Source organism: Staphylococcus sp. GDY8P67P (genome assembly GCF_017892545.1).
Lineage (GTDB): Bacteria > Bacillota > Bacilli > Staphylococcales > Staphylococcaceae > Staphylococcus > Staphylococcus ureilyticus.
In genome coordinates, this window is sequence record NZ_JAESLH010000020.1 from 1 (window position 1) to 57,671 (window position 57,671).

Annotated in this window: 55 protein-coding genes (1 of these 55 running past the window's edge); 41 read left to right on the top strand and 14 right to left on the bottom strand. The window is 32.5% G+C overall.

The genetic code is table 11. From position 1 onward, the window contains the following. Positions 1-78 precede the first annotated feature (78 nt). Positions 79-1,020, bottom strand: a complete 942-nt coding sequence (locus KA833_RS07420; protein ID WP_107365612.1) for a diacylglycerol/lipid kinase family protein — start codon at positions 1,018-1,020, stop codon at positions 79-81. A gap of 218 nt (positions 1,021-1,238) precedes the next feature. Continuing rightward, positions 1,239-2,747 carry a peptide MFS transporter gene (locus KA833_RS07425; RefSeq protein WP_210128595.1) on the bottom strand — a complete coding sequence of 503 codons (1,509 nt, stop codon included), beginning with the start codon at positions 2,745-2,747 and terminating at the stop codon, positions 1,239-1,241. A 169-nt stretch (positions 2,748-2,916) separates the two neighbouring features. Between KA833_RS07425 and KA833_RS07430 the strand changes: the two genes are divergently transcribed. Further along, on the top strand, positions 2,917-3,147 hold the full coding sequence (locus KA833_RS07430) for a hypothetical protein (RefSeq protein ID WP_046207404.1): 231 nt from the start codon (positions 2,917-2,919) through the stop codon (positions 3,145-3,147). 347 nt (positions 3,148-3,494) lie between these two features. On the opposite strand, the gene queF is transcribed toward KA833_RS07430, so the two are convergent. Beyond that, complete coding sequence (queF, locus tag KA833_RS07435; RefSeq protein ID WP_046207405.1) at positions 3,495-3,995, bottom strand: preQ(1) synthase; 501 nt, start codon at positions 3,993-3,995, stop codon at positions 3,495-3,497. A gap of 13 nt (positions 3,996-4,008) precedes the next feature. Further along, entirely contained in the window at positions 4,009-4,896 is an 888-nt protein-coding gene (locus KA833_RS07440) for a DMT family transporter (RefSeq protein WP_210128594.1), read from the bottom strand. A 710-nt stretch (positions 4,897-5,606) separates the two neighbouring features. Between KA833_RS07440 and nrdI the strand changes: the two genes are divergently transcribed. The 8 genes from nrdI to KA833_RS07480 all read left to right on the top strand — a co-directional run bounded on the left by nrdI (position 5,607) and on the right by KA833_RS07480 (position 14,201). Next, a complete protein-coding gene (gene nrdI / locus KA833_RS07445) occupies positions 5,607-6,005 on the top strand; it encodes a class Ib ribonucleoside-diphosphate reductase assembly flavoprotein NrdI (protein WP_046207407.1) in 399 nt (132 codons plus the stop codon). Then, complete coding sequence (gene nrdE / locus KA833_RS07450; protein ID WP_046207408.1) at positions 5,968-8,073, top strand: class 1b ribonucleoside-diphosphate reductase subunit alpha; 2,106 nt, start codon at positions 5,968-5,970, stop codon at positions 8,071-8,073. The genes nrdI and nrdE overlap by 38 nt, the downstream gene beginning before the upstream one ends. Positions 8,074-8,311: 238 nt before the next feature. Continuing rightward, on the top strand, positions 8,312-9,280 hold the full coding sequence (gene nrdF / locus KA833_RS07455) for a class 1b ribonucleoside-diphosphate reductase subunit beta (RefSeq protein WP_019469517.1): 969 nt from the start codon (positions 8,312-8,314) through the stop codon (positions 9,278-9,280). 464 nt (positions 9,281-9,744) lie between these two features. Then, the gene (locus KA833_RS07460; RefSeq protein WP_046207409.1) at positions 9,745-10,713 is read left to right on the top strand and encodes an ABC transporter permease; all 969 of its coding nucleotides are present in this window, start codon (positions 9,745-9,747) and stop codon (positions 10,711-10,713) included. Further along, the gene (locus KA833_RS07465) at positions 10,703-11,662 is read left to right on the top strand and encodes an iron chelate uptake ABC transporter family permease subunit (protein WP_046207410.1); all 960 of its coding nucleotides are present in this window, start codon (positions 10,703-10,705) and stop codon (positions 11,660-11,662) included. The genes KA833_RS07460 and KA833_RS07465 overlap by 11 nt, the downstream gene beginning before the upstream one ends. Continuing rightward, a complete protein-coding gene (locus KA833_RS07470) occupies positions 11,659-12,459 on the top strand; it encodes an iron ABC transporter ATP-binding protein (protein ID WP_046207411.1) in 801 nt (266 codons plus the stop codon). Before KA833_RS07465 ends, KA833_RS07470 begins: the two co-directional genes overlap by 4 nt. Before the next feature lie 106 nt (positions 12,460-12,565). Beyond that, positions 12,566-13,615 carry a ferrated catecholamine ABC transporter substrate-binding lipoprotein SstD gene (locus KA833_RS07475; protein ID WP_046207412.1) on the top strand — a complete coding sequence of 350 codons (1,050 nt, stop codon included), beginning with the start codon at positions 12,566-12,568 and terminating at the stop codon, positions 13,613-13,615. Between the two features lie 256 nt (positions 13,616-13,871). Continuing rightward, complete coding sequence (locus tag KA833_RS07480) at positions 13,872-14,201, top strand: PH domain-containing protein (RefSeq protein ID WP_046207413.1); 330 nt, start codon at positions 13,872-13,874, stop codon at positions 14,199-14,201. A gap of 128 nt (positions 14,202-14,329) precedes the next feature. Here KA833_RS07480 and KA833_RS07485 read toward each other — a convergent pair whose 3' ends face one another. From KA833_RS07485 to KA833_RS07495, 3 genes are all read right to left on the bottom strand, one after another. Further along, complete coding sequence (locus KA833_RS07485) at positions 14,330-14,644, bottom strand: CHY zinc finger protein (RefSeq protein WP_046207414.1); 315 nt, start codon at positions 14,642-14,644, stop codon at positions 14,330-14,332. 12 nt (positions 14,645-14,656) lie between these two features. After that, on the bottom strand, positions 14,657-15,580 hold the full coding sequence (murB, locus tag KA833_RS07490; RefSeq protein WP_046207415.1) for a UDP-N-acetylmuramate dehydrogenase: 924 nt from the start codon (positions 15,578-15,580) through the stop codon (positions 14,657-14,659). A 124-nt stretch (positions 15,581-15,704) separates the two neighbouring features. Next, positions 15,705-16,247: a GrpB family protein gene (locus KA833_RS07495; protein ID WP_046207416.1), complete on the bottom strand. Its 543-nt coding sequence runs from the start codon at positions 16,245-16,247 to the stop codon at positions 15,705-15,707. A 127-nt stretch (positions 16,248-16,374) separates the two neighbouring features. On the opposite strand from KA833_RS07495, the gene KA833_RS07500 reads away from it, so the two are divergent. From KA833_RS07500 to KA833_RS07510, 3 genes are all read left to right on the top strand, one after another. Beyond that, the gene (locus KA833_RS07500; protein ID WP_046207417.1) at positions 16,375-17,262 is read left to right on the top strand and encodes an EMYY motif lipoprotein; all 888 of its coding nucleotides are present in this window, start codon (positions 16,375-16,377) and stop codon (positions 17,260-17,262) included. Between the two features lie 153 nt (positions 17,263-17,415). Continuing rightward, entirely contained in the window at positions 17,416-17,736 is a 321-nt protein-coding gene (gene ytxJ, locus KA833_RS07505) for a bacillithiol system redox-active protein YtxJ (RefSeq protein WP_019469507.1), read from the top strand. A gap of 234 nt (positions 17,737-17,970) precedes the next feature. Continuing rightward, entirely contained in the window at positions 17,971-19,095 is a 1,125-nt protein-coding gene (locus KA833_RS07510) for a glycerate kinase (RefSeq protein WP_064209511.1), read from the top strand. Between the two features lie 456 nt (positions 19,096-19,551). Here KA833_RS07510 and pepT read toward each other — a convergent pair whose 3' ends face one another. The 4 genes from pepT to gdpS all read right to left on the bottom strand — a co-directional run bounded on the left by pepT (position 19,552) and on the right by gdpS (position 23,516). After that, entirely contained in the window at positions 19,552-20,790 is a 1,239-nt protein-coding gene (pepT, locus tag KA833_RS07515) for a peptidase T (protein WP_210128593.1), read from the bottom strand. Positions 20,791-20,801: 11 nt separating this feature from the next. Next, positions 20,802-21,302, bottom strand: a complete 501-nt coding sequence (locus KA833_RS07520) for a threonine/serine exporter family protein (protein WP_046207420.1) — start codon at positions 21,300-21,302, stop codon at positions 20,802-20,804. A gap of 14 nt (positions 21,303-21,316) precedes the next feature. Further along, complete coding sequence (locus KA833_RS07525; protein ID WP_046207421.1) at positions 21,317-22,078, bottom strand: threonine/serine exporter family protein; 762 nt, start codon at positions 22,076-22,078, stop codon at positions 21,317-21,319. A 367-nt stretch (positions 22,079-22,445) separates the two neighbouring features. Beyond that, the gene (gene gdpS / locus KA833_RS07530) at positions 22,446-23,516 is read right to left on the bottom strand and encodes a GGDEF domain-containing protein GdpS (protein WP_046207422.1); all 1,071 of its coding nucleotides are present in this window, start codon (positions 23,514-23,516) and stop codon (positions 22,446-22,448) included. Positions 23,517-23,924: 408 nt separating this feature from the next. Here gdpS and KA833_RS07535 point away from each other — a divergent pair, with 408 nt between their 5' ends. Next, the gene (locus KA833_RS07535; RefSeq protein ID WP_070039105.1) at positions 23,925-24,983 is read left to right on the top strand and encodes a glycosyltransferase family 4 protein; all 1,059 of its coding nucleotides are present in this window, start codon (positions 23,925-23,927) and stop codon (positions 24,981-24,983) included. 213 nt (positions 24,984-25,196) lie between these two features. Here KA833_RS07535 and KA833_RS07540 read toward each other — a convergent pair whose 3' ends face one another. After that, positions 25,197-25,838: a YigZ family protein gene (locus KA833_RS07540; RefSeq protein ID WP_046207424.1), complete on the bottom strand. Its 642-nt coding sequence runs from the start codon at positions 25,836-25,838 to the stop codon at positions 25,197-25,199. Positions 25,839-25,976: 138 nt separating this feature from the next. Here KA833_RS07540 and fakB1 point away from each other — a divergent pair, with 138 nt between their 5' ends. The 20 genes from fakB1 to KA833_RS07640 all read left to right on the top strand — a co-directional run bounded on the left by fakB1 (position 25,977) and on the right by KA833_RS07640 (position 51,194). Continuing rightward, positions 25,977-26,840 carry a fatty acid kinase binding subunit FakB1 gene (gene fakB1, locus KA833_RS07545; protein ID WP_046207425.1) on the top strand — a complete coding sequence of 288 codons (864 nt, stop codon included), beginning with the start codon at positions 25,977-25,979 and terminating at the stop codon, positions 26,838-26,840. A gap of 255 nt (positions 26,841-27,095) precedes the next feature. Beyond that, positions 27,096-28,364 (top strand): DEAD/DEAH box helicase family protein, encoded by a 1,269-nt coding sequence (locus tag KA833_RS07550; RefSeq protein WP_210128591.1) that lies wholly within the window; start codon positions 27,096-27,098, stop codon positions 28,362-28,364. Between the two features lie 110 nt (positions 28,365-28,474). Continuing rightward, on the top strand, positions 28,475-29,035 hold the full coding sequence (locus tag KA833_RS07555; RefSeq protein WP_225309934.1) for a ComF family protein: 561 nt from the start codon (positions 28,475-28,477) through the stop codon (positions 29,033-29,035). 66 nt (positions 29,036-29,101) lie between these two features. Then, positions 29,102-29,668: a ribosome hibernation-promoting factor, HPF/YfiA family gene (gene hpf / locus KA833_RS07560; protein ID WP_046207428.1), complete on the top strand. Its 567-nt coding sequence runs from the start codon at positions 29,102-29,104 to the stop codon at positions 29,666-29,668. 279 nt (positions 29,669-29,947) lie between these two features. Continuing rightward, positions 29,948-32,479, top strand: coding sequence for a preprotein translocase subunit SecA (secA, locus tag KA833_RS07565; protein ID WP_046207429.1), 2,532 nt, complete (start codon positions 29,948-29,950; stop codon positions 32,477-32,479). A 245-nt stretch (positions 32,480-32,724) separates the two neighbouring features. After that, positions 32,725-33,850, top strand: a protein-coding gene (gene prfB, locus KA833_RS07570) for a peptide chain release factor 2 (protein ID WP_107360125.1) whose coding sequence is annotated in 2 segments (ribosomal slippage) — positions 32,725-32,796 and positions 32,798-33,850 — 1,125 coding nt in all. Because the reading frame shifts where the segments join, the coding sequence is not laid out codon by codon here. Positions 33,851-34,262: 412 nt separating this feature from the next. Next, positions 34,263-35,183 (top strand): COG3942 and LysM peptidoglycan-binding domain-containing protein, encoded by a 921-nt coding sequence (locus tag KA833_RS07575; protein ID WP_210128590.1) that lies wholly within the window; start codon positions 34,263-34,265, stop codon positions 35,181-35,183. Between the two features lie 353 nt (positions 35,184-35,536). Further along, the gene (locus tag KA833_RS07580; protein ID WP_019469491.1) at positions 35,537-36,178 is read left to right on the top strand and encodes a YfbR-like 5'-deoxynucleotidase; all 642 of its coding nucleotides are present in this window, start codon (positions 35,537-35,539) and stop codon (positions 36,176-36,178) included. Between the two features lie 5 nt (positions 36,179-36,183). After that, positions 36,184-36,414 carry a CsbA family protein gene (locus tag KA833_RS07585; protein ID WP_019469490.1) on the top strand — a complete coding sequence of 77 codons (231 nt, stop codon included), beginning with the start codon at positions 36,184-36,186 and terminating at the stop codon, positions 36,412-36,414. 315 nt (positions 36,415-36,729) lie between these two features. Beyond that, a complete protein-coding gene (gene uvrB, locus KA833_RS07590) occupies positions 36,730-38,715 on the top strand; it encodes an excinuclease ABC subunit UvrB (RefSeq protein WP_174894801.1) in 1,986 nt (661 codons plus the stop codon). Positions 38,716-38,720: 5 nt separating this feature from the next. Further along, entirely contained in the window at positions 38,721-41,558 is a 2,838-nt protein-coding gene (gene uvrA / locus KA833_RS07595; RefSeq protein ID WP_210128589.1) for an excinuclease ABC subunit UvrA, read from the top strand. Positions 41,559-41,894: 336 nt separating this feature from the next. Beyond that, positions 41,895-42,833, top strand: a complete 939-nt coding sequence (gene hprK / locus KA833_RS07600) for an HPr(Ser) kinase/phosphatase (protein WP_046207434.1) — start codon at positions 41,895-41,897, stop codon at positions 42,831-42,833. Further along, the gene (lgt, locus tag KA833_RS07605; RefSeq protein WP_204180210.1) at positions 42,830-43,666 is read left to right on the top strand and encodes a prolipoprotein diacylglyceryl transferase; all 837 of its coding nucleotides are present in this window, start codon (positions 42,830-42,832) and stop codon (positions 43,664-43,666) included. The genes hprK and lgt overlap by 4 nt, the downstream gene beginning before the upstream one ends. Positions 43,667-43,675: 9 nt before the next feature. After that, complete coding sequence (locus KA833_RS07610) at positions 43,676-44,152, top strand: acyltransferase (RefSeq protein WP_046207436.1); 477 nt, start codon at positions 43,676-43,678, stop codon at positions 44,150-44,152. Between the two features lie 23 nt (positions 44,153-44,175). After that, positions 44,176-45,624 carry a tetratricopeptide repeat protein gene (locus KA833_RS07615; protein WP_046207437.1) on the top strand — a complete coding sequence of 483 codons (1,449 nt, stop codon included), beginning with the start codon at positions 44,176-44,178 and terminating at the stop codon, positions 45,622-45,624. A gap of 65 nt (positions 45,625-45,689) precedes the next feature. Continuing rightward, the gene (gene trxB, locus KA833_RS07620; protein ID WP_046207438.1) at positions 45,690-46,634 is read left to right on the top strand and encodes a thioredoxin-disulfide reductase; all 945 of its coding nucleotides are present in this window, start codon (positions 45,690-45,692) and stop codon (positions 46,632-46,634) included. Positions 46,635-47,110: 476 nt separating this feature from the next. Next, positions 47,111-48,037 carry an RNase adapter RapZ gene (gene rapZ / locus KA833_RS07625; RefSeq protein WP_046207439.1) on the top strand — a complete coding sequence of 309 codons (927 nt, stop codon included), beginning with the start codon at positions 47,111-47,113 and terminating at the stop codon, positions 48,035-48,037. Further along, positions 48,024-49,010, top strand: a complete 987-nt coding sequence (locus tag KA833_RS07630) for a gluconeogenesis factor YvcK family protein (protein WP_070039122.1) — start codon at positions 48,024-48,026, stop codon at positions 49,008-49,010. Before rapZ ends, KA833_RS07630 begins: the two co-directional genes overlap by 14 nt. A 51-nt stretch (positions 49,011-49,061) precedes the next feature. Continuing rightward, the gene (gene whiA, locus KA833_RS07635; RefSeq protein WP_210128588.1) at positions 49,062-50,006 is read left to right on the top strand and encodes a DNA-binding protein WhiA; all 945 of its coding nucleotides are present in this window, start codon (positions 49,062-49,064) and stop codon (positions 50,004-50,006) included. A 342-nt stretch (positions 50,007-50,348) separates the two neighbouring features. After that, on the top strand, positions 50,349-51,194 hold the full coding sequence (locus KA833_RS07640; RefSeq protein ID WP_046207442.1) for a YitT family protein: 846 nt from the start codon (positions 50,349-50,351) through the stop codon (positions 51,192-51,194). A 374-nt stretch (positions 51,195-51,568) separates the two neighbouring features. Here KA833_RS07640 and KA833_RS07645 read toward each other — a convergent pair whose 3' ends face one another. After that, positions 51,569-52,618 carry a tyrosine-type recombinase/integrase gene (locus KA833_RS07645; RefSeq protein ID WP_210128587.1) on the bottom strand — a complete coding sequence of 350 codons (1,050 nt, stop codon included), beginning with the start codon at positions 52,616-52,618 and terminating at the stop codon, positions 51,569-51,571. After that, a complete protein-coding gene (locus tag KA833_RS07650) occupies positions 52,619-53,452 on the bottom strand; it encodes a helix-turn-helix domain-containing protein (protein WP_210128586.1) in 834 nt (277 codons plus the stop codon). Between the two features lie 161 nt (positions 53,453-53,613). Here KA833_RS07650 and KA833_RS07655 point away from each other — a divergent pair, with 161 nt between their 5' ends. The 8 genes from KA833_RS07655 to KA833_RS07690 form a co-directional block, all read left to right on the top strand. Next, positions 53,614-53,835 (top strand): helix-turn-helix domain-containing protein, encoded by a 222-nt coding sequence (locus tag KA833_RS07655; protein WP_011303615.1) that lies wholly within the window; start codon positions 53,614-53,616, stop codon positions 53,833-53,835. Then, positions 53,832-54,455: a BRO-N domain-containing protein gene (locus tag KA833_RS07660; protein WP_210128585.1), complete on the top strand. Its 624-nt coding sequence runs from the start codon at positions 53,832-53,834 to the stop codon at positions 54,453-54,455. The genes KA833_RS07655 and KA833_RS07660 overlap by 4 nt, the downstream gene beginning before the upstream one ends. A gap of 16 nt (positions 54,456-54,471) precedes the next feature. Next, positions 54,472-54,732 (top strand): DUF771 domain-containing protein, encoded by a 261-nt coding sequence (locus tag KA833_RS07665; RefSeq protein WP_210128584.1) that lies wholly within the window; start codon positions 54,472-54,474, stop codon positions 54,730-54,732. 10 nt (positions 54,733-54,742) lie between these two features. Then, positions 54,743-54,898: a hypothetical protein gene (locus KA833_RS07670; RefSeq protein ID WP_210128583.1), complete on the top strand. Its 156-nt coding sequence runs from the start codon at positions 54,743-54,745 to the stop codon at positions 54,896-54,898. A 1-nt stretch (position 54,899) separates the two neighbouring features. Next, positions 54,900-55,133 (top strand): hypothetical protein, encoded by a 234-nt coding sequence (locus KA833_RS07675; protein WP_210128582.1) that lies wholly within the window; start codon positions 54,900-54,902, stop codon positions 55,131-55,133. Position 55,134: 1 nt separating this feature from the next. Beyond that, positions 55,135-55,437, top strand: coding sequence for a type II toxin-antitoxin system toxin TscT (tscT, locus tag KA833_RS07680; protein ID WP_210128581.1), 303 nt, complete (start codon positions 55,135-55,137; stop codon positions 55,435-55,437). Between the two features lie 59 nt (positions 55,438-55,496). Further along, a complete protein-coding gene (locus KA833_RS07685) occupies positions 55,497-57,128 on the top strand; it encodes a phage resistance protein (protein WP_210128580.1) in 1,632 nt (543 codons plus the stop codon). 158 nt (positions 57,129-57,286) lie between these two features. Next, positions 57,287-57,671, top strand: partial view of a bifunctional DNA primase/polymerase gene (locus tag KA833_RS07690; RefSeq protein WP_210128579.1) — the beginning only. 419 nt of this gene lie beyond the right edge of the window; 385 of the gene's 804 nt are visible here — the first part of the coding sequence; its start codon is at positions 57,287-57,289; its stop codon lies beyond the right edge, outside the window.

Genomic DNA, 57,671 nt, shown 5'->3' on the forward strand with positions numbered 1-57,671 from the left:
ACTTTGAAGGGAGCATATCATACGTGGATTAGTCCTTTTGAATAAGATTTTATTTAGTAAACATTATATATAGTGTATTTATTCATATTCATTATCAGGCGTATTTTCAGGTAACGTTAAAATTTGTATTGCTTTAGGTATGACTTCAATATGGATAGGTGTTTTTAATGCAATTTCTCCATCGATGTCCACCTTCATTTCGGGTGTGGTCTCTATTTTGATATCTTTAGATAATAAATGCTGAATACCGTTTGTCATATGGTTCCAGTTCATGCTATCTCTTTGTTTAAATATATCACTCAATACACTCGAACTGTGTTCTTTAAAAATAAATAAATTCAGATAACCATCACTAGGTGAAAGGTCTGTTAAAGGTATGCGACTGCCTCCTATAAATGACCCATTAGCAACAACGAGCATTGCAGTATTACCATCAATAACTTTACCGTCAACGGTTAATTGATAATCAAAATGCTCCGGATTAAGCAAAGTTTTAACTGTAGATCCTACGTAACTCAATTTGCCAAAGATGTCCTTATTGCCGTTTTGAACATTTTCTGCATTTTGAACAATGAGTCCCAATCCAGCAAAGTTTAGTGCGTATTGATCATTGATTTTCATAACATCATAAGACTGCAACTCTGATTGAATAAGTTGTTGACTGGCCATTTTATGACGTGGACTCAGGTTTAATGTTTTAACAAAATCATTAAATGTGCCACCTGGAATAATACCAATAGGGATATTCAATTCATGTTGCATTATGCCATTGATTAATTCATTGACAGTACCATCGCCACCAAGGAGGAAAATGATATCTACATCGTCACTATAACTTTGGTCTTTAATCTTCTGACAAAATCTTATAATATCACCCTCGTCTTCACTTAGTTGGAGCGACAGATGTTTACAAAATGTAGTTAAGGAAGCTGCTACATCTCCAAGTCCCCGATATATATCTTTAATACCACTATATTCATGATAAAATAAGACACCGTGTTTGAATTTAGTATTTTCCAATTTTTTCACCATATTCTTTTAAATTTTGTTGCTTATTCACTTTACCCATATTTTCACAGTTATAATTATATAGGAAGAGTTGGTGGCATTTACTTTATTTTTAAATTTTTTGCTGTGACAATTTTTTGCAAGGATGAATAGGATAATGTTTATCTGAGCTTTAGCGCATGAAAAAACCCACTTACTCAATAAAGTGAGAAGTGGGCTTGATACGTGTGCTATTTAATGCCACGCATACCTTTGACGATTTTTGGTACAAATGCTAAAACAATCAAACTAACTACAATTGCAATACTTCCTAAAAATAGGAAGTAATTTTTGTGTCCCAGAGGCTCAATGAGCTTCACTAAAGTACCATTTATAGCTTGTGCACAGGCATTTGTTAATAACCATAAACTCATCATTTGCGTATTGAAAGCTTTTGGTGCGAGTTTAACTGCTGCACTGTTACCTGTAGGTGATAAACAGAGTTCACCGATAACACAAATAATATAAGATAGAATAACCCAGTTGACACTAATGTCTGCACCGCCAGCTGAATGCCCAATAGAGCCAATCATTATGTAAGAAGCACCTGCTAATATTGCGCCTAAAACAAATTTTGTTGCTATGCTTGGTTGACGTCGAGCCATTTTGGCCCAAATCAATGAAACCACTGGCGCTAACAATACAATAAATAATGGATTTATCGACTGGAAGAGTGTAGGACCGAAATCTGTTTTCCACCCAAATAGATTTAATTTCATGTCACTGCTTTCAAATGCAAAGAGATTAAGAACGTTAGCACCTTGCTCTTGAATAGACCAGAATATTACGCCAAGTATAAATAGCGGTATAAATGCGATTACTCTTGAGCGTTCATCATCTGTGACTTCTTTACTTCGAATCATAATTGTGAAATATACGATTGGTAATGCAATCCCTAGTATAAGTACTGTTGTACTAACTAAATTAAATGATAATGTGCCTGTTAAGCCAGTAATTAATAATACAACTGCAATGATTACAATGATTGCAGCAAATAAAATACCATATTTTTTCTTCTCACTTTTATTCAATGGGTTGGTTGGTTTTGTACCAATTTGACCTAAATTTCTTTTATTGAAAAATATGTACCAAACGAGTCCAAGCGCCATTCCAATTGCAGCGATTAGGAAACCGCCGTGGAAGTTACCTGTATGTACAAAGCGATCTAGAATAATAGGTGAAAGTAATCCGCCTAAGTTAACAGACATATAGAATATAACAAAACCAGCATCTATTCGTGTATCTCTATCGGGATATAATCTACCAACAATATTTGAAATGCTTGGCTTCATTAAACCAGAACCTACAATAATAAAGAACATAGAAATAAATAATCCTACGATATCTAAAGGTAAACTTAAGAAAACATGTCCAATAATGATTAGAATACCACCGTAAAACGTTGCTCCGCGTGTTCCTGTAATTCTATCGGAAATCCATCCGCCGAGTACAGAGGTCATGTATATCAGTGCCCCGTATACTGCCATAATTGACTGAGCAGTACTTTTATCCATGCCGAGTCCACCATCTTTAATAGCGAAATACATGTAGAAAATGAGTAAGGCACGCATACCGTAATAGCTGAACCTCTCCCAAAATTCAACAAAGAATAATACGCCTAGCCCTTTAGGGTGTCCAAAAAATCCATTTTGTGGGATGGATTGAACCGCTTGTTCATGGGCTTTATCTTGATTTTGCATAAAAACATTCCCCGTCCTTTCATACTCCCTATAAGAATGTATAAAAATGATTTTACGCTTAATTAAATTAAATTTCAATAATATTCTCAAAAAAAGAATATTTAAAATATTGCCACTATTCAAAGAAAGTGTTATTTTAGTTGTATCTAATATAAAGGGGGATTTTAATATGCAAACAGTAAAAAAATTGTTGATTAGTTTTTCTGCAATCTTGTTATTTGGAGGTATATCAGTTGATTCTCCTGATGCGAGTGCAAAGGGAAAGGCTAAAGACACTGCAAAATATTTAGAAACTAAAGGTGGTTGGAAAGACGGAGAACCTGGTTATACTGCAGGTTGTAATATTAGTTGGGCACTTGGCATTAAAGATGTTTGTGGAGAGAAAAAGGATTCTTTATAAAACTGTGAATTAAATAAAAAATATAATAAGATTAATTAAGTATTTATAGATATATTCAATTTAAGATTAAACTAAGTTTGTAAATATGACTATTTTAATGTGTGAACATTTAGTACGCATATTACTACGATAGCAGTCTTCTGAGCTTTCTCAGTAGACTGCTTTCTTAATTAATAAGATTAATCAATTGGAAGGCTTTAAGTAATTGGGATATCGAGAATAGAGATTATAGGCTCGACTAGATATTTTAAATAATAATCTCAATACCTATAAAAAAGCTATGAAAAAACGATTGTCAGATTTTTCATAGCTAAGATTAGTCAATTTTATGAGTGAGCAAGAAAAGATTAACGATTATCTATTTTTTCTGGATAGAGATCATGATTCATTAAACGATGTTCTGCCATTTTTTCATATTTACTGTCAGGGCGACCATAGTTTGTATAAGGATCAATAGATATACCACCACGAGGCGTGAATTTGCCCCAAACTTCTATATAATGTGGATCCATTAAGTCGATGAGATCATTCATAATAATATTCATACAGTCCTCATGAAAATCGCCATGATTTCTAAAGCTAAATAAATACAATTTTAATGATTTAGATTCTACCATTTTAATATTTGGAATATACGAAATATAAATAGTAGCAAAATCAGGTTGACCCGTAATAGGGCATAAAGATGTAAACTCAGGACAATTAAATTTAACAAAATAATCACGGCCCGGGTGTTTATTATCAAATGATTCTAATACATCTGGTCGATAATCAAAATCATATTTATTATTTTGGTTTCCTAGTAAAGTAATATCTTTTAAATCTTCATGTTTACGTCCTTCAGACATCGTAATTGCTCCTTTAATATTTAGATTTTTGTTCCTTTTTCTGAACGGTTAACGGTTGGCGTCTTGTTTTTTCAAACATATAATAGCTTGCACCAATAATAATGATATAACCTAGAATTGCATAGAAATCTGGTGACTCACCAAATAAAATAAAACCAAATAGCGCGGTGAATATAATAGATGCGTACGTAAATATTGAAATATCTTTAGCTGGGGCAAAACTATAGGCTAAGGTAATACCTATTTGACCAGCAGCAGCAGCTAAGCCAGCACCGATTAAATAAACAACTTGCATGACAGACATTGGTTCGAATGTAAATATCGTAAATGGAATGAGTGCTATTATAGAGAAGAAAGAAAAATAAAAAACAATCGTATATGGTGCCTCTTTGCTACTTAATGCTCTAACACAAGTATAGGCACTTGCCGCGAAGATACCTGATAGTAATCCGCCAATCGCTGGAATCATAGAAGAAGAAAACTCAGGTTTCACAACGAATAACATACCAAAAATGGCTACGATCATAGCAATAAATTGGTAATTGCGTACTTTTTCGTTTAAGAAAATCAAACTAAGTAGTATCGTCCAAAAAGGATTTAATTTCATTAATGTATCTGCGTCACTAAGAATCATATGGTCGATGGCATATATATTTAATAATACGCCAATTAAGCCAAGCGCAGAACGAGATATTAATAAAGGCTGGCTACTCAATTTACCAAAAAGTGGTTGTTTGTACTTAAATATAAAATACAAAGGAATAAACATTGCCACTAGGTTTCTTGCCAATGATTTTTGAAAGACAGGGAGATCTCCAGCTAATCTAAAAAAAACAGACATAAAGCTAAAACCAACTGCAGAAATTAGAATAGCAATAATACCTTTTATTTTTGGATTCACATATATCGCCTCAATTTTAAAATTTTAACGTATCTATATTAGCATAGTTAATTAGAAAATGTATATATGCTTGAATTTAAAAGGGAAATATATTAAAGTATAAATACGAACAAACGTTCTGTTTATGTAGTGTTTCATTAAGAAATTTTAAAAGTAATTAAGTATAGCAATTAGTTCTAAAATATAATATATGAAGCGCAATATATAAGGCCTATGGCTAGATAATCCAGATATATCAAGCTTTAAAGAGAAATTAAAAAAAGCAAGCATTGAGCCTCTAAAAGTCGAAAAAATATTTTTTAAAAATTTAAAATTGAGTTTAAGGTTGAATTGGTGCCATTTTCATACTGTTTTCATTGTTTTGACATAAATTAAAGACTTTTAATAAGGCGATGAGTTATGTATAATGAAACACATAATATAGTATTAATGGCCAGGACGAAACACTATATATTGTGTTTTGATACGTGGTCAATTTATTTATAATAAATCAAATTTTAAGTAAAATCACACAGTTTCAGGCTTTAAATAATGACAAATAAGGCATTAATACTTAAATGTTGAGTTTTTACATACCTACTTATAGAATTACAAGTTACTATATATAGTGGTTATTTCAATCATTTAATACATTCAAAAGCAACACCTCGAAAGCCTTACAATTTTTGATTTTCCAACTTACGTATTTCTATTAGAAAGAAGGTGAGCCAATGAAAGTGGTATATTTTTCGTTTTCCGGCAATGTGCGCAGATTTATAAAAAAAACCGAACTGACAAATGTTATGGAAATCACGCAAAATAATTGTTCAGAGAGAATTGAGGAGCCATTCGTTTTGGTCACTGGGACAATAGGATTTGGTGAGGTACCCCAACCAGTTCAAGCGTTTTTAGAAGTAAATGATGATTTATTAAAAGCTGTTGCAGCTAGCGGAAACCGTAATTGGGGACAAAATTTCGCAAAAGCTGGACGATCAATTTCGGAACGTTACCAAGTTCCATTATTATTGAAGTTTGAAGTACAGGGCACTGCAGATGATATAGATGAATTTAAAGATAAGGTGGGAAATTTCAATGAAGATTATGGACGAGAAGAAATACAATCATATTGAATTAAACAATGAGGTTACAAAAAGAAAAGATAATGGTTTCTTTAATTTGGAAAAGGATCAAGAAGCGCTAGCAGTTTATTTAGAAGAGATTCAAGATAAGACAATCTATTTTGATACTGAAATTGAACGCTTACATTATCTCGTGGATAACGATTTTTATTTTGACGTTTTTGAAAAATATTCAGAAGCGGATTTACAAGAAATTACAGATTATGCTAAAAGTATTGACTTTCGTTTTGCCAGTTATATGTCAGCAAGTAAATTCTTTAAAGACTATGCGTTGAAGACAAACGATAAAACACAGTTCTTAGAAGATTATAAGCAACATGTTGTGATTGTTGCACTATATCTAGCAAATGGTCATAAACCGACAGCTAGACAACTTATCTCAGCTATGATTGAACAACGTTATCAACCAGCAACGCCAACGTTTTTAAATGCTGGGCGTGCGCGTCGTGGTGAGCTTGTGTCATGTTTCTTACTAGAAGTAGACGACAGTTTAAATTCAATCAATTTTATAGATTCTACAGCGAAACAGTTAAGTAAAATTGGTGGCGGTGTTGCTATCAACTTATCTAAATTGCGTGCTAGAGGAGAAGCGATTAAAGGTATTAAAGGCGTGGCAAAAGGTGTATTACCTGTTGCTAAATCTCTTGAAGGTGGATTTAGCTATGCTGACCAATTAGGACAACGTCCTGGGGCTGGTGCTGTGTACTTAAATATTTTCCATTATGATGTAGAAGAATTTTTAGATACTAAAAAAGTTAACGCGGATGAAGATTTACGATTATCAACTATTTCTACTGGTTTAATTGTACCTTCAAAATTCTTTGAACTGGCAAAAGAAGGTAAAGACTTTTATATGTTCGCACCACATACAGTTTATAATGAATATGGTGTAACGTTAGATGACATTAATTTAGATGAATACTACGAAAGTTTAGTAGCCAATCCAAATGTTGATAAAAAGAAAAAAGATGCTCGTGAAATGCTAAATATGATTGCACAAACACAACTGCAATCTGGTTATCCTTATCTAATGTTTAAAGATAATGCGAATAAAGTACATCCTAACTCTAATATTGGTCAAATTAAAATGAGTAACTTATGTACAGAAATCTTCCAATTACAAGAAACGTCTATTATTAACGATTATGGTATCGAAGACGAAATAAAACGTGATATATCTTGTAACTTAGGATCTTTAAATATTGTTAATGTTATGGAATCTGGAAAATTTAAAGATTCAGTGCACACAGGCATGGATGCATTGACAGTGGTCAGTGATGAAGCAAATATACAAAATGCGCCAGGTGTTAGAAAAGCTAATAGTGAATTACATTCAGTTGGATTAGGCGTTATGAATCTACATGGTTATCTAGCTAAAAATAAAATTGGTTATGAATCTGAAGAAGCAAAAGATTTTGCTAACATATTCTTCATGATGATGAACTATTACTCAATTGAAAGATCTATGGAAATTGCAAAAGATAGACAAGAAACATTTAAAGACTTTGATAAATCAGATTATGCGAATGGGAAATATTTTGAGTTTTACACTTCGCAAACGTTTGCACCAAAATATGAAAAAGTACGTAAATTATTTGAAGGTTTAGAAATTCCTACACCTGAAGATTGGAAAGCATTACAAAAAGAAGTTGAAACTCACGGCTTATTCCACGCATATCGTTTAGCGATTGCACCAACACAAAGCATTTCTTATGTTCAAAATGCGACAAGTTCAGTTATGCCGATAGTTGACCAAATTGAGCGTCGTACTTACGGTAATGCAGAAACGTTTTATCCAATGCCATTCTTATCACCAGAAACAATGTGGTATTACAAATCTGCATTCAATACTGATCAAATGAAATTAATCGATTTAATTGCTACGATCCAAACACATGTGGATCAAGGTATTTCTACAATTCTTTATGTAAACTCAGAGATATCAACACGTGAATTATCTAGATTATATGTTTATGCACATCATAAAGGGTTGAAATCTTTATATTACACTAGAAATAAATTATTAAGTGTTGAAGAATGTACGAGTTGTGCAATATAAAACGAGGCTATCTAATTTATTAAACAAGGAAATATGAATCTTGAAATATCGCATATGTTTTAAAAACAAAAAGGTAATGCATTAAGTGAACATGATTTAAATTAAAGTGTATCAACATTATAGAAATAGAGTCACTTATGCAGAGGGATAGAAAATCTAAAGATATATTTAGATTTCTGTCCCACTTTCTGTGTTTTATAATTCAAATAAATATTTACTGGATAGGGGAATTATCTAAATGAAAGCAGTCAATTGGAATACTCAAGAAGATATGACAAATATGTTTTGGCGACAAAATATTTCGCAAATGTGGGTAGAAACTGAATTTAAAGTTTCAAAAGATATTGCAAGTTGGAAAACATTATCCGATGAAGAAAAAAACGCATTTAAAAAAGCATTAGCAGGTTTAACTGGTCTGGATACACACCAAGCAGATGATGGCATGCCATTAATCATGTTACATACTACAGATTTACGTAAAAAAGCGGTTTATTCCTTTATGGCGATGATGGAACAAATTCATGCTAAAAGTTATTCTCACATCTTTACAACTTTATTACCATCTAGCGAAACAAACTACTTATTAGATAAATGGGTCCTAGAAGAGCCACATTTGAAATTTAAATCGGATAAAATTGTAAATAATTATCATAAATTATGGGGTAAAGAAGCATCGATTTATGATCAATATATCGCACGTGTATCAAGTGTTTTTCTAGAAACATTTTTATTCTATTCTGGTTTCTATTACCCATTATATTTAGCTGGGCAAGGTAAAATGACAACCTCAGGAGAAATCATTCGTAAAATTTTATTAGATGAATCTATTCATGGTGTGTTTACTGGGATGGATGCGCAAAGTTTACGAAATGAATTGTCTGAAAGTGAAAAACAACAAGCAGACCAAGAAATGTATAAACTATTAGATGAATTATATAAAAACGAAGTTTCTTATACACAATCTTTATATGATGACATCGGTTTAACTGAAGATGTGCTTAACTATGTAAGATATAATGGTAACAAAGCATTATCAAACCTTGGATTTGATCCGTACTTTGAAGAGAGAGAATTTAATCCAATTATCGAAAATGCGCTAGATACATCTACAAAAAACCATGATTTCTTCTCTGTTAAAGGCGATGGTTATACATTAGCGCTAAACGTTGAAGCATTACAAGATGAAGATTTTATTTTTGAAGACTAAATTGCGACCATTTCAACTATCATAATAATATAAAATTTAGTGATTGCAGATGTCTGAAATATAAGCAATTTTTAATCACCAAAAAACGTCAGCTTCTATTGAAATTATATAGAAATTGACGTTTTTTAATTTGTATAAGTTTCGTTCGATGTACTACAATTTACAAATTTTATGCCAATACAACTAATTCGAACACTAATTTTGTCTTACGTAATAGTTAAATGAGTGATTCAAGTGAAACGACAAAAATTTCTATAAATACTTGAGTATAAAATGAAAGTACTTGATTAAATGTCTTAGTTTCTAATTTAGATATTTTTAACATAAATGGAGAATTGTTTTGATAATCTCTATTATTGCTATTGAATTTACTTGCAAAGATGATAAAATTTAATTTATAGATATTGATAATGATTATCACATTCAATACGATATAGCGTTTATGAAAGGATTAATTACTCACTATGAAATTTTTACTAAATGGCGTTGTCTTAGCTATTATTTTATTCTTTTTAACTATCCTTTCTTTATTTATAGGCGTTAGTAAAGTATCGATTACTGATATTTTTCATTTAACGCATGAACAAATAAATATCATCGTGTCTAGTAGGATCCCCAGAACTATAAGTATTTTAATCTCTGGAAGTACTTTAGCGCTTTCTGGACTTATTATGCAGCAGATGATGCAAAATAAATTTGTGAGTCCAACGACAGCAGGGACAATGGAATGGGCCAAGTTAGGTATTTTAATATCAATGATATTTTTTCCACAAGAGAATATTATTATTAAATTAATATTTGCAGTAATATTAAGCATCGGTGGCACATTCTTATTTGTTAAATTAGTACAGTACATACGATTCACAGATGTTATTTTTATTCCACTTTTAGGTATTATGCTTGGTGGTATTGTGTCTAGCTTAGCGACATTTCTTGCTTTAAGAACGAATACTGTACAAAGTGTAGGCAACTGGCTTAACGGAAATTTTGCTATCATTACGAGTGGTAGATATGAAATATTATACTTAAGCATTCCTTTATTAATACTTACATATATATTTGCTAATCATTTCACGATTGCAGGGATGGGGAAAGATTTTAGTAATAACTTAGGCGTTAACTATGAAAAAATAATAAATATTGGTTTATTTATCACTGCAACTATAACAGCGCTTGTAGTTGTTACAGTGGGGACATTACCATTTTTAGGCCTCATTGTTCCGAATATTGTGTCAATTTTTAGAGGTGATCATTTAAAACAAGCATTGCCTCATACAGCAATGTTAGGGGCAGTATTTGTTATGTTTTCTGACATAATTGGTAGGATTATTGTCTATCCATATGAAATAAATATTGGTTTAACAATTGGTGTCTTTGGCACGATTATTTTCTTAATCTTATTGATGAAAGGAAGACATAATTATGCAGATTAGTGCTAAATCAAAGTTAATGATATTAATCGCTATCACTTTATGTGTTGCTTTAATTTATCTTTTCATCGGTATTGATTTCGAAATTTTTAGATACCAGTTTATCAGCCGTTTTAGAAAATTAGTGCTTATGCTATTGGTAGGTGGAGCAATTGCAGCTTCAGTAGTCATTTTTCAGGCAATTACAACGAATCGTTTGTTAACACCGTCGATTATGGGTCTTGATGCTGTATATATGTTTGTGAAAGTATTGCTGGTATTTGTGTTTGGTGTACAGTCTGCATTTGTTACTAATATATATTTAAGTTTTGCTACTTCACTGTTAGTAATGGTTATATTTTCACTATTACTATTTCAAGGCATTTTTAGAATTGGTGATGTGTCAATATACTTTATTTTACTCATAGGAGTTATTTTAGGCACTTTCTTCAGAAGTATCACTGGATTTTTAGAACTGATTATTAACCCTGAAGACTTTTTGGCAGTTCAGAGTTCAATGTTTGCCAATTTTGATGCTTCCAATAGTAAATTGGTGATGCTGTGCGGAGTTATATTAATGATATTAATCCTTATTACAGTGATTGCGATACCGTATTTAGATGTACTTTTATTAGGCAAAGACCAAGCAATTAATTTAGGTTTGTCTTATAAAATGGTTACAAGATTATTACTTATACTTGTTGCGATATTAGTATCCATCTCTACTTCATTGGTAGGTCCAATTACATTTTTAGGATTGTTAACTGTTAATCTAGCACACGAATTGATGAAAACCTATGAACATAAATATATATTACCGGCAACGATTTGTTTAAGTTGGTTGAGTTTATTTATTGCACAGAGTGTAGTGGAAAATTTATTTGAAGCGACGACGCAAGTGAGTATCATTATAGACTTAGTAGGTGGAACGTACTTTATCTATCTATTAATTAAAAGGAGACATGCGAATTGATACGTGTTCAAGGATTGACTAAAACGATTCAAGATAAAACGATTTTAAATGACATTAATGTAGAAATCAGTAAAGGGCGTTTAACTTCAATGATAGGTCCAAACGGCGCTGGTAAGAGTACCTTATTATCAGCAATCACACGCTTGATTGATTTCGATAAAGGAACTATTGAGATTGAGGGGAAAGCTATATCTGAATATAAAAGTAATGAGTTATCTAAAAAATTATCTATTTTGAAACAGGCCAATCATACTGAGTTAAATATTACTGTGGAGCAACTTGTTAATTTTGGAAGATTTCCATATTCAAAAGGACGCTTAAATGAGGCGGATCGAGCGCAAGTTGAGTATGCACTTGAGTTATTGAATCTTAAAGAAATTAGACATCGTTACTTAAAAACATTGTCAGGTGGTCAACGACAACGTGCATACGTAGCTATGACGATAGCACAGGACACAGAGTATATTTTGCTTGATGAACCATTAAATAATTTAGACATGAAACATTCAGTTCAAATTATGAAAACATTACGTCAACTCGCTAAATCCCTCAATAAAACTATTGTTGTTGTCATTCATGATATTAATTTTGCTTCGTGCTATTCAGATGACATCATTGCATTGAAAGATGGAGAAATGGTCAAAGCAAGTACTAAAGATGAAGTTATACAAGAAGATACGCTTAAGACACTATATGATATGGACGTTAAAATTGAAGACATTCGCGGACAACGTATTTGTGTATATTTTGATGAAGAAACAGCAGAGTATGAACTATCGATATTACAATCAGTCTAAAATGAAATGGTTGTTAATGAAGGGAGTGATGCAACTGCAACGTTGTTCATTTTAAAAGGCATATTGAAATGGTGATTAACTTTATTATTCCAGGAGGATTAAACATATGAAGAAATTTGCTTTATTTATGGTTATAGGTTTAATGTTTTTATTAGTAGCATGTAATAATGGAGGTTCAGACGACAAAAAGTCATCTGACACAAAATCAGATAATAATGAATCAAATAAAACAGTAAAGATAGAAAATAATTATAAAGCTAATGGCGAAAAGCGTGATGGCAGTGACGCAAAATCTGTAAAAGAATCAGTTGATGTTCCAGTAAATCCTAAAAATGCAGTTGTCTTTGATTATGGTGCATTAGATACATTAAAAGAGTTAGGACTTGAAGATAAAGTTAAAGCACTTCCTAAAGGTGAAGATGCTAAATCATTACCAGATTTCTTAAGTGAATTTAAAAGTGATAAATATTTAAATACTGGTAGTTTGAAAGAAGTGAATTTTGACAAAGTTGCAGAAGCAAAACCTGAGGTAATATTCATATCTGGACGTACAGCTAACCAAAAAAACTTGGATGAATTTAAAAAAGCAGCACCAGATGCTAAAGTTGTTTACATAGGCGTAGATAATAAAGATGAAGTTAAGTCGCTTAAAGCAAACGCTGAAAAAATAGGTAAAATTTATCAAAAAGAAGATGAAGTTAAGTCTCTTAATAAAAAATTAGACGATAAGATCGCAGGTATAAAAGAAAAAACAAAAGATTTAAAAGATCAAAAAGCGTTATATTTATTAGTAAATGAAGGTGAATTATCAACATTTGGTCCAGGTGAACGTTTTGGTTCTATGATATTTAATACAATGGGCTTTACACCAGCAGATAAAGAAATTAAAGAAAGTAATCATGGACAAAATGTTACAAATGAATATGTTGCAGAAAAAAATCCTGGTATTATTTTTGCGATGGACCGCGGACAAGCTGTAGCAGGTAAATCTACTGCTAAAAAAGCATTGAGCAATGATGTCATCAAAGATGTTGATGCGATTAAACATAATAAAGTATATGAATTGGATCCAAAACTTTGGTACTTCTCAAGTGGTTCAACAACAACTGCAATTAAACAAATTGAAGAAGTTGAGAAAGCAATAGATAAAAAATAGTAATAGGCATAAGTGGGGATTGTCTTAATAACGTATACTAAAAGCAGTGAAAATCACTTTAAACGTGAATTCACTGCTTTTTTAATATGGTATAGTCTTGCTTACCGGTTGTTAATAAATGTGACAGGGATGCGCTTGATTAGTCTCAATTGTTTTTTGTTTGGCTCAGTACTAAAATGACATTGAGCACTTAAGTAATAAATTGAGTTGAAAACTTGTATAATGAATAAAAATAGTAAAAGAAGGTGACATAAAAATGATTTTAGATAATGTGAACCCAAATGATTTATTTCCAACAGAAAAGAAAGGTCCCAGTGTATTGGGTACGATAGAGTATTCTGTACAAGGTTCTACAGAATTTGAAGGTGCGTTTATTGCTACAAACGAACGCATTATTTTAAATGTAGATATGAATGGGGAATTCTATTATAGAAGTATAGGTTATGATGAAGTAGAGAAAATTACATACGAAGACGGTCGCATTCATTTCACATTTAATATTGGACCAATGCCGATGAAAGATATACAAAAAGGTGATGCAGAAGCGTTTGTACAATTTGTAAAGGACAAAATAAACATTCAATAAGAAGATAGTGTTTGAGAGAACGTGCCTTTACTATGTTTAAAATGGATTTACGATATTTGAATATATCAAAGAGAGAGACAGAAATTAGAAAAATAAATTTCTGTCTCTCTCTTATTGTTAAACGCCAATTATATAGAAAAGTACGTGCTGTAATGATATTTACAGCGATTATTAAAATGGGCATCACAGTTTGGACAAGCTTCAATCAACATATATGCATTGATTGTCATTTCATGTTTACATACACCACATAAAATAGCTTTTGTATTAAACGCTTCAGTTTCCCATCTCTGTATTGGGTGAGAGGTGTCTTCATTATGACATTTATAACATGGATAATATTTATTACAGCATTTGAATTTAATTGCTATTACATCTAACGGTGTATGGTAGTGTGTACAACGTGTCTCGCTATCTACAGTTGCACCATATATTTTTGGCATCTTATAACACTCCTAACGTTCAATAGGATGCTCACCGATGATTCTAACTTCTGGATGAAGTTCAACATCAAATTTAGCTTTAACTGTTTTTTGTACGTGATGTATTAAATCTTCGTAATCAGTTGCAGTACCTTTATCTACGTTTACCATAAAACCTGCATGTTTCTTTGATACTTCTACGCCACCTATGCGATAGCCTTGTAGATTTGAATCTTGTATTAATTTACCAGCAAAATGTCCTGGTGGTCGTTGAAAGACGCTGCCACAAGATGGATATTCTAGTGGCTGTTTTGTTTCCCTTCTTTCAGTCAAATCATCCATTTTCTCTTGGATATCTTGTAGATTGCCAGGCGTTAATGTAAATGCAGCTTCTAATACAACTAAGTGTTCTTTTTGAACGATACTATTACGATAATCTAACTCAAGCTCTTTGTTTGTCAGTGTGATTAAGTCTCCTTTTTCATTAACGCATAGGGCATAATCGATACAATCTTTGACTTCACCACCATAAGCCCCCGCATTCATAAATACAGCACCGCCAATTGACCCTGGGATACCACAGGCAAACTCCAATCCAGTTAGTGCATTGTCTCGTGCAGTACGTGATACATCAATAATTGCAGCACCACTTCCTGAGATGATTGCATCATCTGAAACATCAATATAATCTAACTGGAGTAAACTGATGACAATGCCTCTAATTCCACCTTCTCGGATAATAATGTTTGAACCATTCCCTAAATACGTGACGGGGATATCGTTTGTGTAAGCAAAATGGACGATAGCTTGTACATGCTCATTTTGCGTTGGAGATAAGTAATAATCTGCTTGACCTCCCGTTTCAGTGTATGTATAGCGTTTTAGTGGTTCGTCAACTTTTATAATATTTTTTGGAACTATTGCTTCTAATTCTTTTAAGATGTCATCTTTATGCAATTATAGAACATCCTTTCCTGTTGAATTCATTTATATATTATACCAATGATTTAACTTGTTTGCTAAACAGTATATCGCTTTATTGAAAACGATTCAGTTTATTTATTCTTTTAATGATTAAACGTTAGTGATGTGTGTTCGATAAATCTTTATTAATTTCACGGAGTAGTTGTTTAAAAAGTAATTGTTTCTGATTTTCGTATTCACGGATTGGCGCTGTATCAGTTGCTAAATTGTACTTTTGTTTTCCGAAGTGAGTTGCTGAAGATGCATTGATTGTTAAATAATAATTTGTCTTCAGATAATCATTATAAAGTTGTGAGTCTATTTGAACAATATGTAATCGAGCAATTTGTTTTAAATCAATGAGATTATTAAATTGAGCCATAACTACTTTTTTGTGATATGGATGATGAAGTCTATAAAAACCTTGATAATTTAGTCTTTTTTCATCTAAAGCAGTGATATCATGTAAATCATCTACCCCTACTAATACATCTAAAATAGGTTCAGTAGGGTAGTTGAAGTGGCTAGTCCCTCCAATATGATGTGTTGTTTTTACTGGTGTATCTAAAAGGGTCAATAATTTATGACGTAGCATCTTATATTGTTTAATAAAAGTTTGCTGAACATCTTCTTTGATAAAAGGTTGAACATCCGAATACATTGAAATAAATCACTCCTTTAAATGATCAAAATAAATTGTTAAACTATAAATTCTGGAATAATATATCATATATTATTTTCAAGTTAAATAAGTTTCTGTATAATACGTAATGATAAGGAGTGCAGAAATGAAAAAATTAATGTGCTTTGTTTTATTAGTTTGTTTTGCTGTCGTAATTGTTGCTTGCGGACATGAAGGTGCCAACGAATTTAAAGATTTCGATAGCACTTTAAATGATGTAAAGCAAAAAGAAAAGGCGTTCAATAAAGAAATGGATTCTATTGATTTAGAAAACATTAATGATTTAAGTAAAACAGATATGACTGATAAAAACAAAAAAGAATTTAATCAATTGCAAAACAATTTGAATAGCAGGTTAACACCTAAATTTGAAGCATATGAGAAAGCTACAAAAAATCTGCCAGCACAGTCCGAAGAAACCAAGGAATTAAAATCTAAATATTTGACATCAATCAAAAAGAAAAAAGCTGCGATTGATGAACTTAAAACATTTGTTGATTTATACAATCAGTCAGTTAAAGCAAATGAAGATATTTTAGATTATACAAAACTTTTTGAAAAGAATAGATCACAAGTAGAAGAAAATATGAAAAAAGCTAATAATGCAGGTGAAAGTGTTAAAGGCTTTAAAGAGAAATTAGAACAAAATAATAAAGATTTAAAAAATACAGCTGAAAAAGAATCAAATGCTAGAAGTGCTAAATCAGAGCAACAAGCCATTGAAAATCAAATTATGCCATTAATAAAAAAACAAATTAAAGACTTAAACAAGGCAGAAATTACAGATGGTTATGTGAATGATGCGCGTAAAAATACGATTGAGATGTACTACAGCTTACAAAATTACTATGAAACAAGAGAAGAGACAATTGAAATTGGTGAAGCAATAGCTAAAATAGACATCAATCAATTACCGAAAGAAAGTAAAGATTTAAAACAATATGATAAGGATTTTAATAAAAAGTATGCCGAAATAAAAGGTAAATATCAATAATAAATTATTCAATTAAGTTATGAGATTTGTAATAAACTGTTAACAATAAAAAGGTAATTGTGTATAATTGGAAACAATGATATGTGAATATCATTGGAATTTCACACTTTTAGATACAATGTGGTGTGTTAAATATTTTTAGAGGTGAATAGAATGGCTATAAAGCTGAGTTCGATTGACCAGTTTGAGCAAGTTTTAGAAGAAAATAAATATGTATTTGTGCTGAAGCATAGTGAAACATGTCCTATTTCAGCCAATGCTATTGATCAATTTAACAAATTTTTATATGAAAGAGATATGGATGGTTATTATTTAATCGTACAACAAGAAAGAGCTTTATCAGATTATATAGAAGAAAAAACGAATGTAAAACATGAATCGCCACAAGCATTTTATTTTGTGAAGGGACAAGCGATTTGGAATGCAAGTCACGATCATATTAATGTGAAATCTTTGGCAGGCGCTGAAGAGTAAAAAAATAAATATTTAAAAAAGAAACGCTTGTTAAGCTTTAAGTTATATTAAAAGGTTTAGCAAGCGTTTCTTATAATGTGAAAAATTGTGTTTTGGCATGTATAATATAAAGTTGAATTAGTCATAAATCCACGGTAATTGAATATTGATAATTTTATCAGGCGTGGTATTCGCGTCAATTTAAAAATAAAGCTATGAAAAATGTAAGGTAATATGAATATTAGAGGTGACAAAATGAAAGTATTAGTAGCGATGGATGAATTTAATGGTATTATATCTAGCTATCAAGCCAATCGGTATGTAGAAGAAGCGGTTGCTAGCCAAATAGAGAAAGCGGATATCGTACAAGTACCGTTGTTTAATGGTCGGCATGAATTGATGGATTCTGTCTTTTTATGGCAATCAGGTACCAAATACAGAGTGGTTGCCCATGATGCAGATATGAATGAAGTAGAAGCAGTTTATGGTATTACAGATAATGGCATGACAATTATTGAAGGCAATCTATTTTTAAAAGGACAACGACCAATTATAGAAAGAACAAGTTATGGTTTAGGTGAAATTATACTTGATGCAATAGAAAATGGTGCTGAACATTTAATTATTTCGTTAGGTGCTATTGGTAGTTTTGACGGTGGTGCTGGTATGCTTCAAGCACTCGGAGCTAAATTTTATGATGACGAAGCGCAAGAAATCGATGTTACGCAAGGCAGTCGTGTACTAAAATATATTAGACGTATAGATGTTTCTCAAGTTAATCCAAAATTGAAAGATATGAGAATTCAACTTATGTCAGATTTTGATAGTAAATTATATGGTAAAAATAGTGAAATTATGCAAACATATGAAAATTACCAAATTTCGCATCAAGAAGCGGCTGAGGTAGATAATTTAATTTGGTATTTAAGTGAAATGTTTAAAGCTGAATTGAAAATTGCACTAGGGCCTATTCAAAGAGGTGGCGCTGGTGGAGGTATAGCTGCAGTGTTAAACGGCTTATATGATGCTGAGATTATGACAAGTCATGAACTAGTGGATCAGATTACACATTTAGAATCATTAATTCAACAAGCAGATTTAATAATATTTGGTGAAGGTGTGAACGAACAAGATCAAATTTTAGAAACGACGACCGTTCGCTTAGCTGAGTTAGCTACAAAATATAATAAACCGTCGATTGCCATTTGTGCTACTGATGATAAATTTGATTTGTTTGAATCGATGGGTGTAACAGCAATGTTTAATACATTTATCGAAATGCCTCAATCCTTTACAGATTTTAAAATGGGCATTCAAATTAGACATTATACGGTTCAAGCGATTAAGTTATTGAAAACACAATTTGATGTTAATCAATAAAACAAGTATGCATCGTTGTCTATAGATGTGCTAGAACGATAAAATTACTAATTAAACATCGGCAAAAGTGCCCTGAACAACTTGTACCAAGTAAAACCGCCAATTTCTGTAGATTTACAATAGAAATTGACGGTTTTTTTAATAGCGTTTGGAGATGATGAAAAATAGCACCATTATAACGATGACACCTGATGACAGTGTAGGTTTAAGCAAGCATAACATTGCAAAAGGTATGGGAACGTGGACTAGAAATGTATGCATAACCAAAATGATAAAACATAAATTTAAAAAAGAGGATGGAACAGAAATCTGATTATATTAAAAAGATTTCGTCGTTCCACCCTGGCAAATAAAAAGTGATTACATAAGCTAGCTCAAGCATAAGCCTTAATAACGCAATAAATTGAGCGGCAATATTAAGGATTACCTGAGCTAGCGCTCTATATGGTACCGATATTATTTATTATTTTGATAAGTTACTACTACTTCTTGGGCGATACCAACTATAACCTCAATCGCTTTTTCCATGACATCAATAGATGCATATTCGAAAGGACCATGGAAATTATCACAGCCAGTAAAAATGTTAGGGGTTGGCATTCCCATAAATGAAAGTTGTGAACCATCTGTACCACCACGGATTGGTTCAGTATTAGCTGGGATATCTAATTTGTCAAAGACACGTTTAGGAATATCTATAACATGTGGCATAGGTTTGATTTTTTCTCCCATATTGTAATACTGATCGTTTATTTCAACTTCAATGGGTTCATCTTCAAAATGACTATTGATATCATTTTTAATTTCTACTAAACGTTTTTTACGTAAATCAAACTCATGTTTATCATGATCACGAATAATATAGTAAAGCTTTGCTTTCTCAACATCACCATCAAATTTCATTAAATGATAAAAACCTTCATAACCTTCTGTACGTTCAGGCACCTCATTTTGTGGTAAAAGTGCATTGAATTGCTGGCCTAAAAGTACAGCGTTGACCATCGCATCTTTTGCGGAACCTGGATGAACATTCACACCATGACAAGTTACAGTCGCTTCGGCAGCGTTAAAACTTTCGTATTGTAACTCACCAAATTGACTACCATCCATTGTATATGCAAAGTCAGCATTAAAACGTTCGACATCAAATGCATGTGGCCCTTTACCGATTTCTTCATCCGGTGTAAAAGCTACTCTGATACGACCATGTTTGATTTCTGGATGCGATGTCAAATGTTTTAAAGCTTCCATAATTTCAACGACGCCAGCTTTGTCATCTGCTCCTAATAGCGAAGTACCATCTGTGATCATTAAAGTATGTCCTTCTACTTGTTTCATTGCAGGAAAGATATCTTGGCTTAAAACTCGATTTGTATCACCAAGCTGAATTGGTTTCCCATCATAACGCTCAATGATTTGTGGATTGACATTTGTGGCATTGAAATCAGGTGAAGTATCAACATGTGCTAAAAAACCGACAGTCGGGATAACTTCGTCTACATTACTTTCTAATGTTGCAAATAAATAGCCATTTTCATCAACATCAGTTTCTAAACCCAAATCAGTTAATTCATCATTCAATAAATCCAATAAATCCCACTGCTTTTTAGTGGAAGGTGTTGAATTTGAAAGTGGATCAGATTGTGTATCAATTTTGACATATCGCGTAAGTCGTTCAATAATATCATTTTTCATAAAAACACCCCTTATGCTCTGTTATTCATATTATATGATTTCTTATATATTTTACCATTCATTTTACCAATATGTTGTTTTATGCGTGTATAAATATAATAAATAATCTCTGCACACAGAATACCAAAAGCAATTGCACCCGAAATAAGTGTTACTTCGAGAAATGTATTGACGGCATGTGTATATTGGTTACTCACTAAGTAACGTGTTGCTTCATACGCAAGTCCTCCAGGGACAAGCGGAATAATGCCAGGCACAATAAAGATGATGACTGGTCTTTTATAACGTCTACTCATGGTATGACTCATAATTGCTAATATAAAACTCCCTAGAAATGAAGCCATAACTTTACCTAATTCTAAATCAAGGGTTACTTTATAAATAATCCATCCCATAGCACCAACGAAACCACAAGCTAAAAGGAGACGTCGAGGTGCATTAAAAATAACAGAAAATAGCATCGTTGCTAAATAACTAATAATAAACTGTAAGACATAGTAGCCAATGACCATTTGAGCACTCCTTTTTAAAATATTAATAATACGATTGCAACACCAGCGCCTATAGCAAATGATGTTAGTGCCGCTTCGACACCGCGAGACATACCAGCGATGAGTTCTCCTGCCATAAGGTCACGAATGGCATTTGTAATTAAAATACCAGGAACTAATGGCATGACACCTGCAATGGTAATAATATCTTGGTTTGCTGCCATACCTAATTTTGAAAATGAAGCTGCTATCGTAATCACAACTGCAGCACTAATAAATTCTGAAAAGAACTTTATTTGTATATAACGTTGAACAAAGTCAAAAGTTAAAAATGCACCAGCTCCTGCAAGAATTGCAAAAAAGAAGTCATTCATAACTCCACCAAACATAAATAAGAAGAAGCCACAAGCTATGGCGGCAGCAAAAAATTTAGTGATAGATGAAAACTGTAGTGATGCATGATGTAAATGTATGAGTTCAGATTTTGCTTCATCTATACTTAATTGATTACTAGAAATCTTTCTAGATAAACTATTTGTTAATGCAATTTTTTCTAGATCAGTCGTACGCTCACGTATACGGATAAGTCTTGTATTTGTACGGTTATTGAGTGAAAATATAATCGCTGTAGATGTTACAAAACTATATGTATCATCTAAGCCAAAACTTGCTGAAATTCTATTCATCGTATCTTCAACGCGATAAGTTTCAGCGCCACTTTCAAGCAATATTCTGCCTGCGATGAGCACAACGTCAATCACTTTATCTTCATCAATGATAGTGATCGAATCAGACATAGCTGGGCACCTCCTAAATTTTTCGTAAATCAATCAATAGAAAGTTTACCGTGTACGAAGGTAACTTTCAATAGTATTTATTTCAGTACAGATTGTTATTATCATTAACCACCTATATTGTAACAAACTTAAATTTATAAATGATATGTTTAATTATAAAAAATATTGAAGTCATGCATATGAGTTGTTATAGCTTAAGCATATTTGCATGTGTACACTAACGATTTAAGCACGTTACTTTCACAAGTGATTTGTTATGGATTATGTTGAATTCGCCATATTTGAATAGACCGTTCCATGATATAAATTAAAAAGCTTGAGATATATAATTTAAATTATCCCAAGCTTTGAAAATACATTTATTTAGTTATAATTTAACTATAGGGTTAAACATCACTTGATTACGACCTTCATTTTTAGCCATATGCAACATATCATCTGCAACTTTAAAGACGGTACGTTGAGATTTATAATCATCTTTAGTTAGGTATCCGACACCAATAGAGACTGATAATTTAATCATTTCTTTGTTTGGTAAATGGAAAGTAGATTGTTCAACGCCTTTACGGATACTTTCACTTAACTTAACACATTGGTCTAGTGTGTAGTCATATAACACTACAGAAAACTCTTCACCACCATTACGGTAAATGCTAAATTGTTCAGGCACATAGTTTTTTAATAATTGTGCGATTTGTCGTAATACAGCATCACCTGAATCATGTGAATACATGTCGTTAACATCTTTAAAACCATCAATATCAATGAGTAGTAAACCTAAGCTTTCATCATTTTCTTCTGCAATGCGTGTAGTTTCATTCAAATGTCTATCGAATTCTTTAACATTGCCTAAACCAGTCAAATAATCAAATCTATCTTCATTCTCATAGCGATTTACTAATGAGAAGAAATGCCAAATATCTACGAATGTAATCGAAGAAGTGATGGTTAAAACGAACGATAACGGTATCATATATAGTACTTCTTTAAATTCATAATACGGACTAATCAATGATAAGATGACAAATATGACTAGCGTAATTAAGTTGAGTATTTGTAATGAGATAATATCATTTTGTTTTAAAAATGGACCTATTGCTCCAACAATGATGGCTATTACAATTAAAATCATTGCAGTTATAATCGTATAATCACCAATTAATACATTAACTAAAGATACGATAAACGCTGCTAAAACTGTATAAACCATATTTGTATATCTACCTAAAAATAAAATCGGCACAAAAGATAAATAGAGGACATACTCATTAAAGATAGGGACAGGTTTAACAGATAATAATAATGCTACAATGGTCATTAAAATCGTGACGTATTCTTTTGAAAACACCATATTCTTATTTTCAGAGTACTGTAATCGGTGGAATAAATAAATTCCTGCGACAGTGACCGCAATATTATAAATAATAGCTTCAAACATTTTTCTTACGCTCCTTTAAATAAACACTTAGTCATTGTAAGTGAAAAGTTACATTTTGTCATCATTGATATTTAGAAATTAATAACATTCGTTTAAAATTCATGTTAAAATACTTATTTGAGTGATTGTAAAATATATAAATTGATTATTCTATAAAAAAGAAAGTGAATTTCAGCGTTGAACTCTGCTAATGATTACATTACTATTTGTATTACTAAAAGTACATCGTGTATTATAGACTTAATTGAATCGTTTATAGAATTTTCGATACATATATCAAGTAAACTATGTTTTGAAAATATACAAGTGTATATCCATAACCAAATATGATTTCATATTTAGAATATTTATAGAGACTTTAAACTCAAATTCAAAATTATAAAGACTTAAATTAATGAAGGTGAACTGATGTATACGTTATTATTAATCATTTTTTCAATGATTGTCAGTTTAATACTTACTCCCATTGTCATAAAGGTTTCCCATAAATTGGGCGTCGTTGACCAACCTAATTTTAGGAAAGTACATAAAAAACCAACTTCTGTCTTAGGAGGTACTGTGATACTACTTTCCTTTTTATTGGGGATTTGGTTAGGGCATCCAATTGAAACAGAGGTGAAGCCACTTGTCATTGGAGCAGTATTAATCTACTTAGTAGGGTTAATAGATGATATCTATGATTTAACGCCAATCTTAAAATTATTAGGACAAGTGATTGCAGCACTGGTTGTCGTTTACTACGGCGTAACCATAGATTTCATCTCATTACCGATTGGACCGACAATACATTTTGGTATTTTAGGTGTTCCGATTACTGTGATATGGATTGTAGCGATTACCAATGCGATTAACTTAATTGATGGATTGGATGGTTTGGCATCTGGTGTAGCAACTATCGCTCTGATGACTATTGGTTTCATCGCAATATTACAGGCAAATATATTTATCATAATGATCTGTAGTGTGCTTATCGGTGCGCTATTAGGTTTCTTATGTTTTAATTTTCATCCGGCTAAAATATTTTTAGGTGATAGCGGCGCATTGCTTGTTGGTTTTATTGTTGGTTTTCTTTCGCTTTTAGGTTTCAAAAATATTACGTTTGTGTCTTTATTTTTCCCGATTGTTATTTTAGCAGTACCGTTCATAGATACTTTATTTGCTATGATACGACGTGTGAAAAAAGGGCAACGTATTATGCAAGCGGATAAATCGCATTTACACCATAAATTACTAGAATTAGGTTATTCACATCGCCAAACAGTAATACTGATATATTCAATCGCGTTGTTATTTAGTCTTTCAAGTATTATTTTGTATTTATCACAACCATGGGGTGTACTCATGATGCTTGTGCTCATACTCATTACGATTGAACTCATTGTTGAATTTACAGGATTAATCGATGATGATTATAGACCGCTCTTAAAATTAATTGAAAATAAAGAGCGACATAAAGAAGATGAATAGATAAACTACCTAATTAGAACCTGAGATATTCATATCTCAGGTTCTAATTTTATATGATTAACAATGATTTACAAAGTCACGACTGATAATACTTAATTTTTCAAATTATACATTCATCACATGCATCAATGTATAGCGGTAAGTTTATGTTTACCTGATAATTGTATGACAGTTATGCATTTTTGAAAGGTCATAAACTGAAATGGAAATGGTTTAGTTTGTTGGTATGTCAAATGGTAGCTTAATGATAGCTTGCTCATCTAAATCATAGTTACCAGAAGTGATTTTATTTAGAAAAGCAATAAAATCGTCATACTCCGCTTCTACCACGTCTATTTGATAACTCACTTTGTCTGTGTAGGTTGTGTTTCGTAAGAAGAATGATGTTTGTGCTAATTCATATTCAAATTTACCTGTAAGATCATAATCGATAGTGATTGTAGTTGGTATTGCTGAACGCAAAGCAACACGTCCTACTTCATAAATAACATCTCTCACAGCACCACTATATGCTCTTATTAAACCACCGCCGCCCAATTTTATACCACCGAAATAACGCGTAACTACGACACAAACATTGTGAACTTCTAGTTTTTTTAATATTTCAAGCATTGGTACGCCTGCAGTTCCACTTGGCTCTCCGTCATCATTTGCTTTTTGAATATTCATCTGTGCTCCAACTGTATAGGCTGAACAATTATGTGTCGCTTCCCGATGTTCTGATTTTACCAAGTTGATAAAGTCTTTAGCGTCTGCTTCAGATTCAACAGGTTTGATATGGGCAATAAAGCGTGATTTGCTAATTACATTTTCTATCATATGTTCTTGCTTTATTGTTATGATTGATTCATCCATATTTAAACACTCCAGTCATAGTTTCGGTCAATACCTATTATTATACACGGTTCTGAATTCAAGTTTAATGTAAAAATAAATTTTCTTTTAATATAAAATAATGTATCATAGTTGTGAGTATAATTGAGGAGGATTATGATGAAAATTGCTGTATTAACAGATTCAACGAGTTATCTATCTCAAACATTAATTGATAAATATAATATAAATATTGCCCCACTAAGTGTAACTTTTGATAATGGTGAAAATTTTGAAGAAAATGCATCTATTTCAGCAAATGAATTCTACGAAAGAATGAAAGCATCTAAAACAATTCCTACGACAAGTCAGCCGGCAATCGGTGAATTTGTAACTAAATACGAACAATTACGTGATGAAGGCTATACGGATGTCATAGGCGTTTTCCTTTCTTCAGGTATCAGTGGTACTTATCAAACAGCTACACAAGCGGGTGAAATGGTTGAAGGTATTAATGTTCATACGTTTGATTCGAAAATTTCAGCTATGGCAATGGGGAGTTTCGTATTACGAGCAATTGAATTAATTGAACAAAATGAAACACCGCACGCTATCATTAAAGAGCTTGAAGCAATGCGAGAAGTCACTGGTGCGAGATTGATGGTAGACGATTTAAAAAACTTGCAAAAAAGTGGTCGTATTACAGGAGCCCAAGCGTGGATTGGTACGATGTTAAAAATGAAACCAGTCTTAAGGTTTGAAGACGGTTTAATTTTGCCAGATGAAAAAATACGCACTAAAAAACGTGCGCTTAAAGAAATTATCAATAAAGTGATTGATATCGTTAAAGATTATGAAGAGGTTACGTTATTAGTTATAGGTGGAGATGTTCAAGAGGATACAGACTGGCTGTACAATGAATTACAAAAAAACTATCCACAATATAAAGTACACCGTTCAAATTTAGGCCCTGTGGTCGCAGCTCATTTAGGACCAGGCGGTATGGGTTTAGGTTTCACTGGTAGATCTATTCGTATAGACTAAATTATAGATTCAAAAGTCTTATTATCATTTTTAAGAAAAGTAGTATTTTTGCAAGAGATGTATAGTGAAACCAACACTTCGTTCAGTCATCGATGCCAACCATAATATGACAAATGAGTTGTTTAGCATTTAAATTACTGTACGAATAACAAATAAATCATTTATTTTATGGCGGGTCTTTGAAATTAAAGTGAAATTTAATTTTTGACTCGCTTTTTGGTTTGGAGGAAACATACAATTAAATATTATGGAAGAATGATTAATGATAAATCCTTATTAACAGATGAACGTATAAAGCAAACAACGAAAGGTGTGGTATTAGATAATGGCTATTGGACATGTGCTCAATGTCACTCACGCCGACAAACGCATTTTTACAAATATCTATCAACAGTGTTAGATAAGGAGATTGTCTACTGTAGAAATTGTATCAATATGGGTAGAATGGATAATATAACTGAAATCTATATCATAGAAAGTCAGAATGTAATGACACCTTGTCATTATCAATTACCATTCAAATTATCAGAACAACAACAATTTGCATCTGACAAAATTGTATCAGCGATTGCAGGCTTTCGTTCACTATTGCTCCATGCAGTCACAGGTGCAGGTAAAACTGAGATGATATTTGAAGGAATTAAATTTGCGCGGAACCACGGTCATAATGTCGCAATTGTATCTCCTCGAGTTGATGTTGTTTTAGAAGTCAGCATGAGGATTAAAGCAGCTTTTCACGAAGAAAAAATAGATGTATTGCATCAATCATCACAGCAACAGTATAATGGCCATTTTGTTATCGCCACAATTCATCAACTCTATCGTTTCAAACAACATTTTGATGTGATAATTGTAGATGAAGTAGATGCCTTTCCTTTACCTACAGAACCAACGTTAATACAAGCATTGCAGCATGCCTCGAAGTTAAAACACTGTCATATATTAATGACTGCCACACCAACAAAAGCTTTAATGAAACAAATTAGCAATTTAGAAATTATTCAATTACCTGCGCGTTTTCATAGACATCCTTTACCCGTGCCTCAATTTAAATTCCTTAGAATCAATCCCAATAAGAAGCAATATAAATTATTACGATTTTTACAACATCAAGTCAATCAACGACGATATACGCTAGTCTTTTTTAACAATATTACTTTAATGAAACAACTGTATCAGTTATATAAAGCTGAAATTCCATCTTTAACATATGTCTACAGCAATGATGTATTTCGTTTTGATAAGGTGAAACGTTTGAGAAACGGGGAACATACCGTTGTTTTCACCACTACCATTTTAGAAAGAGGCTTTACTATGGCAAAACTCGATGTTGTAATCATAAACAGTCATCAGTTTGAAACGAGTGCCATCATTCAAATATCAGGAAGAGTTGGAAGAAAAGCAGAAGCACCTACAGGAAGTGTATTTTGTTTGCATGAAGGGATCACACTATCTATGATTAAAGCTCAATATCAGATAAGGAAAATGAATCAACTTGCACAAAAAAGAGGGTGGATAGATTGACTGCGACATGTTTATATTGTCACATCTATTATTCAGAACCTTTAAATGCATTTACGTTTTACAAAAAGGCTTCAAAATTGTGCGATGATTGCAATCATCTCTGGGAGGTAATGAAGTTAAAGACGACGAATCGATGTGCAACATGTTTGAAGTTACGCAATGAAACTGAAATATTATGTTCGGATTGTGCCGAGTTAGCTTCGAAGTTTAAATTAATGAATAAATTGTATTGTCATTACCGATATGACGGTATTGTAAAAGAAATGATTCAACAATATAAATTTCAAAGAGATGTTGCAATCGCAGAAATAATCGCAGAAAAAGTTAAATTGCCTCATTACAAATATGATTACATTATCCCCATACCGTCCCCTTTATTTAGAGATAAAGAAAGAACATTTAACCCCGTACAACTAGTATTAGACATACAAAAAGTTAAGTATTATTGTCTGCTTGCCACACACTCACATATTAAACAATCAGAATTAAGTAAAGAAAAACGTATGCAACGACCCAATCCTTTTGTAATGGAACAAAGTGTGGATTTAAAAGGAAAATGTATTTTATTGATCGATGACATTTATACTACGGGCTTAACGGTTCATAATGCGGCACAGCTATTACTTGATAGAAAAATCAGAAAATTCGATGTGTTTACGTTTGCACGCTAGGTTATTCGTGGTATTATAGAAATAAGCACTATTACCAATATAGAGGTTTTAAAGGAGTCGATTACTATGATCAGATTTGAAATTCACGGAGAGAACCTCACTATTACTGATGCGATTCGCAACTATATTGAGGAGAAAATTGGTAAATTAGAACGTTACTTTAACAATGTGCCAAATGCAACTGCACACGTTAAAGTTAAAACGTACCAAAACTCAGCAACTAAAATAGAAGTAACTATTCCATTGAAAAATGTTACGCTAAGAGCGGAAGAACGTCATGATGATTTATACGCTGGTATTGATTTAATTAATAGCAAATTGGAAAGACAAGTTAGAAAATATAAAACGCGTGTAAATCGTAAAAATAGAAAAAATGACGAACAAGAAGCTTTTGCATCATTACCTGAAGAACAAGAAGCAGAAAATCTTCAAAATGATGACAATGATAGTGAAATTGAGATTATTCGTTCAAAAAATTTCAGTTTAAAACCTATGGATTCTGAAGAAGCAGTATTGCAAATGGATTTATTGGGCCATGATTTCTTCATTTTTACAGATCGTGAAACAGATGGTACGAGCATAGTTTATAAAAGAAAAGATGGCAAATATGGACTAATTGAAACAACTGAATAATTTAATTAAATTAGTATCATATTTATAAAAGTAGTAGCGTCCATGATTGAGTGAAATCATGGACGCTCATTTTTTGCTGTGTTATTATGTAATAATTTGAAAGTGAACATGTATGTTGTGTATATTTTAAATGAGTCAATATTATAATTTGTATTCAAAAACATGTAAGTAAATATAGTATAGATGGCACGATAAACGTAATAAGTGTAAATTTAGGCTTATAAATGATATTATAGATTGTTGTAAACTAAGAGTTATATAGCTAAAGGAGCGAACAGAATGGGTTTTTTATCAAAAATTGCAGATGGCAATAAAAGAGAAATAAAACGCCTTGGTAAATTAGCCGACAAAGTCCTTGCACTAGAAGAGGATATGTCGATATTAACTGATGAAGAAATTAAAGAAAAGACAAAAAATTTTCAAGCGCAAGTTCAAGCAGAAGACGATATTAAAAAGCAAAATAAAATTTTAGATGATATTTTACCAGAAGCCTTTGCATTGGTAAGAGAAGGGTCAAAACGTGTGTTCAACATGATTCCTTATAAAGTACAAGTTATGGGTGGTATAGCCATTCATGGTGGCGACATTTCTGAAATGAGAACTGGTGAAGGTAAAACGTTAACGGCGACAATGCCAGTTTATTTAAATGCGTTAACAGGACGCGGTGTACATGTTATTACAGTCAATGAATATTTATCTAGTGTACAGAGTGAAGAAATGGCAGAATTATATGAATTTCTTGGATTAAGTGTTGGTTTGAACTTAAATAGTAAAACTACTGCAGAGAAAAGAGAAGCTTACGCATGTGATATTACTTATAGTACCAACAACGAATTAGGATTTGACTACTTACGTGATAACATGGTGAATTATGCAGAAGAACGCGTGATGAGACCACTTAATTTTGCGATTATTGATGAAGTAGATTCAATCTTAATTGATGAAGCACGTACGCCGCTTATTATTTCAGGAGAGGCGGAGAAGTCAACGTCACTTTATACGCAAGCAAATGTTTTTGCTAAAATGCTTAAAAACGAAGATGATTATAATTATGATGAAAAGACAAAAGCTGTGCAATTAACAGAACAAGGTATTGATAAAGCAGAGCGTATGTTTAAAATTGATAACCTTTACGACGTGAAAAATGTTGATATCATCAGTCATATTAATACAGCGTTACGTGCGCATGTTACGTTACAAAGAGACGTAGATTATATGGTGAACAACGGTGAAGTATTGATTGTTGACCAATTTACAGGACGTACAATGCCTGGACGTCGTTTTTCAGAAGGATTGCACCAAGCGATTGAAGCTAAAGAAGGTGTGAAAATTCAAAACGAATCCAAAACAATGGCTTCAATTACATTCCAAAACTACTTCAGAATGTATAATAAATTATCTGGTATGACAGGTACTGCAAAAACGGAAGAAGAAGAATTTAGAAATATTTACAATATGACAGTTACACAAATTCCTACGAACAGACCAGTACAACGTATTGATAAGCCAGATTTAATTTATATCAGTCAAAAAGGTAAATTTGATGCAGTTGTAGAAGATGTCATTCAAAAGCACAAACAAGGTCAACCAGTCTTATTAGGGACTGTTGCCGTTGAGACAAGTGAATATATTTCTAACTTATTGAAAAAACATGGCGTACGACACGATGTCTTAAATGCGAAAAATCACGAACGTGAAGCGGACATTATCGCAAGTGCTGGCCAACGCGGTGCGGTGACAATAGCTACCAACATGGCTGGCCGTGGTACGGACATCAAATTAGGTGATGGTGTTGAAGAAATTGGCGGTTTAGCAGTAATTGGTACAGAGCGCCATGAATCACGTCGTATAGATGACCAATTACGTGGTCGTTCAGGTCGTCAAGGTGACAAAGGTGATAGCCGTTTCTATTTATCGTTACAAGATGAGTTAATGGTGCGCTTTGGTTCGGAACGTTTACAAAATATGATGAATCGATTGGGTATGGATGATTCAACACCAATTGAATCTAAAATGGTTTCTCGTGCTGTTGAGTCAGCTCAAAAACGTGTTGAAGGTAATAACTTTGACGCTCGTAAACGTGTCCTTGAGTATGATGATGTACTACGTAAACAACGTGAAATTATCTATAGCGAACGTAATGATATTATTGACAGCGACGAAAGTAGCGAATTAATTAACGCAATGCTACGCTCTACATTAGAAAGAAGTATTCAATATTATGTAAATGAAGAAGATGACGACCCAGACTATGAACCATTCATCAACTATGTAGAAGACGTCTTCTTGAATGAAGGCGAATTAAAAGTTGAAGATATTAATGGAAAAGATAATGATGATATTTTTGAGGTTGTATGGTCAAAAATAGAAATAGCATTAAAAGAGCAAAAAGAAAAAATTGGTAGTCAGTTTGATGAATTTGAACGTATGATTTTACTTCGCTCTATTGACACACATTGGACAGACCATATCGATACAATGGATCAATTGCGTCAAGGTATTCACTTACGCTCGTATGGACAACAAAATCCACTACGCGACTATCAAAATGAAGGTCACCAATTATTTGATACTATGATGCAAAACATTGAAGAAGACGTAAGTAAATATATTCTAAAATCAGTGATTTCCGTTGAAGATGACGTAGAACGTGATAAGACAACTGATTTTGGTAAAGCTGAGCATGTATCAGCAGAAGATGGAAAAGAAAAAGCGAAAGCAGAGCCTTATGTTAAAGATGAACATATAGGTAGAAATGACCCATGTCCTTGCGGTAGTGGTAAAAAGTATAAAAACTGTCATGGCGCTTAAGTTTATCTAATATGATACACATGTGAGACAGGATTTCACTATTTGAATTATTTTTATATGTCAGGCATCTTTTACAGTTAAATTGTAGCGTTTAACTGTGAAAGATGTTTTTTTAATAACATAAGCTAGCAGCGATTTGGTGCTTAAGTTGAAATTAACAGTTTATATTTTGTATCATATGTATGATAGTCTAGTAATTAATTTAGCAATTATACTTCATTCGAAAAATTTAGGAGAGATGCATAATGGAATTATCTGAAATTAAGCGTAATTTAGATGCTTATAAAGAAAAGTTAGAACAACTTAGGGGGTCTCTTTGACTTAGAAGAAAAAGAGACAAACATACAAGAATACGAAGAAATGATGGCGGATCCTTCGTTTTGGGATAATCAAGATAAAGCGCAAGACGTAATAGATAAAAATAATGCTTTAAAATCTGTTGTCAATGCGTACAGAGATTTAGAAGCAAATATAGAAGATATGGAAACGACACGAGAATTATTGTTAGAAGAAGACGATACGTCGATGAAAGACGATTTAGAAGCGAGCGTCACTCATTTTCAAAACGAATTAAACCAATTTGAACTACAATTATTGTTAGATGGGCCTTATGACGCGAATGATGCAATTATTGAATTGCATCCTGGTGCAGGTGGTACTGAATCACAAGATTGGACAAATATGTTGTTGAGAATGTATCAACGCTACTGTGAGCAAAAAGGCTTTAAAGTTGAAATCGCAGACTATTTACCTGGAGATGAAGCGGGCGTAAAAAGTGTAACAATGATTGTGAAAGGTCATAATGCATATGGTTTTTTAAAAGCCGAGAAAGGTGTACATCGACTCGTACGCATATCACCGTTTGATTCATCTGGTCGTCGACATACATCTTTTGCTTCATGTGATGTCATACCACAATTTAATAACACTGAAATAGAAGTAGAAATCAATCCTGATGATATTACTGTTGATACATTTAGAGCTTCGGGCGCAGGTGGTCAACATATCAATAAAACCGAATCTGCTATTAGAATTACCCATCATCCAACAGGTATTGTGGTAAATAACCAGAATGAACGTTCACAGATCAAAAACAGAGAGGCTGCAATGAAAACATTGAAGTCTAAACTATATCAATTAAAAATTGAGGAACAAGAACAAGAAATGGCCGAAATCCGTGGAGAACAAAAAGAAATCGGTTGGGGAAGTCAAATTAGATCTTATGTATTCCATCCATATGCAATGGTTAAAGATCATAGAACAAACGAAGAAACCGGTAAAGTCGATGCAGTCATGGATGGTGATTTAGGACCGTTTATCGAAGCTTATCTACGCAAGCAAATGAATCTGAATCATTCAGAAAAAGATTAATACTTAAATAGAACAATTATTATTCATAACTTTATGAGTGAGCTAGAAACCAATGTATCACTTATTGTTTTCTAACTTACTCATATTTTTTATAGCAGTATAAAGCAGGCAAGACTGACACGTTCATACGAAACGACTGCTTAATTTATTTCAGTAATTTTTAGATAAACTACTACTTATATGTAAAATACAAACTTAAATATTACAGTTAAAGTTAACAGATATTCAAAGGTGATTAAAACTATTGTGATAAAGATAAGAAAGCTATGATTAAAGCGTTAAAAGGGGATTCATTCAAAAATATCTTTTGCATTACAAAACGATAACAAGGGTAAAAGTATTCAGAGAATATGCTATATTATGATTGATTAAATATTGAATAAAATTAGACAGCAAAGGATTGAAATACATCATGAAGAAAGGCTTAACTTTTTCTGTAACTTCTGCAGCACTGTTTTTTGGAATGAATGGTCTAGCGTCAGCTGATCAAGTACATACAGTGAAAGAAGATACGGATTTATCAAATATAGCGCATGCATTCGCAACAACGACTCATACGATACAATCATTGAATCATATGGAATTTGTGCAGTCGGTTAAGGTTGGGCAAACGCTTGTATTACCTGACGAAGATATTGTAGAAGTTAAAGAAGGCGATACACTTCAAAGTATTGCGAATAAACATCACCTCAGTTTAAATGAACTTTATCAATTAAATCCATTCATTACTGAAACAATTTATCCTGGGCAACTCATTGCAGTTTCTGAAAAAGGATCGTCACATTTAGACAACCAACTACAGAGTGCATACGTACAAAGTGACTCGAATAATGATCCATTCTCAACAGGGGTAACAACTGAAAACAGTAATGCTTTCACAAGATTAGCGAACGATTATATACCAGTAAAGCAGCAATCTTGGTCAAATAACAGTGTTGATGAGCGCAATACCACTTCAAATAGTCACAACCTTCACAATAATAGCTATCAATCAAAACACTATGTAGCCGGTGGGCAGAATTATTATGCTTGGGGGCAGTGTACATACTATGCTTTTGATAGACGTCAACAACTTGGTAAATCTATAGGCAATTTATGGGGCAATGCTAATAACTGGGCATCGGCTGCGCGTCAAAATGGTTATGTGGTTAATGCTACACCTGAAGTAGGTGCTATTTTACAGAGTAGCGCTGGAAATTATGGTCATGTAGGGATTGTAGAACGTCAAAACAGTGATGGCTCCATTTTAGTTTCAGAGATGAACATGCAAGGCTTGGGACAAAAATCCTATAGAACGATTTACAATTCAGGACAATATAATTATATTCATTAAAAAATAAAAACTTATATCTAGCAGTTTCATCTGCAATTGTAACAATATTCTTAATGTATAGCCCGGGACATAAACATGTCTCGGGCTTATTATTTTAGAGGCCCTGCGTGCAGGCTAAACGTGTCAGAATCAGTATTTTTTACACTCAATATGATTTTCACTAAAATTTATTACAGTCTTATTATTTTTGAATCTTGTAAAATGAGTAAAACTTGAAAGACTAAAAAGTAAGTTATATTTTAAAATTAGAACGATTTGATGATATTTAACGGCATTAAAAAGACATTTTACATATGGAATGATATTATAAAATCAAGTATAATCAATCATTAAATAAATGAGGAGGCGCTATCATGGGAGTACATCAATATTTTAAACGTTTATCAGACTTAGAAAAATTAATACGATTGCCTGGGAAATTTAAATATTTTGAGCATAATGTTGCTGCACATTCTTTTAAAGTGACTAAAATTGCTCAGTATTTAGGCACAGTAGAAGAATATCACGGCAATAAAGTAGATTGGAAAAGCTTATACGAAAAAGCCTTAAACCATGATTTCGCCGAAATTTTTACAGGGGATATTAAAACGCCAGTCAAATATGCGAGTGGAGAATTAAAAAAATTATTCTCACAAGTAGAAGAAGAAATGGTAGATCATTTTATAAACGAAGAAATACCAGAGCAATATCAATCCATATACCGAGAGCGACTGCAAGAAGGAAAAGACGATTCGCTAGAAGGTCAAATCTTATCAGTTGCTGATAAAATTGATTTGTTATATGAAACATTTGGTGAAATTCAAAAACGTAATCCTGAACCGCTATTTTTTGAAATATACGAAATGTCATTAGAAACAATCATGCAATTTGATCATTTGAATTCAGTACAAGATTTTATAGAAAATATTATTCCTGAAATGCTTACAGAGAGATTTATACCAAAATCGGAATTACGAGAAACAACGATGTCTATTTTAAATAATAGGAACGGGTGACATGAATGATCTGGTATATACTTGCATCTTTTTTTCCATGCATACTTGTCGTATTGTTTAGCGTACTGACTAGGAGTAAATGGGTAGGTACGATTTTAACTTTGATTTTAATAGGTACTTCAATTGAAAAAGGATTTTTTCATGATGAATGGATTATTTTTATAGATGTTGCTTCATTATTAGCAGGTTACTTAATTATTGACCAACTAGAACTCCATAAAAAAGAAGATGATTAAGTATTAAGCGTTAAGCGTTAAGCAACTTAATTGTAATAGCATGATGAAAGATATATAATTATTTAACTTCATTTTATCTGAATAAAAATTTATGAACGCAAACAAACATGGTATTATACTGTGTTTGTTTTTATTTAGTGAAATATCATTTTTGCGAACAAATGTTTGTATTAAAGGTAATAAATCTGTTAAAATGTAAACTGTTAATAGTATACTTAAGTAAAATATAGTTACAGCCACTATAGTAAGTCGCGTATTAAATGAGATATTTAAACTATGTTCGAACGGATAGAAATATAATAGGAGGCATGTGTCATTATGGAACACTACCCATTTAAATTACAATCGAATTTTGATCCTAAAGGAGATCAACCAGAAGCGATTCGACAAATTGTAGATGGTGTGAATGCGGGTAAGAGACATCAGACTTTACTTGGAGCTACGGGTACAGGTAAGACATTTACAATGAGTAATGTGATTCAACAAGTTGGTAAACCGACTTTAATCATCGCCCATAACAAAACGTTAGCAGGACAATTATATAGTGAATTTAAAGAATTCTTTCCTGAAAATAGAGTCGAGTATTTTGTCAGTTACTACGATTATTATCAACCAGAGGCGTATGTACCATCAACTGACACATTTATTGAAAAAGATGCGTCAATTAATGATGAAATTGACCAATTGCGTCACTCTGCGACAAGTGCACTATTTGAAAGAGATGACGTCATTATCATAGCTAGTGTGAGCTGTATCTATGGTTTAGGTAATCCAGAAGAATATCGGGACTTAGTGGTTAGTGTTCGTGTAGGTATGGAAATGGACAGAAGCGAGTTACTTAAAAAATTAGTAGATGTGCAATACACAAGAAATGATATAGATTTCAGACGTGGTACGTTCCGAGTTAGAGGAGATGTTGTAGAAATATTTCCTGCCTCTCGTGAAGAAATGTGTATTCGCGTTGAATTTTTCGGAGATGAAATAGATAGAATACGTGAGGTTAATTACTTAACTGGAGAAGTGTTGAGAGAGCGCGATCATTTTGCTATTTTCCCTGCTTCTCACTTCGTTACACGAGAAGAAAAAATGAAATCTGCCATCCAACGTATTGAAAATGAACTTGAAGAACGATTATCAGAATTGCGTTCTGAGAATAAATTGCTTGAAGCTCAGCGCTTAGAACAAAGAACGAATTATGATTTGGAAATGATGAGAGAGATGGGATTTTGTTCAGGTATTGAAAATTATTCTGTACATTTGACACTTAGACCCATGGGTTCCACGCCTTATACATTGCTTGATTATTTTGGAGATGACTGGCTTGTGATGATTGATGAGTCACATGTGACATTACCACAAATTAGAGGTATGTATAATGGTGACCGTGCGCGTAAACAAGTGCTTGTGGATCATGGATTTAGGCTACCAAGTGCTTTAGACAATAGACCGTTAAAATTTGAAGAATTTGAAGAAAAAACGAAACAACTCGTATATGTATCTGCTACACCAGGACCTTATGAATTAGAACATACAGATGAAATGGTGGAGCAAATCATTCGTCCAACAGGATTATTAGATCCTAAAATTGAAGTGAGACCTACAGAAAATCAAATTGATGATCTGCTTGGCGAAATACAAACGCGTATTGAACGAAATGAACGTGTTTTAGTAACGACATTGACTAAAAAGATGAGTGAAGACTTAACCACGTATATGAAAGAAGCAGGCATTAAAGTGAATTATTTACATTCAGAAATTAAAACTTTAGAGCGAATTGAAATTATTCGAGATTTACGTGTGGGTACCTACGATGTGATTGTTGGTATTAACTTATTAAGAGAGGGTATTGATATACCAGAAGTATCACTAGTCGTTATTTTAGATGCAGATAAAGAAGGCTTCTTACGCTCTCAGAGATCACTTGTCCAAACAGTAGGTCGTGCAGCCCGTAATAGTGGTGGTGAAGTGATTATGTATGGTGATAAAATTACGGATTCAATGCGCTATGCACTTGATGAAACAGAGCGTCGTAGATCGATTCAACAAGCATATAATGAAAAACATAATATTACACCAACTACTATTAATAAAAAAATTCATGATGTGATCAGTGCTACTGTTGAAACAGATGAAACAAACGAAGCAAAACGTACGGAAGTACCTAAGAAAATGACGAAAAAAGAGCGTGAGAAAACGATTGATAATATAGAAAAAGAAATGAAGCAAGCAGCTAAAGACTTAGACTTTGAAAAAGCAACTGAACTCAGAGATATGTTGTTTGAATTAAAAGCAGAAGGGTGACGAAAATGAAACAACCATCCATTGTAGTTAAAGGGGCACGTGCCCATAATTTAAAAGATGTTGATATTGAAATACCTAAAAATAAACTTATAGTTATGACAGGTTTATCTGGATCAGGCAAATCTTCATTGGCTTTTGATACGATTTATGCAGAAGGTCAACGTAGATATGTAGAGTCATTAAGTGCTTATGCAAGACAGTTTTTAGGACAAATGGACAAGCCAGATGTCGATACGATTGAAGGTTTATCTCCTGCGATTTCAATAGACCAAAAAACAACGAGTAAAAACCCAAGATCTACAGTTGCAACAGTTACTGAAATTTATGATTATATTCGTCTGTTATATGCGCGTGTTGGGAAGCCATTTTGCCCAAATCATGGTATCGAAATTGAATCTCAAACTGTGCAACAAATGGTCGATCAAGTTTTACAACTTGAAGAGCGTAGTAAGATTCAATTACTGGCGCCTGTAGTAACTCATAGAAAAGGTGCGCACGAAAAATTAATTGATGATATTAGTAAAAAGGGATATGTACGTGTGCGTGTTGATGGCGAAATTACTGATGTTAATGAAGTGCCGAATTTAGATAAAAATAAGAATCATACGATAGAAGTTGTCATAGATCGCCTTGTAATCAAGGATGGTATTGAAACCCGTCTAGCAGATTCTATAGAAACGGCGTTGCAATTAGCTGAAGGTAACTTAATCGTAGATATTATTGGTGGCGATGAGTTAAAATTTTCCGAAAATCATGCTTGTCCCATTTGCGGATTCTCAATCGGAGAATTAGAACCACGAATGTTTAGTTTTAACAGCCCATTCGGTGCTTGTCCGACTTGTGATGGTTTAGGACAAAAACTGATGGTCGATTTAGACTTAGTCGTTCCTGATAAAGAGAAATCATTGAATGAAGGTGCAATCGTTGCCTGGGAATCATCAAGTTCAGACTTTTATCCAACATTATTAAATCGTGTTTGTGAAGTCTATAAAATAAATATGGACAAACCATTCAAAAAATTAACTGAACGTCAAAAGGATATTATTCTTTATGGTTCCAAAGATAAAGAAATTGAATTTACATTCAAGCAACGAAATGGCCAAACGAGAAAACGTACAATGGCGTTTGAAGGTGTGATTAATAATATCAATAGACGTTATCATGATTCTCCTTCAGAACTCGTAAGAGAAATGATGAGCAAATACATGACAGAACTCACTTGTGAAACTTGCCACGGTAAACGATTAAGCCGTGAAGCCTTATCAGTATATGTGGACGGGAAAAACATTGGTGAAGTGGTAGAACGTTCAATTAAAGATGCATTGTATAACTATGAACATATCACATTGTCAGAACAAGACAGAAAAATTGCCAATCAAATTCTAAAAGAGATTAATTCGAGATTAGAATTTTTATATAACGTAGGTTTAGAGTACTTAACCTTAAATCGTGCATCTGGCTCTTTATCAGGTGGTGAGGCGCAACGCATACGTTTGGCAACTCAGATTGGTTCTAGGCTTTCTGGTGTATTATATGTTTTAGATGAACCTTCTATAGGCTTGCATCAACGTGATAATGATCGGTTAATTAGCACATTAAAAGAAATGCGCGATCTAGGTAACACTTTAATCGTTGTTGAACATGATGATGATACGATGCGTGCTGCAGATTACTTAGTAGACGTAGGACCAGGTGCTGGTGAACACGGTGGTGAAATTGTTGCTAGTGGTACGCCTAAACAAGTTATGGCAAATACAAATTCATTAACAGGTCAATATTTGAGTGGTAAGAAAAAAATTGAGGTGCCAGAATCACGTCGTGAAGTTACGGATAGAAAGATTAGTGTTAAAGGTGCACGAAGTAATAATTTGAAAGATGTTAGTGTAGACTTTCCGCTTTCAACGATGAATGTTGTTACAGGTGTGTCTGGTTCTGGTAAAAGTACATTAGTCAATGAAGTATTGTATAAGTCATTAGCTAAGAAGATTAATAAATCTAAAGTCAAACCAGGAGATTATGATGAAATTAACGGTATAGACCAACTTGATCGTATTATTGATATTGATCAATCACCGATTGGTAGAACCCCACGTTCTAATCCAGCAACCTATACTGGTGTTTTTGATAATATACGAGATATTTTTGCACAAACGAATGAAGCAAAAGTGAGAGGTTATTCTAAAGGTCGCTTTAGTTTTAATGTTAAAGGTGGTCGTTGTGAAGCGTGTAAAGGTGACGGTATCATTAAAATAGAAATGCACTTTTTACCAGATGTTTATGTGCCTTGTGAAGTTTGTGGTGGTACTAGATACAATCGTGAAACGCTTGAAGTAACATACAAAGGTCAAAACATTGCAGATGTCTTGGCTATGACTGCCGAAGAAGCAACAAACTTTTTTGAAAATGTGCCTAAAATACATCGTAAATTGAAAACACTAGTTGATGTTGGTTTAGGTTATGTTACTTTAGGACAACCGGCTACGACATTATCTGGTGGTGAAGCACAACGTGTTAAACTTGCTTCAGAATTGCATAAACGCTCTACAGGTCGTTCTATCTATATTCTAGATGAACCAACCACTGGTTTACATGTTGATGATATTAGTCGATTATTAAAAGTATTAAATAAATTGGTTGATAATGGTGACACAGTTGTTATCATTGAGCACAATTTAGACGTTATAAAAATGGCTGATCACATTATTGATTTAGGTCCAGAAGGCGGTGATGGTGGTGGCACAATTGTTGCAACAGGCACACCAGAAGATATCGCAAAAGTGAAGGGCAGCTATACTGGTCAATATTTAAAACCAGTTTTAGAAAGAGATACTGTTCAAGCATAACGTTATATTGAATAAACTTTGTAATAACATATAAAATATTAGTTACTCCATACAAGTAGACATCATCATATGTCAGAATGTATGGAGTATTTTTTGATACCTAATATTTTAATTTATTTAGACATGTTGGGTGGTCAACGCAATAATTTAAAATGATTTAAAATAAATTAAATGTTTAAATCAGTAACAGTAATTTCATTCATAAATAATATAAGGTATGATGTTTACGATGGGATTTATTTTGGACTTCTGTACTTTTTTATATAGATTATCAGTCCTTTTTGATATGATAATGACATATGTAATTTCAGGAGAAATATTAATAGAGGTGAACCTATGTTAACAACAAAGAGTTTAATTGAACGCTTTAACCTTGAGCTTATAGCTGGAGAGTCAGGCTTAAATAAACAAATAAAAAACACAGATATATCAAGACCAGGATTAGAAATGGCTGGATATTTTTCTCACTATGCATCCGACCGCATTCAATTGTTAGGGACAACAGAGTTGTCATTTTACAACCTACTACCTGATGAAGAGCGCAAAGGACGCATGAAAAAATTATGCCGGCCAGAAACACCAGCAATTATTGTGACAAGAGATTTAGAACCGCCAGAAGAGCTTGTAGCATCAGCTAAAGAGTTTGATACACCGCTTATCACATCAACAGTTGCAACAACGCAATTAATGAGTCGTTTAACGACTTTCTTAGAACATGAGCTGGCAAGAACAACTTCATTGCACGGTGTGTTGGTAGATGTGTATGGTGTCGGTGTGCTTATAACAGGAGACTCAGGTATTGGTAAAAGTGAAACAGCACTTGAATTAATCAAGCGTGGTCACAGACTTGTCGCGGATGACAACGTAGAAATTAGAGAAATAAGTAAAGATGAATTGATTGGTAGGCCACCTAAATTAATAGAGCATTTATTAGAAATTAGAGGGTTAGGTATTATTAATGTCATGACACTGTTTGGTGCAGGTTCCATTTTGACTGAAAAGCGTTTACGTTTAAATATTCATTTGGAAAATTGGCATAAAGATAAATTGTATGACCGTGTTGGCTTGAATGAGGAAACATTGCGCATCTTAGATACTGAGATTACTAAAAAGACAATACCGGTTAGACCAGGTCGTAACGTAGCAGTGATTATTGAAGTTGCAGCGATGAACTACAGACTTAATATTATGGGCATTAACACTGCAGAAGAATTCAATGAACGCTTAAATGCTGAAATTATGCGTAACGGTAGCAACAATAAGGAGAATCAATGATGTTATTGAATTATATTGATCCAATCGCATTTGAGCTTGGTCCTATTTCGGTTCATTGGTATGGCATTATCATCGCCGCAGGTATACTATTAGGATATTTTATCGCTCAAGAAAGTGTTAAACGCATAGGTTTTGATAAAGATATATTGATTGATATCATCTTTTGGAGTGCGATTTTTGGTTTTATCGCAGCCAGAATCTATTTTGTTATTTTTCAATGGCCATACTATGCACAACATCCAATAGAAATACCAATGATTTGGTATGGTGGTATCGCTATCCACGGTGGTCTAATTGGTGGTTTTATCACAGGTATTTTCGTGTGTAAACAAAAAAATATCAATCCATTTCAAATTGGTGATGTGATTGCGCCAAGTTTGATTTTAGGACAAGGTATTGGTCGATGGGGTAACTTTATGAATCATGAAGCCCATGGTGGTCCTGTGTCTAAATCATTTTTAGAAAATATCCATATACCGGACTTTATTATTGACAATATGTATATTGATGGCCAATACTACCAACCGACGTTTTTATACGAATCTATATGGGATATTCTAGGATTTGTTATATTAATCTCATTAAGAAAACACTTACGTATAGGTGATACTTTCGCACTATATCTTATCTGGTATTCTATAGGTAGATTCTTTGTAGAAGGTTTGCGCACAGATAGTTTAATGCTCACTGGAGATATACGTGTTGCTCAACTGATGTCTGTCGTGCTTATAGTTGCTGGAATTGTCCTTATGATAGTTAGAAGATTGAAATATAATGCACCACGATATAAAGATGTTGGCCCTTTAACATGGTCAAAGCAAAAGGTGAAGTGATAGAATATAATGCGTGACTTAAAAAAGTTAAAAGTTGACGGTGAAAATCCGTTGTGGCATATGTATCGTTATATAAGCCGCGTCAAAATGTTTAAACAAACAGTAGTTGTTGAAGTTTGTCGCTACTTACCTAATGTGAAATTAAAGCATTGGATGTATCGCAATTTATTAAATATGAATATAGGTAGACATAGTGCATTTGCATTTAAAGTCGTACCTGATTTATTGCATCCTGAATATATCACGATTGGTGAAAACTGTGTCATAGGTTATAATACAACTATTTTGACGCATGAGTTTTTAGTGGATGAATTTCGTACAGGGCATGTTGATATTGGAAATCATACGTTAATCGGAGCCAATGTAACCATTTTACCTGGTGTGAAAATTGGGGATTATGTGAAGGTTGGTGCCGGTACTGTAGTATCTAGAGATATCCCTAATCACACATTGGCGTACGGAAATCCAATGCAACTGAAACAATGACTAAATACAGGAGGTGAACATGGATGGCGCAAAACAACAATAAAATTATTTCAATGAAGCTTGACAGTCCTTTTTATAGGAAATTAGCGGACCAAAAATATCAACAACAAGATTATAAAAAGGCAGCAGAATACTATGAAAAAGTGCTTGAAATGTCACCCCAGGAATTTGATGTTTTTGAAATTAAAGTAAAATTATCAGAGTGTCTCGCACATCTTGGTTATAACAATAGAGCAGAACATATTTTTTATGAAATGATTGCAAAGCAAGAATCAGTCATGGATAGTTACTATCAACTCAGTCAACTGAATATTACACTAAATGAAGCAAATAAAGCCTTTTTATTTGGAATGAATTACGTCATTTTAGCAGAAGATGATGATTACCAAGAAGAGCTAGAAGAAATGTTTGAAGTTACTTATAACTCAGAAGAAAAGATAGAGATTGAATGTCAATTATTTGCTGTTCAACTCATTTTTCAATATTTATTCTCACAAGGTAGACTACCTGAAGCAAGAAATTTTATTTTGAATCAAAATGAAGCGATTCAAGATCATCGAGTGGTTAGAAATTTATTAGCTATGTGTTACCTTTATCTCAATGAATATGATACTGCTAAAGTAATGTTTGAACGTTTGCTTAATGAGGACAATACTGATGTACATGCGCTTTGCCATTACACATTATTATTGTATAACACTAATGAACAAGAAAAGTATCAACGGTATTTAAATATTTTAAGTAAAGTTGTACCTATGAATGATGATGAATCATTCAAATTAGGTATTGTCCTATGTTATTTAAAACAATATGAAGCTTCCCAAAAATTGTTACAACCTCTTTATAGAAAAGGGAAATTTCTTTCTATACAAATGTATAATGCGTTGAGCCATAATCATTATCATCTCAATCATATTGAAGATAGCAAATTTTTTTGGTCCAAGTTACAAGAAATATCTAAGGTAGATGTAGGTTATGCACCTTGGGTCATTGAACAAAGCAAGTCGTACTTTAACGAGCAAGTGTTACCACTATTATTAAGTGATGATAGTCATCATAGGTTATACGGGATTTTCTTGTTAAATCAATTAAAGGGTCGTGAAGTACTACTCACACAAGATATATGGGCTGTCTTAGAAGATATGAATGATTATGAAAAACTATATTTAACTTATCTTATACAAGGTTTACAGTTAAATAAGTTAGATTTCATTCATAGAGGCATGTTAATGTTGTATAATATTGAATATTTGAAAAATAACGCAGAATTATTTATTGTATGGATTGATAAAGCAGAGGCAATTATAGCAGAACAAGCAGATTTAACATATGTAGATGATTATGTGGCAGCTTTTGTTTATATGTATTATCGTAGTATGGATGCTAAGATTACGAAGCAACAAGTATTGGAATGGTTTGATATAACAGCTTATCGTTTGAATAAAACGATAGATTATTTGGTAAGCATATAATTTTATGAAATGCAAGAAATCGTATATAATGCGTATAATGAATTAATAAACAGGAGGCAATTTAAATGGCTGAACAAGTGGATTTTGATGTTGCAATTGTAGGCGCAGGACCAGCTGGTATGACTGCTGCCGTATATGCATCGCGTGCAAACTTAAGTACTGTAATGATTGAACGTGGTATGCCAGGTGGACAAATGGCAAATACAGAAGAAGTTGAAAATTTCCCAGGTTTTGAAATGATAACAGGACCAGATTTATCAACTAAAATGTTTGAACATGCTAAAAAATTTGGTGCAAAATATCAATATGGTGATATCAAATCAATAGAAGATAAAGGTCAATACAAAGTTATAAATCTTGGAAACAGTGAAATTACTGCACGAGCTGTGATTATATCTACTGGTGCTGAATATAAAAAAATTGGTGTGCCAGGTGAACAAGAATTAGGCGGTCGCGGTGTAAGTTATTGTGCAGTATGTGATGGTGCATTCTTCAAAAACAAAAAATTATTTGTCATCGGTGGTGGAGATTCAGCAGTTGAGGAAGGTACATTCCTTACAAAATTTGCTGATAGTGTAACAATCGTACACCGTAGAGATGAACTACGTGCGCAAAAAATCTTACAAGATCGTGCATTTAAAAACGATAAAATCGATTTTATTTGGAGCCATACTCTAAAAACAATCAATGAAAAAGACGGCAAAGTTGGTTCAGTTACTTTAGAATCTACTAAAGATGGTGCTGAACAAACATTAGATGCTGATGGTGTTTTCGTATACATTGGTATGAAACCACTAACAGCACCATTTGAAAATTTAGGCATTACAAATGAAGTAGGTTATATTGTTACTAATGAAGATATGAGTACGAAAATACCAGGCGTATATGCTGCTGGTGACGTACGTGCAAAAGGTCTACGTCAAATCGTAACTGCAACAGGCGATGGCAGTATTGCAGCACAAAGTGCAATTTCATATATTGAAGAATTAAAAGATGTTATAGAAGCATAGGCATAAACGCGTTATTTACTGTAATTAATTAAATAATAACGAGATTCAGACAGAGCTAGAATGTACCAACCTTACACGAATCATGTAGGTTGAGCATTCTAGCTTTTTTACATAATCGCATTTTAAGGTTGAAGTATTCGCTAGTTATGCGTTTTAGTTTTTTTATGCAGATGTATGCGTGATGATTTTTAAAACGTCGTAAAGAGATGCTGCTTTTCATAAATGATGTGAATCGAAAAAGAGATAAAGGTCCTTTAACATTTTTGGCAACAACTTTGTTACTTTTAAGTCAGTCTGCAATAGCAGTTAAGGTGAATTAAGTGATAAAACTACTACCAAAGTCGTTTTTCATGTAAAATATAATGTGATAGCATAGTGGTCATAAACTGACTAAGTTAAAACGATTGCGTATATGGATAAAAAATTCCAATATTATAAATGGAATATTAAAAATAATCTTTGGATGGTGTAAAGCAATGCAACGAGAAGAAAAAGAAGTGACTAAAAGTGAATTATTAGTTGTGACTGGTTTGTCTGGCGCAGGTAAGTCGGTTGTAATTCAAAGTTTAGAAGATATCGGTTATTTTTGTGTAGATAATTTACCTCCAATACTATTGCCGAAGTTTGTAGAATTAATGGGTCAAGGAAATCCTTCGTTGCAAAAGGTTGCCATTGCCATTGATTTAAGAGGGAAAGAACTTTTCAAATCATTGATTAAAGAAATCGATCAAATCAAAAGCAACTCAGACATTATCGTTGATATGATGTTCCTAGAAGCATCCAACGAAAAGTTGATTTCGCGTTATAAAGAGACGCGACGTGCACATCCATTAAACGAACAAGGCCAGCGCTCATTAATTGAAGCAATTGAAGAAGAACGCAGCTTACTCGCTGAAATTCAAAGTTTAGCAAATTATACGATTGATACATCATTTATGAAACCTAAAGAGCTTCGTAAGCGCATTGGAGATTACTTTAATCAAAGTAATTATCAAACATTTAATATCAATGTAACAAGTTTTGGGTTTAAACATGGTATTCAAATGGATGCAGATTTAGTGTTTGATGTGAGATTTTTGCCAAATCCGCATTATGTAGATGAACTCAGACCATTAACTGGTGAAGACGAAGCAGTATATAATTACGTTATGAAATGGAAAGCAACAAATATTTTTTATGAGAAATTAATGGATTTATTAAAATTTATGATTCCAGGTTATAAAAAAGAAGGTAAATCACAACTTGTGATAGCGATTGGTTGTACTGGAGGCCAGCATCGTTCTGTAGCTTTAGCAAAACGTATTGGTGCAGAGCTTAATGAAAATTTTGACTATAATGTATATGTGCATCATAGAGATGCTCAAATTGAAAGTGGCGTGAAACGAAAAAATGAAAAGAATTAAACTTGTACTTATTGGCGGTGGTACAGGTTTATCTGTTTTAGCACGTGGTTTAAAAGACTTCCCGATAGATATTACGACTATTGTCACAGTTGCTGATGATGGAGGTAGTACGGGGAAAATCAGAAATGAAATGGATATTCCTGCACCAGGTGACATACGAAATGTAATTTCAGCACTCAGTGATTCTGAATCAACAATTGAAAGATTGTTTCAATATCGTTTTAAAGAAAATCAAGTTGAAGGTCATTCTTTAGGCAACTTATTGATAGCTGCATTAACGAATATGAATGATGATTTTGGCCATGCAGTAAAAGAATTAAGTAAAATTTTAAATATAAGAGGTCGTGTGATACCATCTACAAATTCTAGTGTACGCTTAAATGCAGTGATGGAAGATGGCGAAATTGTTTATGGTGAATCAAAAATTCCTAAAAAAAATAAAAAAATCGAACGTGTATTTTTAGAACCAGAAAATGTAGAACCTATGGAAGAAGCGGTTGAAGCGATAGAGGATGCAGACTTAATCGTTTTAGGACCAGGTTCGTTATATACAAGTGTAATCTCAAATTTATGCGTTAAAGGTATTGCGGATTCGTTATTAAATTGTGATGCGCCTAAGCTATATGTATCAAATGTTATGACACAACCTGGTGAGACCAATCATTACACTGCCTTAGATCATGTCGAAGCAATACATAATCACATGGGTCGTCAATGTATAAACTATGCTATATGTAGTACCCAAACTTTTAACACTGATGTCTTACAACGTTATAAAGAAGATGGGGCGGTTCCAGTTAAATGCAATATGAGTGATATGGAAGCACAAAACATCAAAGTTTTTACGCACGAAAACTTGGTGGAAGTATCACAAGAAAATTATGTTCGACACAATACAGAGGTCTTGTCTAAAATGATTTACGAGATCGCTATGAGAGAGACAGAAACGATTGAATTTAAACGAGATAAATAAAATCGTAAAAAAACTAAGTATTAAACTTAGATAAGAAGGGGCTGAAGATGTATGAGCTTTGCATCAGAAATGAAAAATGAACTGACTAGAATAGAAGTAGATGAAACAAATGCAAAAGCAGAGCTCAGTGCGCTTATACGGATGAATGGTGCACTCAGTCTTTCCAATCAACAATTTGTGATTAATGTTCAAACTGAAAATGCTACGACAGCAAGACGGATATATTCCTTAATAAAAAAAGTGTTTAATGTTGAAGTAGAGCTACTTGTAAGAAAAAAAATGAAATTAAAAAAGAACAATATTTATATTTGTAGAATTAAGGCACGTGCTAAAGAAATTTTAGATGAATTAGGTATATTGAAAAATGGTGTCTTTACGCATGAAATAGATGAAGCGATGATTCGTGAAGATGAAATGAAAAGAAGTTATCTACGAGGTGCTTTTCTTGCGGGTGGATCAGTGAATAATCCAGAAACATCTTCTTATCATTTAGAAATATTTTCATTGTATGAAGACCATTCCGAAGGTGTTACGAATTTAATGAATGAATATGAACTCAATGCTAAACATCTAGAACGAAAAAAAGGAAGCATTGCTTATTTAAAAGAAGCTGAAAAAATTTCTGATTTCTTGAGTTTAATCGGTGGCTATCAGGCATTACTTAAATTTGAAGATGTGCGTATTGTTAGAGATATGAGAAATTCCGTAAATCGATTGGTCAATTGTGAAACGGCGAATTTAAATAAAACCGTTAGTGCAGCGATGAAGCAGGTCGAAAGCATTCAACTAATCGACCAAGAAATTGGTTTAGATAATCTTCCTGATCGATTACGGGAAATAGCGAAGTTACGCATAGAGCATCAAGAAATTTCTCTGAAAGAATTAGGCGAAATGATGTCTACAGGTACAATTTCTAAATCCGGTGTCAATCATCGTTTAAGAAAATTAAACCAAATGGCTGATAAAATTCGGAGTGGTGAAACAATTGAACTTTAATCATTTGTCTGTAAAAGAAAATGGTGCTTATTACCAATGTTAAAACTAATTTTAAAAATATATTAAAATGTTATTGAAAAAAACTGCGTTTTGATATTATAATATGCTAATTAGATTTATATATGACGCCTCATATGAGGTGTCTTTTTTAATATGATTCAAACGGAGTTGTATTTTCTGAAGCATCAACTTACTTTGTTGACACCAAATAGATTATGACGATTAAGCGTATGCTATTGCAGTCTAAGGTTAGGTACAGCTAAGTATCATATTTAGTACAGGTTATGGCAGATAGTCTGTGACATGATTAAAATTTAAATGAAATAGAATGGGAGTGAATCAATGACAGCATTAATAAAAAATCATTATAAAAGTATCATCTTATGTTTAATTGGAACGTTTATCAACGCTATAGGTGTAAATTGCTTTTTACTTGGATCGAATTTGGGTGATGGCGGTACGGTAGGTATTGCGCTAGCCTTAAAATACACTTTGGGATTTTCTCCAGCTTGGTCTTCTTTGATTATTAATACCATAGTCGTTTTTATCGGCTGGAAGTATTTAAGTAAAACAATCGCTGTTTATACCGTTATTTCAAACACGGCACTCTCATTCTTTTTACGAGTAACTGAAAATATTAATTTAGGGATAGATGATTTTGTTATAAATTCTGTATTTGGTGGTGCAATTATAGGAATAGGTGCTGGACTTGTAATTTCTACAGGGAGTACCCTTGGAGGCACATCTGTAATTGCTAAAATTATAAGTAAATACTCAGAAATGAAGACATCACAAGGTATTTTTATTCTAGATGGCATTGTCGTCTTATCATTCTTGATGGTGTTACCATTAAAGAATGTCTTGTTTACGATTATTATGCTATTCATTACTGAAAGAGCGACTTCATTTATAATTGAAGGCTTTAATCCTAAAAAAGGCGTTACAATCATATCTAATAAAAATGAAATCATCAGTGACAAAATTAATTCCTTTACTGGTCGGGGCTCAACTTTATTAAATGGAAAAGGTGGTTATGCAAAAACGGAAACAACGATGTTATATGTTGTTGTGCCGCAATCTCAGGTGACAAGAGTGAAAAAATTAGTCAATGAAGTAGATGAAAATGCCTTTTTAGTTATTCATGATGTGCGAGATGTCTTAGGCAGCACGTTTATCAATGTAAAGTAATAGTGTTATGCTTAAGTTATTAAATATTGATAAATAAATACAAAATCATTTTCACAAAATCTTAAACGCTTAAATGTTGAAATTTAAGCGTTTTGAATAACAGCGAGTTTCAAATCTACTGGTTTGGTATTTTTCATGGTGTGAAAATAAAAAAAGACTTTCATCAACGGATAGTAAATGTCAATGAAAGCCCGAAAACTTCAATGTTCAGTTTGATGGTTTTAAGGAAGATTATCCAAAATATCCCCTCGAAGGGCATATTATAAAGTTATTAAACGCTGTTATATAGGTTTTTGTTTTGTGATTTGGGGACTATTTGGGGACTGGGATATAAATTATAATAAAAAACCACCTAATATTTATTATTAAGTGGCTTAAATAGTTTCTAATAATTTCATCGCTTTTTCATCTTCACGCTCGTAAGTTTCTTGAAGTAAGTGGGAGTAAATGGATTGTGTTGTGGCTGGGTTGGAATGTCCTAAATGTTTTGATATATATAGTATTGAAAAGCCATGATGTATGAGTATAGAACAGAAACTGTGTCTTAGCGAGTGAATAGTTATCTCTTTTATATTTAGATTAGCACATGCTTTTCTCAGTACTTTGTTTACAGCAGCATTAGTTATCGTTTTACCATCAACAGTAAAGATGTAACCACTGATATTAGTAGGTCGTGAATCAATAAATGATTGAATGCGTTTCATAGTTACTGCATCAATACTTATTATTCTGTCTGATGTTTCGGTTTTGGTACCTCTTAAATGAATTTTATTATTTTTAATATCCAGATCTTCACGTTTCAATTTAGCAATTTCTGAAAATCTACCACCTGTTGCAAGTGCTACTAATAGCACAAGTGATGAGGTGGTATTTTTTTGTTCAAAATAATGTTTAAGTTTTTTGAATTCAGATTCATTAATAAATTTCATTTCTTCTGTTTTGGCTGGAATAGATGCGTGTAATTCTGCTTTGTATGTAGGGTTTTTAATAACATAACCTTCATGTATAGCATCATCGAATGCATTACGTATATAACTATTTAACTTTCTAATCGTTTCATAACTGTGCGTTAAACCGTACTCATTGAGAAACTTTTGATATTCAGTACGTTTAATATCTTTTAATAACTTGTGTCTAAAATGCTCCTTAATATGCTTGTATGCAGATTCATAATGTCTTTTAGTTGATTCTGATACGTGTGGTAGTTTATTAACTTCATACCATTGATAAAAATAATCTGCAAATGTTATATCATTACTTACAGCATAACCATTTCTCATTTTATATTCTAAATCTTCTGCAATTCGTTTAGCTTCTTGTTTAGTACGATAACCACCTTTTTGAACTTTTTTACGGTTACCTTCATCGTCTACATATGAGATAGAATATCTCCATGTTTTACCTCGCTTTTCAATGTATGCCACTTAATCACCTCGATTTTGTTCTGACAAATATTGTTTCAATTCATTTATTGTAGTCATTCTTACTAGACGTTGTAATTTTAAAGCATCTTGTTGTTCTACTGCTTGGTTAATTGCTGAATAGTAATTATCTTCATAGAAAACGTCTCTATTTTGGTTAATCATACCTAATTGACTTATCAAACTATTTCTATCGTCAATATTCTTGTTTAACAAATCGAATATCAATGTATATTCATGTGAGTGCGAAATAAGGACGTTTTCATCTTTTTCTCTAGATATTTTAGTTCTTTCGTTTAATAATCCTTCTTTAAATATATTTATTATATTTCTCAATCTATCACGCTCATGATCTTTTAAAATAAGAAGTTCTTTTTCTGTTTCGTTGTTATCTAAGAGTATATTAACGTCAGTTCTTCCTAAAAATAGTTCAAATCGTTCTTGATTTAATAGCCATTCCAAATCAAAGTATGGGTATTCAACAGAATTAATTTTAGAATTTTTTTTGTCAATTCTAACAAAATTATCTGTGAATTTTTTATTAGGTAAACCTTTATCTAAATTTGCCTGTTTCATATTAGCAAATTGATTAAATTCTTTTTCAGCATTCTCTAAATTATATGAGGCTAAAGTTAGAAATCTTGAATAAAGGTTTTCTTTATTTTCTGGATCTAATGAATATGCTAAAGATAACAGCCTTTCTTTTTTAGGTAAACTGACAGAATTATTTTCAATTTTTGAAATATATGATTCCGATATACCCGATTTATTTGCTAATTCTTTCATTGTAAACCCTTTTTCTTTCCTTTGTTCTTTTAACAAACTGTTCAATGACATGGTTTCACTCCTTTAATAATAATTAATACAGTTATCATTTTACATTTATTTTCAAGTTTTTCAAGATTAATACTTGCAATTTTAAAATAAGCGATTATAATAAGGGTATATTCAAGTTTTGACATTAGCAAAAATTGAATTAAAAAAGAGGGGGGTTACTTATGAAAGATATTAACACTTTTAAAATTAAACAGTTACTAGTTAATAACAATATGAGTATTAAAGAACTAGCAAAAGAAACACCAGTTAATTATTCGTATTTGTTAGAGATTTTAAATCATAAAAAAAAGCCATCAATAATGCTAGTAATGAAAATTGCTAAAGCACTTAATGTTGAAATAGATCAAATTTCCAATATCAGTATTAAGGAGGAAGTTAGATGATTAAACAGTTTTTTGACGGTAAAGAAATTCGTTTTATTGAAAAAGACGGGGAGTATTGGGCAATAGCAGGTGATGTTGCAAAAGCATTAGGGTATTCACACACACCACATATGACTAGATTATTAGATGTGTCAGAAAAGGCTGTCCATAATGTGGACACCCTTAAAGGTAAGCAAAAAGCTGTAATTATTTCAGAAGTAGGTATTTACGAAGCTATTTGGAATAGTAGACGTGATGAAGCTGATGAGTTTAAGAAATGGGTTAAGCAAGTTATTAAAGAGTTAAGACAATCAATCGGATTAAAGCAACATGAAGTATTTCATTTAATGGATAAGCAGCATCAACGAAAAGCTATGGACGTTTTGCAAAAAGGTTTATCTAATCCCAATAAGATTAGTTATATTAAATGTCAAACTGTAGTTAATAAATGTGTTTCAACATTGTTTGGTTATGATAAAGCCTTAAAAAAAGAACAAATGAGTGAGGATATGTTAATTATTCGTCAACAAATTTTAGATGATACAGTCGATTTAATGACTTCTATTAACAAATTTGGTTTAGATATTTCAGTCAGTAAAACTATCTACAATAAATATTTAAATACACAAGCTACTGCTTAATAAGGAGGTGAAAATAATGCAAGAACAACTACAAGAAAATGAAGGTATTGTAATTATTAATGAACCTAAACTTGTGTGGTCATTTAAAGATTTACAGTCACACATGCAATTATCAAGGAATTCAGTTATGAAAAAACTTTTGCTTAATCCGAGATTTAAAAAGGACATTGAAAAGTATGTACATGAACCTAAATCACAATCAGATCATTACAAGTTTTTAGCAGAACCAATGAAAGAATATATTAAGAAGAATTTTAACGAAATATATAATTCCTAGGAGGGATTAAATGAAAAACTACGTAATACTACTCACATTACTTACAGTATTTACCTTATTACTAGCATTAGCGATTAACGATGTGTTTGTACCATTAGCTTTATATATTATAGGTGCAGTCGTAGCAATACCGTTGAAAGATAAAATTATTATAGGAGTGAATTAAGATGACAAAAGATGAATATATCGAGCAAACAGAAAAATCTCATCATATTTTAGGTCAAAGTGACTATGCGAATGAACTAATGAAATGGTTAATCGATTACTGCAATTCAAAACCACTTGATGAAGAAATCAGCGAAGATTTGGGAGAACTACTATTCAATTTAAATAATAAATTATTGATTGATTTAAATGATTTAAAAATGCAGATGACAAATATTAGAAAAGGGAGTAAATAACATGAATTTTGAAATGGATAATATAGGTACACAACTAGAATTATTGAAGGAAAATTTTGAAGATATGAAAGAAGCGCAAGGTTGGTTTGACGATGAGTGTTTACCGTATGACCGTAATTACCTTATAACTAAAGATGAAGCTCTTTCATATGCTCGTTCTTATCACGAACATCGTATTCACAGTAAACAGATGTTTGACCTATTGAGATTGTATATAAACGAATTTGAAACGATTATTAAAGAGTTTAGAGAATTAGAAAAAGCGTCCCGTGAGAACTTTGGCGAGGAATCACGAAACGCATAGAACGGATATTTAAGAAAAATATCTACTTAAAATACTAACATATATGAAAGGTTGATTGTATGGACGAAACAACACTTTATAAACAACATTTTGAATTTCATTCAAATTTAGATTATATCAATACAACAAGTTTATCAAGAATCAAGGAGATTAGTAAGCGAATAAATTTCGCTTCTATCTCTAGTGATAAACAAGTCTTTAATAATAAAGGTAATTTATATCATCGTGAAAAGCATGATATCGGTGATTACATTAATAACCTTACTTTAGATTATATCATAATTCCTAAAGAAATTGGAGTTATTTATGGAATTGTAAATACTAAAATTACAGAAAATGATAATGGTGAAGAGGAAAAGAAGGCAAGTTTCAAAGCAGATGCGTTCAACAATTATGCGAGATTTATTGCAGATCTCATATCAGATAAAGTGATTTATTCAGATGAATTAGATGCATTTTTAATAGTCAAAAGTAACACATATGAAGTAATAGACGACACAAATTTTGCCTTAAATTATCCAGTCGATAATAAGCATCAGATAAACGATTTTTTAGATGTGATGCTTGAAATGTACCGTGAACACCTAAATGTAGAACATGGTTACAATATCCTCCCTTATACCATCGCAGGTAATGATTGGATATACGATTGTAAAAACTTAGAGTTTAGGAAGAAAACACTTAATTCAGATGAATTATACGCTAAAAAATACGAGGTTAATGCGTCAGAGATTGATACAGACACACCTAAACGCTTCTATAATCTAGTTACCGAAAGTGATAAGAGTAAAAATAATTTAATGTTAGTACATGCTTATGCTATGTATCGCAAAATGAATCTCATACAAGCAGAAAAATGGTTTTTAATGAAAGACTTCGGACGTTCAGGTAAAGGGTTATTCATGACAACATTTGATGAATTGTTACAAGTTAATAAAGTAAACTTTGACAGCTTAATTTCAGGTGGATTTGAAGCATCTAACGAATGGATGAATTTTTACGGTGCAGATATTGCACATGCCAACGAAACAGGTGAAATCACAAAAAATATGATGCGTATATTAAGAAAAATTGCGACTGGTGAAGTGATTTCGGGTCGTGGCATTGGTAGAAACGCATTCACATTCAAAAATAAATCCTTATTAGTTCTAGATACAAATGAAAGTGTTGATACAGGGGAAATTACAGCAAACACGACACGTACAATTAAGATTTCACTTAAAGATAGACCACTTAACGAAACAGATGAAGAACGTTATCAAATATTCAAGCCATATTGGGATTTCGTGCAACCAAACGGTAAAAAGTCAGTAGCAGCTGCAGTTTCATTCTTGATTGCAAGTTTAGAATATCTGAAAGAAATTGGCCAAGAATTTAATTTTAATGATGTGACACTTAAACACTACTTTAGTGAAGATGAATTGACTGAAACACAAGTTTCTTTATTGAAAGCATTATCTAGGCAAAATTTCATATTTGCTGGTGATGAAACATTACAAAAGTTAATTGAACAAGATTATAAAAGTTTACGCTACAAACAAGCTAAAGATGACATGAAAAAAATTGGTATCAGTCTTAATAATCAAAAAAAGATAGATGGTGTAAATACAAGGATTCATGAAGTAGGCAACACAGAACTATTCAATATGGCGTTAAATTTAATCAATAATAAGCGTTACCGTAACTCTTAGGTAACTCTTATAGTAACTCTTAAAACGTTGCAATAACAGTCGGTAACTCTTGTAACGCTAATTTCTATATCGTTTTTTATAAATGAAATTATCTTTTACTACTATAGAGAAAATAAGGGTTACAAGCGTTACCGTAACTCTTAATTAGGAGGTATTCAATGACAGGTTATCATGTAGCAAAATATTTATTAAAAAAGAATATACAAGTTATACCTTTAAATCAATATAAGAAACCTAGTGTTACTTTTGCAGATATTGATGTTACTGATGAGTTCATTGAATATCATTCAAGTTTGTATCATCAAACACATGTATTAGGTGTGCTTACACGTGGTCTATGGTGTATCGATATTGATGTAGATCATCAAGAAGGTAGTAACGGATTAGAAAGTTTAAAAATGATACCTTTTTATGCCGAAGTTGTAGCTAATGCACAAAATACTTTAGTACAAACAACGCCTAGTGGTGGCAAGCATATAATATTCAAAAAAAGGGTTGGTATTGAATATGGTCAGAAAATAGATTATTTACCATCAGTAGATA

Bases quoted from the DNA above. Each gene is read 5' to 3' on its own strand.
- fakB1 (WP_046207425.1), top strand. From the start codon at position 25,977: ATGAAAATTGCTGTATTAACAGATTCAACGAGTTATCTATCTCAAACA.
- KA833_RS07640 (WP_046207442.1), top strand. From the start codon at position 50,349: ATGACAGCATTAATAAAAAATCATTATAAAAGTATCATCTTATGTTTA.
- KA833_RS07675 (WP_210128582.1), top strand. From the start codon at position 54,900: ATGACAAAAGATGAATATATCGAGCAAACAGAAAAATCTCATCATATT.
- KA833_RS07655 (WP_011303615.1), top strand. From the start codon at position 53,614: ATGAAAGATATTAACACTTTTAAAATTAAACAGTTACTAGTTAATAAC.
- KA833_RS07555 (WP_225309934.1), top strand. From the start codon at position 28,475: ATGAAGTTAAAGACGACGAATCGATGTGCAACATGTTTGAAGTTACGC.
- rapZ (WP_046207439.1), top strand. From the start codon at position 47,111: ATGCAACGAGAAGAAAAAGAAGTGACTAAAAGTGAATTATTAGTTGTG.
- KA833_RS07495 (WP_046207416.1), bottom strand. From the start codon at position 16,247: ATGTATTCGGATGTTCAACCTTTTATCAAAGAAGATGTTCAGCAAACT.
- KA833_RS07580 (WP_019469491.1), top strand. From the start codon at position 35,537: ATGGGAGTACATCAATATTTTAAACGTTTATCAGACTTAGAAAAATTA.
- KA833_RS07520 (WP_046207420.1), bottom strand. From the start codon at position 21,302: ATGGTCATTGGCTACTATGTCTTACAGTTTATTATTAGTTATTTAGCA.
- hprK (WP_046207434.1), top strand. From the start codon at position 41,895: ATGTTAACAACAAAGAGTTTAATTGAACGCTTTAACCTTGAGCTTATA.
- KA833_RS07425 (WP_210128595.1), bottom strand. From the start codon at position 2,747: ATGCAAAATCAAGATAAAGCCCATGAACAAGCGGTTCAATCCATCCCA.
- nrdF (WP_019469517.1), top strand. From the start codon at position 8,312: ATGAAAGCAGTCAATTGGAATACTCAAGAAGATATGACAAATATGTTT.
- KA833_RS07540 (WP_046207424.1), bottom strand. From the start codon at position 25,838: ATGGATGAATCAATCATAACAATAAAGCAAGAACATATGATAGAAAAT.
- queF (WP_046207405.1), bottom strand. From the start codon at position 3,995: ATGTCTGAAGGACGTAAACATGAAGATTTAAAAGATATTACTTTACTA.
- KA833_RS07465 (WP_046207410.1), top strand. From the start codon at position 10,703: ATGCAGATTAGTGCTAAATCAAAGTTAATGATATTAATCGCTATCACT.
- KA833_RS07550 (WP_210128591.1), top strand. From the start codon at position 27,096: ATGATTAATGATAAATCCTTATTAACAGATGAACGTATAAAGCAAACA.
- KA833_RS07670 (WP_210128583.1), top strand. From the start codon at position 54,743: ATGAAAAACTACGTAATACTACTCACATTACTTACAGTATTTACCTTA.
- secA (WP_046207429.1), top strand. From the start codon at position 29,948: ATGGGTTTTTTATCAAAAATTGCAGATGGCAATAAAAGAGAAATAAAA.
- KA833_RS07650 (WP_210128586.1), bottom strand. From the start codon at position 53,452: ATGTCATTGAACAGTTTGTTAAAAGAACAAAGGAAAGAAAAAGGGTTT.
- KA833_RS07615 (WP_046207437.1), top strand. From the start codon at position 44,176: ATGGCGCAAAACAACAATAAAATTATTTCAATGAAGCTTGACAGTCCT.
- KA833_RS07585 (WP_019469490.1), top strand. From the start codon at position 36,184: ATGATCTGGTATATACTTGCATCTTTTTTTCCATGCATACTTGTCGTA.
- trxB (WP_046207438.1), top strand. From the start codon at position 45,690: ATGGCTGAACAAGTGGATTTTGATGTTGCAATTGTAGGCGCAGGACCA.
- nrdI (WP_046207407.1), top strand. From the start codon at position 5,607: ATGAAAGTGGTATATTTTTCGTTTTCCGGCAATGTGCGCAGATTTATA.
- KA833_RS07460 (WP_046207409.1), top strand. From the start codon at position 9,745: ATGAAATTTTTACTAAATGGCGTTGTCTTAGCTATTATTTTATTCTTT.
- KA833_RS07665 (WP_210128584.1), top strand. From the start codon at position 54,472: ATGCAAGAACAACTACAAGAAAATGAAGGTATTGTAATTATTAATGAA.
- KA833_RS07610 (WP_046207436.1), top strand. From the start codon at position 43,676: ATGCGTGACTTAAAAAAGTTAAAAGTTGACGGTGAAAATCCGTTGTGG.
- KA833_RS07500 (WP_046207417.1), top strand. From the start codon at position 16,375: ATGAAAAAATTAATGTGCTTTGTTTTATTAGTTTGTTTTGCTGTCGTA.
- nrdE (WP_046207408.1), top strand. From the start codon at position 5,968: ATGAAGATTATGGACGAGAAGAAATACAATCATATTGAATTAAACAAT.
- KA833_RS07535 (WP_070039105.1), top strand. From the start codon at position 23,925: ATGTATACGTTATTATTAATCATTTTTTCAATGATTGTCAGTTTAATA.
- ytxJ (WP_019469507.1), top strand. From the start codon at position 17,416: ATGGCTATAAAGCTGAGTTCGATTGACCAGTTTGAGCAAGTTTTAGAA.
- KA833_RS07660 (WP_210128585.1), top strand. From the start codon at position 53,832: ATGATTAAACAGTTTTTTGACGGTAAAGAAATTCGTTTTATTGAAAAA.
- KA833_RS07685 (WP_210128580.1), top strand. From the start codon at position 55,497: ATGGACGAAACAACACTTTATAAACAACATTTTGAATTTCATTCAAAT.
- pepT (WP_210128593.1), bottom strand. From the start codon at position 20,790: ATGAAAAATGATATTATTGAACGACTTACGCGATATGTCAAAATTGAT.
- uvrA (WP_210128589.1), top strand. From the start codon at position 38,721: ATGAAACAACCATCCATTGTAGTTAAAGGGGCACGTGCCCATAATTTA.
- KA833_RS07430 (WP_046207404.1), top strand. From the start codon at position 2,917: ATGCAAACAGTAAAAAAATTGTTGATTAGTTTTTCTGCAATCTTGTTA.
- KA833_RS07630 (WP_070039122.1), top strand. From the start codon at position 48,024: ATGAAAAGAATTAAACTTGTACTTATTGGCGGTGGTACAGGTTTATCT.
- KA833_RS07510 (WP_064209511.1), top strand. From the start codon at position 17,971: ATGAAAGTATTAGTAGCGATGGATGAATTTAATGGTATTATATCTAGC.
- whiA (WP_210128588.1), top strand. From the start codon at position 49,062: ATGAGCTTTGCATCAGAAATGAAAAATGAACTGACTAGAATAGAAGTA.
- gdpS (WP_046207422.1), bottom strand. From the start codon at position 23,516: ATGTTTGAAGCTATTATTTATAATATTGCGGTCACTGTCGCAGGAATT.
- KA833_RS07480 (WP_046207413.1), top strand. From the start codon at position 13,872: ATGATTTTAGATAATGTGAACCCAAATGATTTATTTCCAACAGAAAAG.
- hpf (WP_046207428.1), top strand. From the start codon at position 29,102: ATGATCAGATTTGAAATTCACGGAGAGAACCTCACTATTACTGATGCG.
- tscT (WP_210128581.1), top strand. From the start codon at position 55,135: ATGAATTTTGAAATGGATAATATAGGTACACAACTAGAATTATTGAAG.
- KA833_RS07525 (WP_046207421.1), bottom strand. From the start codon at position 22,078: ATGTCTGATTCGATCACTATCATTGATGAAGATAAAGTGATTGACGTT.
- lgt (WP_204180210.1), top strand. From the start codon at position 42,830: ATGATGTTATTGAATTATATTGATCCAATCGCATTTGAGCTTGGTCCT.
- KA833_RS07575 (WP_210128590.1), top strand. From the start codon at position 34,263: ATGAAGAAAGGCTTAACTTTTTCTGTAACTTCTGCAGCACTGTTTTTT.
- KA833_RS07485 (WP_046207414.1), bottom strand. From the start codon at position 14,644: ATGCCAAAAATATATGGTGCAACTGTAGATAGCGAGACACGTTGTACA.
- KA833_RS07475 (WP_046207412.1), top strand. From the start codon at position 12,566: ATGAAGAAATTTGCTTTATTTATGGTTATAGGTTTAATGTTTTTATTA.